General features: G+C 72.0%; 50 protein-coding genes and 3 pseudogenes (1 of these 53 running past the window's edge). 32 read left to right on the top strand and 21 right to left on the bottom strand.

All coding sequences use genetic code 11. The features are described from left to right. Both AOQ53_RS34520 and AOQ53_RS34515 read left to right on the top strand, forming a co-directional pair. On the top strand, positions 1–238 hold the 3' end of the coding sequence (locus AOQ53_RS34520; RefSeq protein WP_059423408.1) for an IclR family transcriptional regulator. The gene continues 521 nt to the left of window position 1, outside the view; 238 of the gene's 759 nt are visible here — the last part of the coding sequence; its start codon lies off the left edge, out of view; its stop codon occupies positions 236–238. A gap of 115 nt (positions 239–353) precedes the next feature. Further along, positions 354–1,562 (top strand): PP2C family protein-serine/threonine phosphatase, encoded by a 1,209-nt coding sequence (locus AOQ53_RS34515; protein WP_236711913.1) that lies wholly within the window; start codon positions 354–356, stop codon positions 1,560–1,562. Positions 1,563–1,570: 8 nt separating this feature from the next. Here AOQ53_RS34515 and paaK read toward each other — a convergent pair whose 3' ends face one another. Together paaK and paaI are read right to left on the bottom strand one after the other, a co-directional pair. Further along, positions 1,571–2,929, bottom strand: coding sequence for a phenylacetate--CoA ligase PaaK (paaK, locus tag AOQ53_RS34510; protein WP_059423397.1), 1,359 nt, complete (start codon positions 2,927–2,929; stop codon positions 1,571–1,573). Beyond that, the gene (gene paaI / locus AOQ53_RS34505) at positions 2,926–3,336 is read right to left on the bottom strand and encodes a hydroxyphenylacetyl-CoA thioesterase PaaI (protein WP_059423405.1); all 411 of its coding nucleotides are present in this window, start codon (positions 3,334–3,336) and stop codon (positions 2,926–2,928) included. The genes paaK and paaI overlap by 4 nt, the downstream gene beginning before the upstream one ends. 198 nt (positions 3,337–3,534) lie before the next feature. On the opposite strand from paaI, the gene paaA reads away from it, so the two are divergent. From paaA to paaE, 5 genes are read left to right on the top strand one after another with little or no spacing between them, the layout of a single operon-like run. Then, positions 3,535–4,521: a 1,2-phenylacetyl-CoA epoxidase subunit PaaA gene (gene paaA / locus AOQ53_RS34500; protein WP_059423395.1), complete on the top strand. Its 987-nt coding sequence runs from the start codon at positions 3,535–3,537 to the stop codon at positions 4,519–4,521. After that, on the top strand, positions 4,518–4,811 hold the full coding sequence (gene paaB, locus AOQ53_RS34495; RefSeq protein ID WP_059423394.1) for a 1,2-phenylacetyl-CoA epoxidase subunit PaaB: 294 nt from the start codon (positions 4,518–4,520) through the stop codon (positions 4,809–4,811). The genes paaA and paaB overlap by 4 nt, the downstream gene beginning before the upstream one ends. Positions 4,812–4,838: 27 nt before the next feature. After that, positions 4,839–5,666, top strand: a complete 828-nt coding sequence (paaC, locus tag AOQ53_RS34490; protein ID WP_059423392.1) for a 1,2-phenylacetyl-CoA epoxidase subunit PaaC — start codon at positions 4,839–4,841, stop codon at positions 5,664–5,666. Beyond that, positions 5,660–6,175 (top strand): 1,2-phenylacetyl-CoA epoxidase subunit PaaD, encoded by a 516-nt coding sequence (gene paaD, locus AOQ53_RS34485; RefSeq protein ID WP_059423390.1) that lies wholly within the window; start codon positions 5,660–5,662, stop codon positions 6,173–6,175. Before paaC ends, paaD begins: the two co-directional genes overlap by 7 nt. After that, positions 6,175–7,290 (top strand): 1,2-phenylacetyl-CoA epoxidase subunit PaaE, encoded by a 1,116-nt coding sequence (gene paaE, locus AOQ53_RS34480; RefSeq protein ID WP_408055219.1) that lies wholly within the window; start codon positions 6,175–6,177, stop codon positions 7,288–7,290. Before paaD ends, paaE begins: the two co-directional genes overlap by 1 nt. A gap of 7 nt (positions 7,291–7,297) precedes the next feature. On the opposite strand, the gene AOQ53_RS34475 is transcribed toward paaE, so the two are convergent. Together AOQ53_RS34475 and AOQ53_RS34470 are read right to left on the bottom strand one after the other, a co-directional pair. Continuing rightward, the gene (locus AOQ53_RS34475; RefSeq protein ID WP_148640413.1) at positions 7,298–7,621 is read right to left on the bottom strand and encodes a hypothetical protein; all 324 of its coding nucleotides are present in this window, start codon (positions 7,619–7,621) and stop codon (positions 7,298–7,300) included. A 193-nt stretch (positions 7,622–7,814) separates the two neighbouring features. After that, positions 7,815–9,437, bottom strand: coding sequence for a PucR family transcriptional regulator (locus AOQ53_RS34470; protein WP_059423385.1), 1,623 nt, complete (start codon positions 9,435–9,437; stop codon positions 7,815–7,817). A gap of 227 nt (positions 9,438–9,664) precedes the next feature. Between AOQ53_RS34470 and AOQ53_RS34465 the strand changes: the two genes are divergently transcribed. From AOQ53_RS34465 to AOQ53_RS34455, 3 genes are read left to right on the top strand one after another with little or no spacing between them, the layout of a single operon-like run. Continuing rightward, entirely contained in the window at positions 9,665–10,933 is a 1,269-nt protein-coding gene (locus AOQ53_RS34465) for an aspartate aminotransferase family protein (protein WP_059423384.1), read from the top strand. Next, entirely contained in the window at positions 10,930–13,806 is a 2,877-nt protein-coding gene (locus AOQ53_RS34460) for an FAD-binding and (Fe-S)-binding domain-containing protein (protein WP_059423382.1), read from the top strand. The genes AOQ53_RS34465 and AOQ53_RS34460 overlap by 4 nt, the downstream gene beginning before the upstream one ends. After that, a complete protein-coding gene (locus tag AOQ53_RS34455) occupies positions 13,803–15,242 on the top strand; it encodes an NAD-dependent succinate-semialdehyde dehydrogenase (RefSeq protein WP_059423380.1) in 1,440 nt (479 codons plus the stop codon). The genes AOQ53_RS34460 and AOQ53_RS34455 overlap by 4 nt, the downstream gene beginning before the upstream one ends. A gap of 356 nt (positions 15,243–15,598) precedes the next feature. Here AOQ53_RS34455 and AOQ53_RS46930 read toward each other — a convergent pair whose 3' ends face one another. Further along, positions 15,599–15,901 (bottom strand): ArsR/SmtB family transcription factor, encoded by a 303-nt coding sequence (locus AOQ53_RS46930; protein ID WP_236711914.1) that lies wholly within the window; start codon positions 15,899–15,901, stop codon positions 15,599–15,601. 171 nt (positions 15,902–16,072) lie between these two features. Here AOQ53_RS46930 and AOQ53_RS34445 point away from each other — a divergent pair, with 171 nt between their 5' ends. After that, a complete protein-coding gene (locus AOQ53_RS34445; protein WP_059423376.1) occupies positions 16,073–18,052 on the top strand; it encodes a heavy metal translocating P-type ATPase in 1,980 nt (659 codons plus the stop codon). A 9-nt stretch (positions 18,053–18,061) separates the two neighbouring features. On the opposite strand, the gene AOQ53_RS34440 is transcribed toward AOQ53_RS34445, so the two are convergent. From AOQ53_RS34440 to AOQ53_RS34425, 4 genes are all read right to left on the bottom strand, one after another. Then, positions 18,062–19,129, bottom strand: coding sequence for a LacI family DNA-binding transcriptional regulator (locus AOQ53_RS34440; protein WP_059423401.1), 1,068 nt, complete (start codon positions 19,127–19,129; stop codon positions 18,062–18,064). A gap of 94 nt (positions 19,130–19,223) precedes the next feature. Then, complete coding sequence (locus AOQ53_RS34435; RefSeq protein ID WP_099054757.1) at positions 19,224–21,608, bottom strand: beta-galactosidase; 2,385 nt, start codon at positions 21,606–21,608, stop codon at positions 19,224–19,226. Next, positions 21,602–23,368 (bottom strand): glycoside hydrolase family 35 protein, encoded by a 1,767-nt coding sequence (locus tag AOQ53_RS34430; RefSeq protein WP_059423372.1) that lies wholly within the window; start codon positions 23,366–23,368, stop codon positions 21,602–21,604. Before AOQ53_RS34430 ends, AOQ53_RS34435 begins: the two co-directional genes overlap by 7 nt. Positions 23,369–23,422: 54 nt before the next feature. Beyond that, complete coding sequence (locus tag AOQ53_RS34425; protein ID WP_408055218.1) at positions 23,423–24,664, bottom strand: MFS transporter; 1,242 nt, start codon at positions 24,662–24,664, stop codon at positions 23,423–23,425. A 168-nt stretch (positions 24,665–24,832) separates the two neighbouring features. Here AOQ53_RS34425 and AOQ53_RS34420 point away from each other — a divergent pair, with 168 nt between their 5' ends. From AOQ53_RS34420 to AOQ53_RS34405, 4 genes are all read left to right on the top strand, one after another. Continuing rightward, positions 24,833–25,786, top strand: coding sequence for an aminoglycoside phosphotransferase family protein (locus AOQ53_RS34420; RefSeq protein ID WP_059423368.1), 954 nt, complete (start codon positions 24,833–24,835; stop codon positions 25,784–25,786). Between the two features lie 18 nt (positions 25,787–25,804). Next, entirely contained in the window at positions 25,805–26,464 is a 660-nt protein-coding gene (locus AOQ53_RS34415; RefSeq protein WP_059423365.1) for a maltokinase N-terminal cap-like domain-containing protein, read from the top strand. 45 nt (positions 26,465–26,509) lie between these two features. Beyond that, the gene (locus tag AOQ53_RS34410) at positions 26,510–27,235 is read left to right on the top strand and encodes a Type 1 glutamine amidotransferase-like domain-containing protein (RefSeq protein WP_059423363.1); all 726 of its coding nucleotides are present in this window, start codon (positions 26,510–26,512) and stop codon (positions 27,233–27,235) included. A gap of 219 nt (positions 27,236–27,454) precedes the next feature. After that, positions 27,455–27,856: an SseB family protein gene (locus AOQ53_RS34405; protein WP_059423360.1), complete on the top strand. Its 402-nt coding sequence runs from the start codon at positions 27,455–27,457 to the stop codon at positions 27,854–27,856. A 32-nt stretch (positions 27,857–27,888) separates the two neighbouring features. Here AOQ53_RS34405 and AOQ53_RS34400 read toward each other — a convergent pair whose 3' ends face one another. The 5 genes from AOQ53_RS34400 to AOQ53_RS34380 form a co-directional block, all read right to left on the bottom strand. Further along, complete coding sequence (locus AOQ53_RS34400; protein ID WP_059423358.1) at positions 27,889–28,278, bottom strand: MarR family winged helix-turn-helix transcriptional regulator; 390 nt, start codon at positions 28,276–28,278, stop codon at positions 27,889–27,891. 73 nt (positions 28,279–28,351) lie between these two features. Next, positions 28,352–29,383 carry a LacI family DNA-binding transcriptional regulator gene (locus AOQ53_RS34395; RefSeq protein WP_059423355.1) on the bottom strand — a complete coding sequence of 344 codons (1,032 nt, stop codon included), beginning with the start codon at positions 29,381–29,383 and terminating at the stop codon, positions 28,352–28,354. Then, the gene (locus AOQ53_RS34390; protein ID WP_059423352.1) at positions 29,380–30,288 is read right to left on the bottom strand and encodes a carbohydrate ABC transporter permease; all 909 of its coding nucleotides are present in this window, start codon (positions 30,286–30,288) and stop codon (positions 29,380–29,382) included. The genes AOQ53_RS34395 and AOQ53_RS34390 overlap by 4 nt, the downstream gene beginning before the upstream one ends. Further along, positions 30,285–31,211: a carbohydrate ABC transporter permease gene (locus tag AOQ53_RS34385; protein WP_059423350.1), complete on the bottom strand. Its 927-nt coding sequence runs from the start codon at positions 31,209–31,211 to the stop codon at positions 30,285–30,287. The genes AOQ53_RS34390 and AOQ53_RS34385 overlap by 4 nt, the downstream gene beginning before the upstream one ends. Then, positions 31,208–32,527 carry an ABC transporter substrate-binding protein gene (locus AOQ53_RS34380; RefSeq protein ID WP_059423348.1) on the bottom strand — a complete coding sequence of 440 codons (1,320 nt, stop codon included), beginning with the start codon at positions 32,525–32,527 and terminating at the stop codon, positions 31,208–31,210. The genes AOQ53_RS34385 and AOQ53_RS34380 overlap by 4 nt, the downstream gene beginning before the upstream one ends. Before the next feature lie 183 nt (positions 32,528–32,710). Between AOQ53_RS34380 and AOQ53_RS34375 the strand changes: the two genes are divergently transcribed. From AOQ53_RS34375 to AOQ53_RS47845, 15 genes are all read left to right on the top strand, one after another. After that, positions 32,711–34,732, top strand: a complete 2,022-nt coding sequence (locus AOQ53_RS34375; RefSeq protein ID WP_059423346.1) for a beta-galactosidase — start codon at positions 32,711–32,713, stop codon at positions 34,730–34,732. 107 nt (positions 34,733–34,839) lie between these two features. Further along, complete coding sequence (locus AOQ53_RS34370) at positions 34,840–36,399, top strand: glycosyl hydrolase 53 family protein (RefSeq protein WP_059423344.1); 1,560 nt, start codon at positions 34,840–34,842, stop codon at positions 36,397–36,399. Positions 36,400–36,584: 185 nt separating this feature from the next. Then, positions 36,585–36,842, top strand: a complete 258-nt coding sequence (locus AOQ53_RS34365) for an ArsR/SmtB family transcription factor (protein ID WP_059423342.1) — start codon at positions 36,585–36,587, stop codon at positions 36,840–36,842. Positions 36,843–36,927: 85 nt separating this feature from the next. Further along, positions 36,928–37,887 (top strand): SMP-30/gluconolactonase/LRE family protein, encoded by a 960-nt coding sequence (locus AOQ53_RS34360; RefSeq protein WP_059423340.1) that lies wholly within the window; start codon positions 36,928–36,930, stop codon positions 37,885–37,887. Between the two features lie 168 nt (positions 37,888–38,055). Next, positions 38,056–38,517: a fluoride efflux transporter CrcB gene (gene crcB, locus AOQ53_RS34355; RefSeq protein ID WP_059423338.1), complete on the top strand. Its 462-nt coding sequence runs from the start codon at positions 38,056–38,058 to the stop codon at positions 38,515–38,517. Further along, positions 38,514–38,930, top strand: coding sequence for a DUF190 domain-containing protein (locus tag AOQ53_RS34350; RefSeq protein ID WP_059423336.1), 417 nt, complete (start codon positions 38,514–38,516; stop codon positions 38,928–38,930). Before crcB (AOQ53_RS34355) ends, AOQ53_RS34350 begins: the two co-directional genes overlap by 4 nt. Then, positions 38,927–39,292 carry a fluoride efflux transporter CrcB gene (gene crcB / locus AOQ53_RS34345; protein WP_059423331.1) on the top strand — a complete coding sequence of 122 codons (366 nt, stop codon included), beginning with the start codon at positions 38,927–38,929 and terminating at the stop codon, positions 39,290–39,292. Before AOQ53_RS34350 ends, crcB (AOQ53_RS34345) begins: the two co-directional genes overlap by 4 nt. 71 nt (positions 39,293–39,363) lie before the next feature. After that, complete coding sequence (locus tag AOQ53_RS34340) at positions 39,364–40,200, top strand: undecaprenyl-diphosphate phosphatase (RefSeq protein ID WP_059423329.1); 837 nt, start codon at positions 39,364–39,366, stop codon at positions 40,198–40,200. 164 nt (positions 40,201–40,364) lie between these two features. After that, positions 40,365–41,042 (top strand): FadR/GntR family transcriptional regulator, encoded by a 678-nt coding sequence (locus AOQ53_RS34335; RefSeq protein WP_059423327.1) that lies wholly within the window; start codon positions 40,365–40,367, stop codon positions 41,040–41,042. Beyond that, entirely contained in the window at positions 41,039–42,481 is a 1,443-nt protein-coding gene (locus AOQ53_RS34330; protein WP_059423325.1) for an amino acid permease, read from the top strand. Before AOQ53_RS34335 ends, AOQ53_RS34330 begins: the two co-directional genes overlap by 4 nt. A 32-nt stretch (positions 42,482–42,513) precedes the next feature. Beyond that, positions 42,514–43,530, top strand: coding sequence for an asparaginase (locus tag AOQ53_RS34325; protein WP_059423399.1), 1,017 nt, complete (start codon positions 42,514–42,516; stop codon positions 43,528–43,530). A 120-nt stretch (positions 43,531–43,650) separates the two neighbouring features. Further along, the gene (gene aspA / locus AOQ53_RS34320) at positions 43,651–45,063 is read left to right on the top strand and encodes an aspartate ammonia-lyase (protein ID WP_059423323.1); all 1,413 of its coding nucleotides are present in this window, start codon (positions 43,651–43,653) and stop codon (positions 45,061–45,063) included. Positions 45,064–45,108: 45 nt separating this feature from the next. Continuing rightward, on the top strand, positions 45,109–46,032 hold the full coding sequence (locus AOQ53_RS34315; RefSeq protein WP_099054756.1) for a glutaminase: 924 nt from the start codon (positions 45,109–45,111) through the stop codon (positions 46,030–46,032). Between the two features lie 114 nt (positions 46,033–46,146). Continuing rightward, positions 46,147–47,541 carry a polyprenol phosphomannose-dependent alpha 1,6 mannosyltransferase MptB gene (mptB, locus tag AOQ53_RS34310; RefSeq protein ID WP_059423320.1) on the top strand — a complete coding sequence of 465 codons (1,395 nt, stop codon included), beginning with the start codon at positions 46,147–46,149 and terminating at the stop codon, positions 47,539–47,541. Continuing rightward, the gene (locus tag AOQ53_RS47845) at positions 47,538–48,923 is read left to right on the top strand and encodes a glycosyltransferase 87 family protein (RefSeq protein ID WP_059423319.1); all 1,386 of its coding nucleotides are present in this window, start codon (positions 47,538–47,540) and stop codon (positions 48,921–48,923) included. The genes mptB and AOQ53_RS47845 overlap by 4 nt, the downstream gene beginning before the upstream one ends. A 59-nt stretch (positions 48,924–48,982) precedes the next feature. On the opposite strand, the pseudogene AOQ53_RS42120 reads toward AOQ53_RS47845, so the two are convergent. The 4 genes and pseudogenes from AOQ53_RS42120 to AOQ53_RS34290 all read right to left on the bottom strand — a co-directional run. After that, a pseudogene (locus tag AOQ53_RS42120) lies at positions 48,983–49,747 on the bottom strand (D-alanyl-D-alanine carboxypeptidase family protein); the annotation flags it as partial. Between the two features lie 251 nt (positions 49,748–49,998). Then, the gene (gene rho, locus AOQ53_RS34300; protein ID WP_059423317.1) at positions 49,999–51,141 is read right to left on the bottom strand and encodes a transcription termination factor Rho; all 1,143 of its coding nucleotides are present in this window, start codon (positions 51,139–51,141) and stop codon (positions 49,999–50,001) included. A gap of 244 nt (positions 51,142–51,385) precedes the next feature. Beyond that, positions 51,386–52,213 (bottom strand): class I SAM-dependent methyltransferase, encoded by an 828-nt coding sequence (locus AOQ53_RS34295; RefSeq protein WP_059423315.1) that lies wholly within the window; start codon positions 52,211–52,213, stop codon positions 51,386–51,388. 69 nt (positions 52,214–52,282) lie between these two features. After that, a complete protein-coding gene (locus tag AOQ53_RS34290; RefSeq protein ID WP_059423313.1) occupies positions 52,283–52,681 on the bottom strand; it encodes a nuclear transport factor 2 family protein in 399 nt (132 codons plus the stop codon). A gap of 70 nt (positions 52,682–52,751) precedes the next feature. Here AOQ53_RS34290 and AOQ53_RS34285 point away from each other — a divergent pair, with 70 nt between their 5' ends. Further along, positions 52,752–53,315: a PadR family transcriptional regulator gene (locus tag AOQ53_RS34285; protein ID WP_059423311.1), complete on the top strand. Its 564-nt coding sequence runs from the start codon at positions 52,752–52,754 to the stop codon at positions 53,313–53,315. 4 nt (positions 53,316–53,319) lie between these two features. Next, the gene (locus tag AOQ53_RS34280; protein ID WP_059423310.1) at positions 53,320–54,045 is read left to right on the top strand and encodes a class I SAM-dependent methyltransferase; all 726 of its coding nucleotides are present in this window, start codon (positions 53,320–53,322) and stop codon (positions 54,043–54,045) included. A gap of 193 nt (positions 54,046–54,238) precedes the next feature. Here the strand turns inward: AOQ53_RS34280 and AOQ53_RS34275 are convergent, their stop codons facing one another. The 3 genes and pseudogenes from AOQ53_RS34275 to AOQ53_RS43245 form a co-directional block, all read right to left on the bottom strand. After that, positions 54,239–55,060 (bottom strand): alpha/beta fold hydrolase, encoded by an 822-nt coding sequence (locus AOQ53_RS34275; protein ID WP_059423308.1) that lies wholly within the window; start codon positions 55,058–55,060, stop codon positions 54,239–54,241. Between the two features lie 239 nt (positions 55,061–55,299). After that, positions 55,300–56,094, bottom strand: a pseudogene (locus AOQ53_RS34270) (GntR family transcriptional regulator). Positions 56,095–56,224: 130 nt separating this feature from the next. Beyond that, positions 56,225–56,348, bottom strand: a pseudogene (locus tag AOQ53_RS43245) (EstA family serine hydrolase); the annotation flags it as partial.

Genomic DNA, 56,348 nt, shown 5'->3' with positions numbered 1-56,348 from the left:
CAGCCTGCCGGAACTGCTCCGGCGGCTGGAGACCTCGCCCCTGGCCCCGGCCGTCACGGACCTGGAGGAGTACGCCCTCGGCACGGTCTGCGTCGCCGTCCCGGTCTACAGCGGGGACACACTCGGCTCCCTCGGCGTGTCACTGCCGGCGAACCGGCTCTCCCGGCTGCCGGAGATCAGCGCGCGGCTGCTCCCGACCGCGAGTCGAGTGACGAGGAGTCTCTCGCTCACTATCTGAAAATCCGCTCCTTGCCGGTGTCCCTCCTCACCCCGTTTTCTGGATGAAACAGACATTTCAGGGGTGTATGGCCAGTCCGGCGCCCCGCTCACAGGTGAGGACCACGGAAACAGACATGAGCCAGCCCCGAGACCTTGGTGACGACCACTGGGCCGTACGGCCGTTCAGAAACCGAGTGGCCGGTACCCGGGCCTCGGCCAGCAGACGCGCATTCGCGCAGCTGGCCGCCGGTACGCCCGTCCTGCCCGTACTGATCGTCACCGTCATCGCGCTCGTCGACCTCGTCGGCGGAGCCGGGATGATCTGGCTGCCCCTGCTCGCGGCCGGTCCTGCCCTCGCGGCCACGACCAACGGGCCGCGCGGAGTCCTCTCTGTCGGCTTCCTCGCCGTCGCACTCGGCGCGACGCTCGGCATCCGGGACGGCATCCCGGGCCGCGAACTGGCCGCCGTACTGTCCGCCTTGGTGGCCGTCACCCTGGCGAGCGGCCTGGCCGGCGTCCTGCGGGGGCGGCGGGAACGGGTGCTCGCGGCCGTCCGCTCGGTCGCGGAGACCGCCCAGCACGCGCTGCTCAAGCCCGTGCCCTCGACCGTCGGACCGTTCCAGGTGGCCGTCCGCTACAGCGCCGCGGCGGCCGAGGCCCGTATCGGCGGGGACCTCTACGCCCTGATACCCACCCCGCACGGGGTGCGGCTGATCGTCGGCGACGTGCGCGGCAAGGGGCTGCCCGCCGTGGGGACCGCCGCGCTGGTGCTCGGTGTCTTCCGCGAGGCCGCCCACGACGAGCCCGACCTTCTCGCCGTGATCGACAGGATCGAGCGGAGTCTGGCGCGCAACCTCGGTCACGACGACTTCGTCACCGCCGTGGTCGCCGGATACTCGCAGGCCGCCGGGCATCTGGAGGTGGTGAACTGCGGGCACACGCCTCCGTTGCTGGTGCGCGCCTGCGGGAGCGTCACGCCGGTGGAGCCCGCCCACCCGTCCCCGCCTCTCGGGCTGCGCGGCCTCGCCGGTCACGCGCCCAGCCTCCATGCGCTGCCCTTCGCCGACGGTGACCAGCTGTTGCTCTACACCGACGGGGTCACCGAAGCCCGCGACCACCGGCGGGCCTTCTATCCGCTCGCCGAAGGACTGGAGCGCCACGTGTCCCACGAGCCGGCCCGCACCCTCGACGGGCTCCACGACGAGCTGCTGTCCCATGTGGGCGGCCGGCTGCACGACGACGCGGCACTGCTCCTGATCCGCAAACCGGCCGCGTCCGAAGCAGGGGGGCCAGCCGAGGTGACCGCTCCCGGCGCGGCTCCCGAGGCGCGGTGCTGCCTGTGAGGGCGGTGTTACCGCTCGTCGCGCAGGTCCTTGACCCGGCGGAGCTTGCCGACGGAGCGCTCCAGGGTCTCCGGTTCGACGATCGCCACGTCGACGGTGACGCCGACTCCGTCCTTGACGTCCTTCGCGATCGTGCGGGCGGCGGCCTTGCGCCGCTCGGCGGGCGTGCCGGGGCGGGTTTCGACGCGGACGGTCATGTGGTCCATGCGACCGCGCCGGGTGAGCTGGATCTGGAAGTGCGGGGCGACGCCGGGCGTGCGCAGCACGATCTCCTCGATCTGGCTGGGGAAGACGTTCACCCCACGCAGGATGATCATGTCGTCGCAGCGGCCGGTGATCTTCTGGATGCGGCGGAAGGCGGGCCGGGCCGTGCCGGGCAGCAGCCGGGTCAGGTCGCGGGTGCGGTAGCGGACGACCGGCAGGGCTTCCTTGGTGAGGGACGTGAAGACAAGCTCGCCCTCCTCGCCCTCGGGCAGCACCTCACCCGTGACCGGGTCGACGACCTCGGGGTAGAAGTGGTCCTCCCACACGTGCAGCCCGTCCTTGGTCTCCACGCACTCCTGGGCGACACCCGGGCCGATGACCTCGGAGAGGCCGTATATGTCGACGGCGTGGATGTCCATGCGCTCCTCGATCTCGCGGCGCATCTCCTCCGTCCACGGCTCGGCGCCGAAGACGCCCACGCGCAGGCTGCTGTCGCGCGGGTCGATGCCCTGGCGTTCGAACTCGTCGAGGAGCGTGAGCATGTAGGAGGGGGTGACCATGATGATCTCGGGCTGGAAGTCCTGGATGATCTGCACCTGGCGTGCGGTCATGCCTCCCGAGGCGGGGATGACGGTGCACCCGGCCCGCTCGGCCCCGTAGTGCGCGCCGAGGCCCCCGGTGAACAGCCCGTAGCCGTAGGAGATGTGCACCTTGTGCCCGGGGCGGCCGCCCGCGGCACGGATCGAGCGCGCGACCAGGTCCGCCCACATCGACAGGTCGTTCTCCGTGTAGCCCACCACGGTGGGGCGGCCGGTGGTGCCGCTGGAGGCGTGGACGCGCCGGACCTGGTCCATGGGGACGGCGAACATGCCGAACGGGTAGGTGTCGCGCAGATCCGCCTTGGTCGTGAAGGGGAAGCGGGACAAGTCCTCCAGTGAGCGGCAGTCGTCAGGTCCGACACCGGCGTCATCGAACTTCTTCCGGTACGTCTCCACGTTGTCGTAGGCGTGGCGCAGGCTCCGGCGCAGCCGGTCGAGCTGGAGCTCGCGGAGCTCCTCGGGCGTCAGGCGCTCACCGTCGTCCAGCAGGTCGTGGGGGAGGGGCTCGCCCCGCCGCCGCCCAGCCGCCGCCGGGGTCGTCGTGGCCGTCTTCTCGCTGGTCATCCCGACTCCTTCGACGTCGTGCCCCGGATGCTGCGGCTGCGGCCCCGGAACTCCGCGATCACCTTTTCACCCCGCAGGACGGTCACGTCGTAAAGGCCGCTGCGGCCGTATCGCGTGCGCTCCCCGGCCCGCGCCACGAGGACGTCGCCCTCGTGCGCCGAGCCACGAAGGTGATGTCGGGCCCCGGCCGCGACGGTCGCCGGGCCGTGGCTGTTGCAGGCGCAGGCGAAGGCGCTGTCGGCGAGCAGGAAGACGCAGCCGCCGTGGACGATGCCGTGGCCGTTCACCATCGCCGGGGTCACGGTCATCCGGAGGGTGGCGGTCCCCTCACCGTGCTCCAGCGGCTCGACGCCCAGGCCGCGGGAGGCCTCGTCCGCGGCGGACATCGCCCCCGCGGCCGGCGTCATGTCGGCGGTATGGGTCACTTCTCGCACCACCTCGTGGATCGATCGCATCATCTTGTGACCCGACCGAACATTCGGTTAGCTTCGGTGTCGCCAAGTAATCCAGTCGCCCCGAGGCCTGTCAAGGGTCGGGGTCTTACCAAGGCGCCCGGCATCGTTCTATGATGGACCGAACGAATGGTCGGTTGGGAAGTGGGACGGATGGACACGACACACTCCAGCCCCCCGGGGGCGGACGGCGCCGAGCCGGTTCTCCAGCGGCATTTCGAGGCGACGATCGCGCGGGACCAGCGGATCGAGCCGCGTGACTGGATGCCGGAGGGCTACCGCAAGACACTCGTCCGGCAGATCGCGCAGCACGCGCACTCGGAGATCATCGGCATGCAGCCCGAGGGCGAGTGGATCACGCGTGCGCCGTCGCTGCGCCGCAAGGCCATTCTGTTCGCGAAGGTCCAGGACGAGGCCGGGCACGGGCTGTACCTGTACTCGGCGGCGGAGACACTGGGCGCCGACCGCGCGGATCTGACCGAGCGGCTCATCGAGGGCCGTCAGAAGTACTCGTCGATCTTCAACTACCCCACACTGAGTTTCGCGGACGTGGGGGTGATCGGCTGGTTCGTGGACGGGGCGGCGATCTGCAACCAGGTGCCGCTGTGCCGGTCGTCGTACGGGCCGTACGCGCGCGCGATGGTGCGGATCTGCAAGGAGGAGTCGTTCCATCAGCGGCAGGGCTACGAGCTGCTGATGACGATGATGCGCGGCACCGAGGAGCAGCGGGAGATGGTGCAGGACGCGGTGGACCGCTGGTGGTGGCCGTCGCTGATGATGTTCGGCCCGCCCGACGACGCCTCGCCCAACTCCGCGCAGTCGATGGCCTGGAAGATCAAGCGGCACAGCAACGACGAGCTGCGTCAGCGTTTCGTGGACATGACGGTTCCGCAGGCCGAGAGGCTCGGTGTGACGCTGCCCGACCCGGAGCTGCGCTGGAACGAGGAGCGCGGGCACCACGACTTCGGCACCCCGGACTGGGACGAGCTGATGCGGGTCATCAAGGGCGACGGCCCGTGCAACGCCCAGCGGATGGAGCGGCGTCGGACGGCCCATGAGGAGGGCGCCTGGGTGCGTGAGGCGGCCACCGCACACGCGGCCAAGCAGGCCGCCCGCGCGGAAAAGGGAGCGGTGGCATGACCGACGGGAAGCAGAACTGGCCGCTGTACGAGGTGTTCGTGCGCGGCAAGCGCGGACTGAACCACGTCCACGTGGGCTCGCTGCACGCCGCCGACGACCGCATGGCGCTCACGCATGCCCGGGACCTGTACACGCGGCGCAACGAGGGCGTGAGCATCTGGGTGGTGCGCTCCGAGCACATCGCCGCCTCGACCCGCGACGAGAAGGACCCGTTCTTCGAGCCGAGCGCCGACAAGGTCTACCGGCACCCGACCTTCTACGACATCCCCCAAGACGTCCCGCACATCTAGTCCCACCGAGGCCATCGAGGAACAGGCATGAGCGACGACCACGTCTACATGACCCTCGCGGAGGGACACGAGGACGACACCCGCTGGGCCTACGGCACCGGCTTCGAGGACCCCCTGCACGGCGTGGACACCACCGTCCCCGACGGCGTGGACGCCGGGGAACTGGCCGCCCTCTGCGTCACCCTGGCCGACGACGCCCTGGTCTCGGCCCAGCGGCTGGCCGAGTGGACCACCCGCGCCCCGGAGCTGGAGGAGGAGGTGGCGCTGGCCAACATCGGCCTCGATCTGCTCGGCCAGGCCCGCCTGCTGTACTCCCGCGCGGGCCAGGTCGACGGGACCGGCCGCGGCGAGGACGCCTACGCCTACTTCCGCGACACCGGCGAGTTCCGCAACGTACGCCTGGCCGAACTCCCGGGCGGCGACTTCGCGTTCTCGGTCGTACGGCTGTTGGTGCTCTCCAGCTGGCGCCTCGCGCACTTCGAGCGGCTCGTCGCCCACCGCGACCCGGTGCTCGCGGCGATCGCCGCCAAGGGCGTGAAGGAGCTGACCTACCACCGGCAGTACGCGGCCGAGTGGGCGGTGCGGCTGGGCGACGGCACCGAGGAGTCGCACCGCCGGACGCGCAGGGCACTGGAGCAGGTGGCGCCCTACCTCGGAGAGTTGTTCACGGCGTATGACGTACGGGACGAGGTCGTCGCCGTCCTGCGCCAGGTCACCGAGGCGGCCGGGCTGCCCATGCCCGTCTACCGGCCGCTGCCCGGCTCGGGCCGCGCCGGGGAGCACACCGGGCATCTCGCCCCGCTGCTGGCCGAGTTGCAGGGCGTGGCCCGCGCCCACCCGGAGGCGACATGGTGATCACGCTGCCGGCCGCGCGACGGGCCCGGCGCATCGCCGGGCAGGTGCCCGACCCCGAGCTGCCCATGCTCACGCTGGCCGACCTCGGAGTGCTGCGCGAGGTGTCCATGGATCCGGACGGGACGGTGGTCGCGAGCCTGACCCCGACCTACTCGGGTTGCCCCGCCATGGCCGAGATGCGTGCGGGCGTGGCCGCCCGGCTCAAGGACGCCGGCTACGCGCGCGTGGAGATCCGCACCGTCCTCGACCCACCGTGGACCAGCGACTGGATCACCCCCGAAGGCCGCCGCAAGCTCGCCGAACACGGCATCGCCCCGCCCGGGGCCGCGCCCGCGCGCGCCTCCAGGCCGGTGCCGCTCGTGCTGTCGCCGACCCGCAGCTCCGTGCCCTGCCCCCGCTGCGGCAGCGCGGACACCGAGGAGACCTCCCGCTTCGCCGCCACGTCCTGCAAGGCGCTGTGGCGCTGCCTCGCCTGCCGCGAGCCGTTCGAGTACCTCAAGGAGATCTGATGGAGGACCTGATGGAGCCGGCCCCCGCCCCGGCGCCGCGCGCGCGTGCCCGCCGACGTCCGGTCTTCCACCCCCTGCGGGTCGCCGCCGTGCAGCCGTTGTGCGAGGACGCGGTGGCCGTCAGCTTCGACATCCCGGCCGAGCTGGCCGAGGAGTTCGCCTTCGCGCCCGGCCAGTCGCTCACCCTGCGGCGCGAGATCGACGGCCGGGACGAGCGCCGCTCGTACTCGATCTGCTCACCCGCGGGAACGGCACCGCGCATCGGCGTCCGGGTCGTACCCGGCGGCCTGTTCTCCTTCTGGCTGGTGAACGAGGTACGCCCCGGCGACACCGTCGAGGTGATGGCCCCCACCGGCGCCTTCACACCCGACCTCACCGCCCCCGGCCACCACGTCCTGATAGCGGCCGGCTCCGGCATCACGCCCATGGTCTCCATCGCCGAGTCCGTCCTGGCCGCCGACTCCCGCTCGACGGTCACGCTCCTCTACGGCAACCGCCGCACCGGCACCGTGATGTTCGCCGACGAGCTGGCCGACCTGAAGGACCTCTACCCGACGCGGTTCCAGGTCGCCCACGTCCTCTCCCGTGAGCCCCGCGAGGCCGAGGTGCTCTCCGGCCGCCTCGACGCCGAGCGGCTGTCGGCGCTCATCGACGCGCTGGTCGACGTGCCGTCCGCCGACCACTGGTGGCTGTGCGGCCCTCACGGCATGGTCCGCGCCGCCCAAGAGGTCCTGGCCGGTCTCGGCGTGCCGGACGACCGCGTCCACCAGGAGCTGTTCTACGCCGACGACGAACCCGTACGCGAGGTCCACCACGCCGAGGCCGGCCCCTCCGGCCCGGTCAGCCAGGTCACCGTCACCCTCGACGGCCGCTCCACCACCTCCGCCTTGCCCCGCGAGCGGACCATCCTGGAAGGCGCCCAGCAGACCCGTCCGGACCTGCCGTTCGCCTGCAAGGGAGGAGTCTGCGGCACCTGCCGCGCCCTGGTCACCGACGGCAAGGCCGACATGCGCCGCAACTTCGCCCTCGAACCGGCCGAGGTCGACGCGGGCTACGTCCTCACCTGCCAGTCGTTCCCGGTCTCCGACGCGCTGACGGTGGACTTCGACACCTGAGTCCGCGTCAGGGCGTTCCCGCGCCGAGGTCCTCGAGTTCCTCCGCGCACTCCTCCGGTACGGCCACGTCCCCGACGATGAGCGACTGGAACACCGTGGTCGGCGACGGCCCGGGCGCTTCCCGGTGCTCGCGCCGGGCCTCGGCCCGGGCCTGTTCGATGTAGTCGGCGATCTCCTGGCAGTCGACGGCGTACGTGCCGGTCGGCGCCGGTTCCCCGGCGGGGGAGCCCGAACCGCCTGTGGACGACTCGGTGTGGAGCGCGTAGGTGCCGAGGAGACCGGCCAGGCACACTCCTGCCCAGGCGGCGACGATCCGCCGGCGGGCACTCAAGGGCCGGCCCTTCCACGGTCGGCCCTCTCGCTGCACGCGTCCTTCTCATCGAAACCCCTCCCGCGACAGATGCTGCCGGAGTCTCGACTGCGGCGCGCACCGCCCACAGACGCTGACCCTCCAGAACGAGGCCGCGGACGGCTCGCAGGAGTGGCGGCCGGTCCGGCAGGCAGGGCCTCGGCCCCACCGATGCTCAGCCGTCGCGCAGTACGCGCAACGCCGTGAGCGCCACGTGGAGTTCGGTGCGCCGTTCACCGGATTCGAGGTCGGTGTCGAGGAGGCGTTCGATGGTGCGCAGACGCTGGTACATGGTCTCTCGGGACAGGCCGCCGCGGCGGGCCGCGGTGGTCTTGTTGCCGGCGGCGTCCAGGTAGTGGCCGAGCGTCGTCATCAGGTCGGTGCCGTGCCGGGTGTCGTGGTCGATGAGCCGGCCGAGCCGCCGTTCGGTGTAGTCCTGGATCCGGGTGTCCTCGCGCAGGGCGTACAGCAGACGGCGCAGGTCGATGTCCGGCAGCTCGTGGAAGGAGCGGCCCGGGGGAAGGGGCTGGCCGGGCGGGGTGGCCTCTATGACACGGGCCGCCTCCCGGAAGGAGCGGGTGATGTCGGCGAGGTCCGCCACCTCCGAGCCGACACTCACGAGCGCCTCCGGGGACAGACCCAGCGCGGTGCGGCTCAGACGCTCGGCCACCGGGCGCCAGGGCTGGGCGGCGCGCAGGGCCGGCAGGACACCGAGGCGGCCGGGGGAGATCTCCCCGACGAGCGCCGGGATCCCCGCCGACCTGAGCTCCCGGTGCAGTCGGGACTCCGGCTCGGTCCCCGACGCACCAGGGCCCAGGTCGACCAGGAGCGCCACGTATCGGCTGTCCTCGGTGGGCAGGCCCAGCGCGGCGCAGCGGGCGCGGGCGTCCGCGGGGGAGTGGTGGCGCTGTTCCGCCAGTTCCCGCAGGGCGTTGCGATGGGCCGTGTGTTCCCACGGAGTGGCGTGGATGAGGCGGGCGACGGTCAGCGCCATCGCCGTCCTCTCCAGGACCGTGACGTGCTCCGGCCCGAAGGCCGGCCCGTCGTCGGGAGCCCGGAGCATGGCCAGACGGCCCCAGCGTTCACCCTGATAGGAGACCGGCGCGGTCAGCCAGCCCTCCGGACCGCCCACCTCCGTGTGGTCGCCCGGCTCGGTGGCCCGGGAGCGCTGCTCCCAGCCGGTGAGCGCCTCCTGCACCGTGCTCCCCGACGGCTCGCAGATCAGTGCCTGGTGCGCCAGGTTCTCCAGGACGACCGTGCGGCCGCTCATCTCCGCCGCCGCCCGCACCACGTCCTCCGGCCCCGCGCCGCGCAGCGTCAGCGCGGTGAACGCCTCGTGGATCCGCTGGGTCCGGCGCATCGCCTCGGCCTGATTGCCGAGGATGAGCGCGTGGACGACCTGGGTGACCTCCAGGAAGTTGACGTCCCGGGCGAGAGTGACCAGCGGGAGCCCCCGGGCGCGGCAGGCCTGGACGAGGGCGTCGGGCGGGCGGTGGTAGCGCCGTACCAGCTCGATGACCAGGGCGGCCGCTCCCACCTCGGTGAGTTCGTCGACGTACCGGCGGACCCCCGCGGCGTCCTCGGGCAGGGGCATGCCCGTCGTCAGGACCAGCTCCCCGCCCTTGAGGAAGGACGCCGGATCCGTCAGCTCGGTGATGTGCACCCAGCGCACCTGCCGGTCCAGATACGGCAGCCCGGTGACGACCTGGGGCTGTCCCGCGGCCAGGACGGGCAGGGCCAGCACGTCGGCGACGGTCGGCGCGCGACCGGCCGGGGCCTTCGGGTCGTTCTCGTTCACGGTGACTCCCTGCTCGCCCGGTCACTCTGACAAGCGGCACTGACCTGCGCAAGAGCTGTCCACGGCAGGGGCAGGCGGGACCCGGGGGGTTCGGAGGTTGACACAACGTCCGGACAACGCGTTCCGGCTGGACAGATCACGCGTTGTCGCCCCTCGCGGAGGCTTGGATGCTCGGTTACCGGAGCTGAGCCAAGCAACCACACCTCGACGTACGGCCGGGAGACACCATGACCGCACTGTCACCGCACCTTCGCCAGGCCACACCCGTCGTGGCGGCCCGGGGCGAGGGCGTCCACCTCTACGGTGAGGACGGCCGCCGCTACCTCGACTTCACCGCCGGCATCGGCGTCACCAGTACCGGGCACTGCCACCCCAAGGTCGTGGCGGCGGCGCAGGAGCAGGTGGGCACGCTGATCCACGGCCAGTACACCACCGTCATGCACCAGCCGCTCCGCCGCCTCGTCGACAAGCTGGGCGAGGTGCTGCCGGCCGGCCTCGACAGCCTGTTCTTCACCAACTCCGGCAGCGAGGCCGTCGAGGCCGCACTGCGGCTCGCCCGCCAGGCCACCGGCCGGCCCAACGTCATCGTCTGTCACGGCGGTTTCCACGGCCGTACCGTCGCCGCCGCATCCATGACCACCTCAGGCATCCGCTTCCGGTCCGGGTTCTCCCCGCTGATGAGCGGCGTGGTCGTCACCCCGTTCCCGACGCCCTTCCGGTACGGCTGGGACGAGGAGACCGCCACCCGCTTCGCCCTGCGGGAGCTCGACTACACCCTCCAGACGATCTCGTCGCCCGCCGACACGGCCGCGATCATCGTCGAGCCGGTGCTCGGCGAGGGTGGGTACGTGCCCGCGAACCGCGCCTTCATCGAGGGGCTGCGCGAGCGGGCGGACCGGCACGGCTTCCTGCTGATCTTCGATGAGGTGCAGACCGGCGTCGGCCGCACGGGACGCTTCTGGGGACACGACCACTTCGGCGTCACCCCGGACATCCTCGTCACCGCCAAGGGCCTGGCCAGCGGCTTCCCCCTCTCCGGCATCGCCGCCTCCGAGGAGCTGATGGCCAAGGCGTGGCCCGGCTCGCAGGGCGGCACGTACGGCGCCAACGCCGTCGCCTGCGCCGCGGCCTGCGCGACCCTCGACGTCGTGCGTGACGAGAAGCTCGTCGAGAACGCCGAGGCGATGGGCAAGCGGCTGCGCCACGGCCTGGAGGCGGTGGCCGACCGAACCCCGGGCATCGGCGACGTCCGCGGCCTCGGACTCATGCTCGCCACCGAGTTCGTCACCGAGGACGGCAGCCCCGACCCCGAGACCGCCGCCCGCGTGCAGCGCGCCGCCATCGACGAGGGCCTGCTCCTGCTGCTGTGCGGCGCCTGGAACCAGGTGGTCCGCATGATCCCGGCGCTCGTCATCGACGAGGCGGGCGTGGACGAGGGCCTCCAGGCCTGGGCGAACGCCGTGGAGGCCGGTACGTCGGGAGCGGCGGAGCGATGACGACAGCCACCCGCGACCTGGCGGGTCTGACGGACCGCATCGCCGAGATCGCGCCCGGCCTGCGGGTGGAGACCGGTCCGGGAGCGACGGGCCCTTACGCCTACGACGCCTCGAACTACCGTGTGCCGCCGCGGGCGGTGGCTTTCCCGCGCACCGCCGACGACGTGGTCGCGGTGCTGCGGGCCTGCCGGGAGGCGGGCGTCCCGGTCACGGCTCGGGGCGGTGGCACGAGCATGGCGGGCAACGCGGTCGGGGTCGGTGTGGTGCTGGATTTCTCCCGGTACATGAACCGGATCCTGGACATCGACGTCGAGGCGCGTACCGCGCGCGTCGAGGCCGGTGCCGTCCTCGACGCGCTGCGCGGCGCGACCGCCCCGCACGGGCTCGACTTCGGACCCGACCCGTCCTCGCACAGCCGCTGCACCCTCGGCGGCATGATCGGCAACGACGCGTGCGGCAACCGGTCGGTGCGCGACGGGCGGACCAGCGGACACGTCGAGGCCCTGGAGATCGTGACGGCGGACGGCGTGCGGGCCGTCGCCGACCACTCCGGGCTGCGTGCCGCAGAGCCGGGCGACGCGGAGGCTGTGCGGCGCGTCGCCCGGCTCGAATCCGGCCTCAGGCGGCTGGTCGAGGACAACCTGGCGCTGATCCGCACCGAGCTGGGCCGGATCCCGCGTCAGGTCTCCGGCTTCCAGCTGCATCACCTGCTGCCGGAGAACGGGTTCGATCTGGTCCGTGCTCTGGTGGGCACCGAGGGCACCTGTGCGGTCGTCACCGCCGCGACGGTCCACCTGGTGGCGACCGCACAGGCCTCCACGCTGCTGACGCTCGGCTACGAGGATGTGGTCGAGGCGGCCGAGGACGTGCCGGAGATCCTGCGCTGGTCGCCCAGCGCGGTGGAGGGCATGGACGAGGCGATCGTCGCCACCATGCGCGCCCGCCGCGGCCCGGACTCCGTCACCGGCCTGCCGGAGGGACGGGCCTGGCTGTACGTCGAGCTCGAAGGCGATGACCAGGCTGTGGTGAACGCCCGCGCCGCTGAACTGCTTGAGGCTCTCAAGGCACGGGGGCGGATGACCGGCGGCCGGGTCGTGGAGAGCCGGGCCGAGCGGCGTTCGCTGTGGCGGGTACGCGAGGACGGGGCCGGGCTGGCCGCCCGGCTCGTGGACGGCGGGGAGTCCTGGCCCGGCTGGGAGGACGCGGCCGTCGCCCCCGAGAACCTCGCCGCCTACCTGCGGGACTTCCGCAAACTGCTGGCCTCGCACGAACTGACCGGCGTGCTGTACGGGCACTTCGGCGCGGGATGCGTCCACGTGCGCATCGACTTCGATCCGGCCACCGAGGCCGGCCGGACGGTCATGCGCCGCTTCCTGACGGAGGCGGCCGCGCTGGTGGTCGAGCACGGCGGCACGCTGTCGGGAGAGCACGGCGACGGACGCGCCCGTAGTGAGCTGCTGGAGGTCATGTACAGCCACCGCATGATCGCCGCGTTCGCCGCGTTCAAGAAGACCTTCGACCCCGACGGGCTGCTCAACCCCGGGGTGATCGTCGATCCGGCCCCGCTGGATGCCGACCTCGCGCTGCGTCAACTCCCACTGGTGGAGACGACGTTCGGCTTCCCGCATGACGAGGACGGTTTCGCGGGCGCGGTACGCCGCTGCGTCGGTGTGGGACGCTGCCGCAGCGACTCCGGCGGCGTGATGTGCCCGAGCTACCGGGCCACGGGGGAGGAGAACGCCTCCACCCGCGGCCGGGCCCGCATGCTCCAGGAGATGGTGCGCGGCGAGGCCGTCTCCGACGGCTGGCGCTCCACCGAGGTCAAGGACGCCCTGGATCTGTGTCTGTCGTGCAAGGCCTGCTCCAGTGACTGTCCGGTCGGCGTAGACATGGCCACCTACAAGGCGGAGTTCCTCCACCAGCACTACAAGGGCCGCCTGCGCCCCCGTTCCCACTACTCACTCGGCTGGCTGCCCAGGACCTCCGCCCTGGCCGGATACGCCGCCCGGCCGGTCAACGCACTGCTGCGCGGGCCGGTCGGACGGCTGCTCGCCCGTCTCGGCGGCGTCACGACGAAGCGCACCATCCCCGCCTTCGCCTCGCGCCGCACCCTGCGCAGGACCCTGCGCGCCGCCAGAACCGCCGAGCCGGCGAAGGCCGTGCTCTTCGTCGACAGCTTCACCCGCGCCTTCCGTCCCGAGGTCGCCGGAGCCGCCAGCCGTGTGCTGGCCGACGCCGGTATCCCCTGCGCGCCGCAGGACGGACTGTGCTGCGGGCTGACCTGGGTCAGCACCGGACAGCTGAACGTCGCCCGCAAGATCATGGCCCGCACGGTCGCCGCGCTCGACGACGGTGACGACCGGCCGATCATCGTGGCCGAGCCGAGCTGCGCCGCCGCGTTGAAGCGTGACGTTCCCGAACTGATCGGCACCGAGGCCGCCCAGCGCGTAGCCAGCCGCGTCCACACCTTCACCGGGGCCCTCACCGACCTCGCCGACCAGGACTGGAGTCCGCCGCCGCTGCCCGAGAACGTCGTGCTCCAGACCCACTGCCACGAGTACGCCACCTTCAAGGGCCGCCGCCCGGCCGACCTGCTGCGCCGGCTCGGCGTGCGCGGCGTCGACGAGGCCGAGGGCTGCTGCGGACTCGCCGGCAACTTCGGATTCGAGGCAGAGCACTACGACACCTCCATGGCCGTCGCCGAGCTCGCCCTGAAACCCCGCATCGACCACCTCGACGGACGCGCCGTCGTGGCCGACGGCTTCAGCTGCGCCACCCAGATCGACCACCTCGCCGACGGCCGGGACATCCGCGCTCTGCACCTCGCGGAACTCCTCGACCCCGCCGCCGATCAAACAGGAGAGACATCATGACCGAGGTACTGAACCAGTTGTTCATCGGCGGTGCCTGGGTGGACGCCGCGGACGGCGCCACCATGCCCGTCGACGACCCCGCGACCGGCGAGATCCTCTGCCATGTCGCCGACGCGGGCCCCAAGGACGCCCGGCTCGCCGAGGAGGCCGCCGTCCAGGCCCAGGCCGAGTGGGCACGTACCGCGCCCCGGGCCCGCAGCGAGATCCTGCGCCGCGCCTACGAACTCATCATCGAGCGCACCGACGAACTCGCCCACCTGATGACGGCCGAGATGGGCAAGCCGCTCGCCGAGGCCAGGGGAGAGGTGGCCTACGCCGCCGAGTTCTTCCGCTGGTTCTCCGAGGAAGCCGTCCGCATCGACGGCGGCTGCGGCACCCTGCCCGACGGCCGCAACCGCATGCTGCTCTCCCGCCGCCCGGTCGGCCCCTGCCTGCTGATCACGCCGTGGAACTTCCCGCTGGCCATGAGCACCCGCAAGATCGGCCCGGCGATCGCGGCGGGCTGCACGATGATCCTCAAGCCGGCCCCGCAGACCCCGCTGTCCAGCCTCGCCCTGGCCGGGATCCTCAAGGAGGCCGGGCTGCCGGACGGTGTGCTGAACGTCGTCACCACCTCACGCGCCGGAGAGGTCTGCGAACCCCTCCTGCGCGGCGGCCGGATCCGCAAGCTGTCCTTCACCGGCTCCACGGGCGTCGGCCGGCTGCTGCTCGCCCAGTGCGCCGACACGGTCGTACGCACCTCGATGGAGCTGGGCGGCAACGCGCCGTTCATCGTCTTCGACGACGCGGACCTGGACGTGGCCGTGGACGGCGCGATGGTCGCCAAGATGCGCAACATGGGCGAGGCCTGCACCGCAGCGAACCGCTTCTTCGTGCACCGGTCGGTGGCCGAGGAGTTCGGCCGGCGGCTCGCCGAGCGGATGGGCGCGCTCGTGGTGGGCCCCGGCACCCGGGACGGTGTCGACGTCGGCCCGCTGATCGATGCCACCGGACGCGCCAAGGTCGCGGAGCTCGTCGCCGACGCCGTGGAGCGCGGCGCGCGCGTGCTCGTCGGCGGCCGTACGCCGGAAGGGCCGGGCTGCTTCTACCCGCCGACCGTGCTCGCCGACGTCGACCCCGGCAGCCGCCTGATGGACACGGAGATCTTCGGCCCTGTCGCGGCGATCCTCACCTTCGACGACGAGGACGAGGTACTGCGCCGCGCCAACGACACGCCGTGGGGTCTGGTCGGTTACGTCTTCACCCAGGGGCTGGACCGCGGGCTGCGCGTCAGCGAGGGTCTGGAGGTGGGCATGGTGGGCCTGAACACCGGCCTCGTCTCCAACCCGGCCGCGCCGTTCGGCGGGGTCAAGCAGTCCGGCCTGGGCCGCGAGGGCGGCCGGGTCGGGATCGACGAGTTCCTGGAGTACCAGTACGTCGCGGTGCCCGTGCGATGACGGTGTTCCTGCCCTGACACACGCCCCATCGCGCACCGCGCGCACAGCCCCCGCGTACTCGGCCGCCCCCCCGGGCCGCACGCGGGTCGCCCCGTGCCGCACGCGGGTCGCCCCGTGCCCGGCCTCCCCCCGGCCCGGGCACGGGGCACACAGCTGACACGCCCGGGCGCCGCTGGACCACCCGAGCGTGCGCCGCCTGGTTCCAGCGGCAGGACGACGAGTTCGTCGAGGCGTACGCGGCGGCCCTGACACCGCGCACCCGTGTCCTTCAGATCACCCACATGTCCCACGGGACGGGCCGGGACGGGGCGTGCCGGTGAAGCGGCTGTGCCGGCTGGCGAAGGACAACGGGACGCTCACCATGGTCGACGCCGCCCGGACCTTCGCGCAGGCACCGGCGAGCTTCCGTGACCTGGTCTGCGACTTGGATCATGGGCTCCCTCGCCGCCGCGAACAGGCTCGATCCCTAAAGCGCCGCCGGACGTACGGCGAGCACCCGGGCGCCGATCTCCCAGCGGGGTGGTGTCCTGGCGGTTCGCCCGCGGCCGTCCCGCCTCGTTCAGGCTGACCAGCGTGCGCTGCACCGTCGACTCGGGCAGACCGAAGACCTTCGTCAACTCGCCCACCGTCACGGGCTGGTGGTGGGCGACCGCCTTCATGACGCGCAGCGACCTGGTCACGCTCTTCATTTCCATCGGGGCCCCGTCAGTCTTCGTTCGTCGGTCTCAACCTCCTGACTCCCAGCCCGACAGCTGAATGAAGACATGAATCAGTCTTCATGTGTGCCTGTATGGTGAGGGAGTCATGCGTCCCCGCCTGAAGGACCCCCGATGACCTCCACGCTCACGCCGCAGCCGGTCGAACGGGCGAAACCCGCCCGCACCGGGGCCGCGCCCCGGCGGCGTACCCGTGTCCTCGCGCTCCCCGAGGCGCGCTGGGCCGCTGCCGCCACCGTCTTCTTCCTGCTCGCCCTGCCCCTGCAGCTGACCGGCGCCCCCGCCTGGACGTGGGGCCCGCTCTACGCCCTGTCGTACGTCACGGGCGGCTGGGAGCCGGGCTGGGAAGGCCTCAAGGCGCTGAAGGAGCGCACCCTCGACGTCGACCTGCTGATGGTCGTCGCCGCACTGGGCGCGGCGGCGATCGGGCAGGTCATGGACGGCGCCCTGCTCATCGTCATCTTCGCCACCTCCGGCGCCCTGGAGGCGCTGGCCACCGCCCGCACCGCCGACTCCGTCCGCGGCCTGCTCGATCTCGCCCCCGCCACGGCCACCCGGCTGACCCCTGACGGCGGCGAACAGACCGTACCCGTGGAGGAGCTGGCGGTCGGCGACACCGTCCTCGTCCGCCCCGGTGAGCGCGTCGGCGCCGACGGCCGCGTGCTGGACGGGGCGAGCGACGTGGACCAGGCCACCATCACCGGCGAGCCGCTCCCCGCGGCGAAGGAGCCGGGCGACGAGGTCTTCGCGGGCACCCTCAACGGCACCGGCGCCCTGCGGGTCCGGGTGGAGCGCGACGCCTCCGACTCGGTGATCGCCCGGATCGTCCGGATGGTGGAGGAAGCGTCCGAGACCAAGGCGCCCACACAGCTGTTCATCGAGAAGGTCGAACAGCGTTACTCGCTGGGCATGGTGGCCGCGACCCTGGCCGTCTTCCTGGTGCCGCTCGCCTTCGGCGAGCAGCTCACCGACGCGCTGCTGCGCGCCATGACCTTCATGATCGTGGCCTCTCCGTGCGCGGTCGTGCTGGCCACCATGCCGCCCCTGCTGTCGGCCATCGCCAACGCCGGACGGCACGGCGTGCTGGTGAAGTCGGCCGTGGTGATGGAGCGGCTCGGCCAGGTGGACGCGGTCGCGCTGGACAAGACCGGCACGCTGACCGAGGGCAGCCCGCGCGTCACCGATGTCCGGCCGCTACCCGGATCCGGCCTGGACGAAGCCGAGTTGCTGACGCTGGCGGCGGCGGCCGAGCGGCCCAGCGAGCATCCGCTGGCCCGGGCGGTCGTGGACGCGGCCCGCGAGCGCGGTCTCGGCCTGCCCGGCGCTGAGGACTTCACCTCCGCGCCCGGCGTGGGAGTGACCGCCGTCGTGAACGGCCGAGGGGTCGCCGTCGGCGCCCCGGCCCGCCTGCTGGACGGCACCGGCAGCGCGGTCGCCGCCGTCGCCGAGGAACTGGAGGAGTCCGGCCGTACCGCCGTCCTGGTCCTCGTCGACGGCGCCCCCGCCGGGCTGCTCGGCATCGCCGACCGGCTGCGCCCGGACGCCGCCGCCACCGTCGCCGCGCTCACCACGCTCACCGGCACCGCCCCGACGCTCCTCACCGGCGACAACCCCCGGGCCGCCGCGCACCTCGCCGCCGAGGCAGGTATCGACGACGTGCGCGCCGGGCTGCTGCCGCAGGACAAGCTGACGGCCGTCCAGGAGATGGAGCGCGCGGGCCGCAAGGTGCTGGTCGTCGGGGACGGCGTCAACGACGCACCCGCCCTGGCCGCCGCCCACACCGGGATCGCCATGGGCCGGGCCGGCTCCGACCTCGCCCTGGAGACCGCCGACGCCGTGATCGTGCGCGACGAACTCGCGGCGGTCCCCACCACCGTCGCCCTCTCGCGCCGCGCGCGCAGGCTGGTCGTCCAGAACCTCGTCATCGCCGGGGTGTTCATCACCGGCCTCGTCGTCTGGGACCTGGCCGGGAACCTGCCGCTGCCGCTGGGCGTCGCGGGCCACGAGGGCTCCACGGTCCTGGTCGGCCTGAACGGCCTGCGGCTGCTGCGGGAGACGGCCTGGCAGCGGGCCTCCGCCGAGGGAAGCGACTGACGAACGCCGTCAGTTCACCGGTGGCGGGCCGCTGCTGGCGCGCACCACGAGGTCCACGGGGACGAGCGTCTCGACGAGGGGCACCTCCCCGGGACCGTCGATGCGGTCCAGGAGGAGCCGCAGGGAACGGGTGCCGATCTCGGCGAAGTCGGTACGGACGGTAGTCAGCGGCGGCAGGAGATGCGCGGCCTCGGGGATGTCGTCGTAGCCGACGACGCTGACGTCCCCGGGGACGGACCGCCCTGACTCGTGCAGCGCGTGCAGCAGGCCCAGGGCCATCTGGTCGTTCGAGGCGAACACCGCCGTCACCTCCGGGCGCCGGGCCAGCCGACGTCCCAGGTCGTAGCCGGAGTCGGCGCTCCAGTCCCCGGCCAGCGGGGCCGGGACATCGGCACCGGCCGCCTGGAGCGTCGACCGCCAGCTCTCCAGCCGGTGGTCGGCGGAGGTCCAGCCGGTGGGGCCCGCGATGTGCCAGACCGTGGTGTGCCCGAGGCCGAGGAGGTGCTCGGTGGCCTTGCGGGCGCCGGTCCGGGAGTCGCCGGTGACCAGGGGCATGCTGTCGTCGAGGGCGTTCTCCAGCACCACCAGGGGAGTCCCGAGGTCGGCCTGCGCCAGGGCCCGGCCCACCCACTGCTGCGGGGCGATCGCGATGACGCCGTCCGCGCCCTCGGCCGACAGCCGGTTCACGGCCTCGACGACGGTGTCGTGGTCGGCCGTGTCGAGCGCGATGGAGCTCACCAGGTAACCGGCCTCCTGGGCAGCGGTGTTGATGGCGGTGAGAATGGAGGCGGGCCCGTACCGGGCGGCGTCGAAGGAGATGACGCCGAGCATCCGGGTCCGGCCGCTGGCCAGCGACCGCGCGCTGCGGCTCGGCCGGTAGCCGAGCGTGCGCATGGCGTCCAGGACCGCCTCGCGCGTCTCGGGCCGGACGGAGGGATGGTCGTTGAGCACCCGGGAGACGGTCTGCTTGGAGACGCCGGCCAGCCGGGCCACGTCGGCCATCACCGGCCGTGCCCCCGCGAAGTTGCGCCTGCTGCGGCCCCTGGGGACAGGGCTGTCGGTGGCGCTCGGTGTCATGACGGGTGATTCCTCGACGTCGGTCACGGCGGTCCTGACCCCGCCCGGCAGGAGCACAGCATAGGCCGGGCGGGGCCCGCGGGACCCGGGGGCCTCAGGCCGGCCGGAGCGCCCACGAGCGTGTGACCACCCACTCGGCGTGCCGCACCCCGGCCGCCCGCCAGCCGTCACCCCCCTGTCCCGCCACATGCACCGCAGCGTCCGCGGCCAGCGGCAGCACCCTCAGCCGCAGGCCCCGCGCCCGCACCTCCTCGACAGGCAGCCGGTCCAGGCCGATGTCCCAGACCCGGCCCGAGTAGAACTGGTCGGCGACCAGGACGTCCCCCACGTAGGCCCGGGCCAGGTCACCCGCCCAGCGCAGCCGCAGCAGGACACCGGCGGGTGCCTGCAGCAGGTCCTCCGGCACGTCGACGCGGTACTCGGCGGCCACCGTCTCCACGTGCTTGTCCGCCGGCGCGCTCGCCCGCCCCTGCACGCCGGTCACCGGATCGGGGGCCCGGCCGGCGGGCCTGACCAGGGTGACGGCCACCGCGGTGTCCGCGAGGGGCGCGGCCTCGATCGAGTATCGGGTGAACACACCGTCCGCCGCCTCCCGCACTCGTGTCCCCGCCACCACCGGGACGGAATCCGGCGCCGGCAGCACCGCGAACGACGGCTCGGCGGCTGCGCTGTGCAGCCGCACCTCGTCACCGTCGAAGACGACACCGTCCCCGCACAGCACCAGCCGCTCGGCTCCCCACGCGTCACCCCGGTAGACGGTACGGGCCGTCGCCGCGTCCAGGACCAGCAGCCCGACACGTGAACCGTCGGCGGCGTCCACCTCGACCAGGGCGTCGGTGCCGGGTCGCACTCCGCTGACCAGGACCCGGCCGGCGACCGGCGTGGCCTCCCCGGTCGGTGTCGCGACGGACGCCACCGTGTCCGCGTCCAGGGCGAGTTCGGGCGCGATGCCGTCGGTCGCGGCCAGCACCAGGACCGTACGCCCGCCCGCCTCGACGGTGCACACCGGCTGAGCGGTCGCCCACTCCAGCCGCAGCCCGGCCACGTCCAGCCGCAGGGGCCAGCAGAAGTAGGCGCCGGAGGGCACCGTGACGGGAGCGCTCGGCAGCGTCAGCGGCGGGGCGTCCGGGAAGCCGACCGTGAAGGCCGCGTCCGGGTGGTCGGGCAGCGGCTCGTGCGGCTGGTGGTTGGTCACGAACAGGAAGCCCGAGGTGCCGTCGGTGCGGACGGCCCAGCGCAGCGTCTCGCGGTCGTGCTGCCCGGTCGGCAGCCGCTCGGGCAGCACGGACTCCATGGGCGCGATCCGGTGCCCGAAGCCGGCCAGCAGCAGGTGCTGGAGCCGCAGTTCGTGGTAGGAGGGCCGCACCTGGCCGTACTCGCCGAGCGGGGCCTGGAAGTCGTAGGTCAGGACGGGCAGGTCGTTGGGGTAGCCGGTGGCGTGCGACTCCTGAAGGGGCGTCAGCTCACCGGGCGGGTTCGTGCCGCCGTGGAACATGTAGTAGCCCTGCCAGACCGAACCGCAGCCGATCTTGGTGAGCCCGAGTGCGCCCACGTCGGCGGCCTCGACCCGGGGCCGCCGGTGGTAGGCCACCGCCATGCCGCCGCCCAACTCGCAGGTGGCCCAGGGGAAGCGGTCCACCGGTACGGGGTCGGCGCCGCGCACGGCCGTGGGTCGCAGGTCGGCACCGATGCCCTCGTCGTCGCGCTCGTGGGTGAAGAAGAAGTGCTTGCGGCAGGTGTCGGGCCAGCCGCCGTCCGCCTCCGTCCAGAACGCCTCCGGATAGCCGCCGTACAGGGGAAGCAGTTCCTCGCCCGGGAGCTGGACTCCGCCCCAGGCGGTCGACGTCCACAGCGGCGCGCTCAGTCCGGCCTCCTCGGCCAGGCGCTTCAGGGTGCGCAGATGGCCGGGCTGGTCGTAGAGCTCGTTCTCGATCTGGATCGCGACGATCGGGCCGCCGTGCGCCCGGTCCAGGGCGCGCAGTTGCTCTGCGACGGCCGCGAACCAGACGCGTACGGGCTCCAGATAGGCCGGATCGTCGGTGCGCGGCGTGTGGGCGCGGGCGAGCAGCCAGTCGGGCAGGCCGCCGTTGCGCACCTCGGCGTGGCACCACGGGCCGATGCGAGGGACGAAGTCCAGGCCGTGGCGGGCGCACAGCTCGGCGAAGCCACGCAGGTCTCGGTCGCCGTCGAAGCGGATCCGCCCCTCGATCTCCTCGTGGTGGATCCAGATGACGTAGGAGGCGACGGCGGTCACCCCGCCCGCCTTCATCTTCAGCAGCTCCTCCTCCCACTCCCGGGCCGGGTAGCGGGAGTAGTGGAACTCGCCGGAGACCGGGAACCAGGGGCGGCCGCCACGGGTGAGCCAGCGGCTGGTGACCCCGATCGGGTCGGGTACGCCCGGCGCGTCCGCGAAGGGCAGGTGGCCGGTCAGCGGGGGAGCGGAGGGCGTGGGAACGTGCAGCCGATGCGGGGTCACCAGGTGTTCTCCGGGCCGAGGTCGGGCGTGTCGGTGAGCTGGGCTCGGGTGGCGGTGGTGCCGTGCAGTTCCAGCAGGACCAGCTCGTTGCCGCCCGGCCGCAGCACCGGCGCGGGGACGTACAGCGTGTGCTGCGGGCCGCGGTTCCAGTAGCGGCCCACATGGAAGCCGTTGACCCAGGCCTGCCCCTTCGTCCAGCCGGGCAGGGAGAGGAAGGCGTCGGCGGGCGTGTCCACCTCGAAGGTGCCGCGGTGGAAGGCGGGCACGGTGACCGCCGCCCCGTCGCCCGGGGTGAACGGCACCGCGTCCAGGTCTTCCAGTGGCAGCGCGTGGCAGTCCCAGCGGCGCAGGACGGTGCCGTTGAAGGAGACGGGCCCGAGCAGGCCCTTCGGGGCGCCGATGCGGGGCCCGTAATTGACGCCGCCCATGTTCTCGACGAGCACTTCGAGCGTCACGCCCGGGCGCGGGACACACACGGGCAGCGTCTCGTCGTGGCGTTCGCGCTCCAGGACACCGACGGGTGCACCGTCGACGAAGACCTGTGCACGGTCGCCGACACCGCCGGCGGAGTGCAGCAGGCCGTCACCGGAGGCGGGAAGGACGGTGCGGTAGAGCGCGTAGCCGGTGTGCTGCCCGAGCTCGCCCATGGTCACCGGGTCGTCGGTGCGGACGGGAGTGGCGAGCGCGCCGGCGAGGGGAAGCAGGGGTGCCCGGCCGTCCAACTCGACGTCGACCGGCGGCAGTTTGGGACCGGACGCCGGGGCGGGCTCGTCGGGTACGCCGACATGGCGGGCGATGACCTCGCGGAAGGCGTGGTACTTCGGGCCCGGGTCACCGCACTCGGTGAGCGCGGCGTCGTAGTCGTACGACGTGACGGTGGGTTCGTAGGCGTGCTTGTGGTTGGCGCCGTTGGTGAAGCCGAAGTTGGTGCCGCCGTGGAACATGTAGATGTTGACGGAGGCCCCGGCGGACAGCAGCCGGTCCAGATCGGCGGCGGCGTCGGCCGCGTCCCGTACGTGGTGCGGCCCGCCCCAGTGGTCGAACCAGCCGATCCAGAACTCCGCGCAGAACAGCGGGCCTTCGCTCCGGTGCTCGCGCAGCCGCCCGAGGTTCTGCTCGACGCGGCTGCCGAAGGTGCCGGCGGTCAGCACGCCCGGCAGGCTCCCGGCGGCCAGGTGCTCGGGGTCGCCCTGGTCGCAGGTGAACAGCAGCTCCTCGACGCCCCGGGAGCGGAACGCGTCGGCCAGGTGCTTCAGATACGCGCTGTCGTCGCCGTAGGCCCCGTACTCGTTCTCCACCTGCACGGCGATGACCGGACCGCCCGCCGCGGCCAGGTGCGGCCGGAGCGCGGGCAGCAGCAGGTCGAGGTAGCGGTCGACGGCCCCGGTGAAACGCGGATCGCTGGACCGCAGCCGGATGTCCGGGTCCGACGTCAGCCAGTCGGGCAGGCCGCCGCCGTCCCACTCGGCACAGATGAACGGACCGGGACGCAGCAGCACGTGCAGCCCCTCGTCCTGGGCGAGCCCGAGGAACCGGGGCAGGTCGAGGAAGCCGTCGAGCACGAGAGGCCCGTCGGGATCGGGTTGATGGTGGTTCCACGGGATGTACGTCTCCACCGTGTTGAGACCCATCAGCCGCGCCTTGCGCAGCCGGTCGGACCACAGGCCGGGGTGGACACGGAAGTAGTGCAGCGCACCGGAGATGATCCGGAACGGCTCGCCGTGCAGCAGGAATCCGTCGGACGTCGTCGTCAGGGCGGGCATGAGGTGGCTTCCCTTCGGGATGCGGACGGAAGTCGATGGAAGTCGATGGGAGTTTCAGTGAGAGCGGGTGACGCGGATCAGCCAGAGTGTGGCGACCAGGCACAGCGCCGAGACACCACACAGCAGCAGCGGCACCGCGCGGACCCCCGACCACTCGATGGCTTTGCCCAGCGCCGGACCCGCCGCGACACCGCCGACCATGGACGCCGCGATGACCAGGGCACCGGCTCTCCGGGCCCGCGGGGCGGCCCGGTTCAGCCAGGGCAGCCCGGTGGGGAAGACCGGCGCGATGAACAGACCGACACCGGCGTACGCGTACGGCGCCAGCGCCGGAACGGATGCGGCCAGCAGACACACCGTCATGCCCGCGCAGGAGACAGCGATGATCGCCTGGGCTGAGAAACGCAGCGCGAGCGGCGCGACCAGGAAGCGGCCGACGGTCATCATCAGCCAGTACACGGAGGTGGCGGTGGCGGCGACGCCCGCGCCGTAGCCGACGGTCTCCAGATGCGTGGGTTCCCAGCCTCCGACACCGGCCTCGATAGCGACGTGCAGGACGTAGAGCGCGACGAAGACGGCGAGCACCGAGGCGAGGCTCCGCCGGAGGACCGCACCACCGCTCGCCTCGTCACCGGCCGGGACGGGCGCGTCGTTCCGTACGCCCTTCAGGCACAGCAGCAACGGCAGGTTGGCGAGGGCGAAACCGAGAAAGACGGCCGGGTAGTGCTCGGAGCCGACCACGCCGATCAGGGCGGGGCCGAGGATGGCGCCGATGCCGAAGTGGGCGTTGAGGATGTTCAGCATCGCGGTCGAACGGTGGCCGAAGCCCACGGCGAACAGCTGGTTGAGCCCGTAGTCGATGCCGCCGAAACCGAGCCCGGCGAGCAGGGCCGCCGCCAGGGCGGTGGGCCAGCCGGGCGCCAGTGCGAAGCCCGCCGCGCCGACCGCCATCAGCACGTAGGAGCTGCCGAGGATGTGCCGGTTGCCGACCTGCCCGTAGAGCCGGTCGAACAGCAGCACACCGGCCACGCCACCGACGAAGTGGGCACTGAGCCCCAGCCCGGCGGCGGACGGCGAGAGCCCGAACTCCGCACGGAAGCCGGGGATCGCGGGCCCGTACAGGGCCTGCAACGCACCGATGAGCACGAAGCCCACACAGGAGGCGACCACGGCGGACCGGCTGAAGACAGGGGCGGACGGAGCGGGGGAGAGGGTGGCTGCGCGCTGTGCGGTGGGCTGGTCGGTCACGCGGACTCCGGGGTACGGCCGGCCGTGGGGGGCGGGCGGAGGACACATCGCGTACGGCTTGGAGTAAGGACGAGTGATGGTGATGTTACCGGTAACATGAGGTCTGCCAAAACCCCCTGACGACACGAATGAGAAGGTCCACGCAAGCTCCGCGATGCTGCGGCCACTCCCGTAATCGCATGGTCAAGCCGGTGCGGCGGCTGATCTAATGCGCGCGTGGAGACCCCCAGGAGCGACGAAGCGCGTCCCGCCGCCGACCCCTGGCCCGGATACTTCGCCGACCGCGGGCACCCGGAGGCCCGCCATATCGGCGCAGGCGTCGAGGGAGTCGTCTACGGGCTGGGAGCCGGCCGGGTGGCCAAGGTGTGGACCGGCAGGCCGCCGACCGAGCTCACCCGGCAGGTCTACGCGGACATCGCGGCACACCGCCTGCCCTTCGCCACCCCCGAGATCCTCGACGTCCACGAGCACCACGGCATCGTGGTGACGTACGAGCGTGAGCTGCCCGGTGTCCCGATGCGGGGCGACTCCGCACATGAGGAGTACGAGCGCGAACTGCCCGTCCGGCACAAGGACACGCTGCTCGCCGTCCTGCGTGGTCTGGCCTCGGTGCCGGGCACGGACGCGATGCGCCGGCTGACCGTCCAGGGCGACGACCGGCCCCTCTGGCAGGGCCACGACCGCTTTCAGGACGCGCTCGCGGCCCTGGTCGCCCGGGCCGCGGCGCGACACGGCGCTGCCCTCGCCGCGCGGGTGCCCGACTTCGCCGCCGGGGTCGAGCGCACGCTGAACGAGCTGCGGTCGCTGCCCGACGCCCCGGTCACCGCGATCCACGGCGATCTCGTGCCGCCCAACATCCACGTCGACACGGTCGGCCGACCTGTCGCCGTACTCGACTTCGGCTTCTACACGACCGCGGGCGACCCGGCCTTCGAGGCGGCCGTCACCGCCGCCGTCTGCGACATGTACGGCCCGCACGCCCAGGAGCACACCGCGGAACTCACCCGGCTCTTCGCACAGGAGCTCGGCCACTCACCCGCCGCTCTCACCACCTATCAAGCCGCGTACGCACTCACCACCTACGACCTGTTCGGCCTGGACGACAGCGACGGACACTTCCGGTGGTGTGCCGGGCAGTTGCGTCGCAACCGTGTGTTCGGGCCGACGTAACGGAAAGGAACCTTCGGCATGGCCGTCATCCACCCCACCTCGCTCCGACCGACCAAGCTGGAGCTGCTCACCTCCTGGCTGCCCTCCCGCCCTTGGTACCGCGGTGGTACCGCCGAACCGAAGCCGGCCAAGGCCGGCGGGTTCCGGCTGGACGACCCGCGAGGCGAGGTCGGGATCGAGTTCATCGTCGTCACCGACGCCTCCGGCCCTCACCCGGCCACCTACCTCGTGCCGCTCACCTATCGCGGCGCCCCGCTCGACGGGGCGGAGCATGCCCTCGTGGGCACCATGGAGCACGGCGTGCTCGGGCGGCGCTGGGCCTACGACGGCTGTCACGACCCCGTGCTGCTCGCCCAGTTGGCGGCCTTGATCGAGAGGCGGGCGCAGGCCCAGGACCAGAACGTCAGCGATGCCCCCGACCGGGAGGTCGTCGCCTCCCACACCGGCGCAGGCCCCATCCCCACGGACTTCGTCACCACCGACGACCAGGACGGCACCCGGCTGACCACTCCGCACGGCACGACCCTCCGCTTGCACCGGGTCCTGCGGCCTGCTCCGGACAGCCCGTTTGCGCCCTCCGAGGGGACGACCGGCCAGGTCACCGGCTCCTGGCAGCTGCCGGACGGCACCCGCGCCCGCGGAGTGTTCGCCGACCTGCACACCGGACCTGGGGCTTAGGGGGTGTTCGCACGCGTATCCGCACCCGTCCAGGAAGGCACGGCCATGGCCGTCGAACCCCCGCAACGCCTCGCCCTCCTCGGCGGCGGCTTCTCCACCGACGACGACGGCCTCCTCGACGACTGGGTACTGGCCCGGTCACGCACCTCCCGCCCCAAGGTGTGCTTCGCGCCCACGGCCAGCGGAGACGCGCCGGCCTACATCGAACAGTTCCGTACGGCGTTCCGGAGCCGACCCGCCTGCGAACCGTCCGTCCTGCACCTGTTCCGCCGAGAGCTGGACGGCGACGCGCTGCGCTCCTTCCTGCTCGCCCAGGACGTCGTCTACGTGGGCGGTGGCAACACGGCCAACCTCCTCGCTGTATGGCGAACCCACGGCGTGGACCGGCTGCTGCGGGAGGCCTGCGACCACGGCACGCTGCTGTGCGGCATCAGCGCCGGCGCCAACTGCTGGGCCGAGGGTTCGCACACCGACTCCTTCGGGCCGTTGACGTGTCTACCCGACGGCCTTGGGCTGCTGCCCGGCTCCGTCTGCCCGCACTACGACAGTGAACCGGGACGTCGGCCCTCCTACCGCGCGGCCGTGGCAGCGGGACAGCTGCCGTCGGGATGGGCGGTGGAGGACGGGGCCGCGGTCCTGTTCACGGACGGTGTGCCGACGGAGGCCGTCACCCGGGCGCGCGGAGCCGGGGTGTACCGGGTGGAACCGGGCGGGGGCGGTGGCGTGAGTGAGCGTGCGCTGCCGTGCCGGTTGCTCGGGGCATCCTCGTAGGCGCTCCTGAAGGCCGGCCGCATGGCCCGGGACGTCCTCGCCGGCCCGTCGGGTCGGCTGTGACCGGCTCGGACCGGCCTCCGGCCACATCCCATCGCCCCCGAACTTCGGAGACAGACAGGATTGGCCCGGGCACGATCGGGTACGCGAGCAGGACCGCGCCCGGGGCGGATCTTGTCCCGGGTGGGCCGCACGACCGCCGCTACCAGGGAATCTGCCATGGAGACACCCGCAAACGACCCCACGCCCACGCCCGCCCAGCGGGCACTGGACGTCCTCACCGAGAACACCGAGGACGCGGCGGCTCTGGACGCGCTCGCCAACAGCGACGTGCTCATCCCCGTGCCCGACGACGCGAACGACACCGACGCCGCCAACCCCTCGGCGGTGGCGCTGCCGGTGCTGGAGCAGCCGGGCGGCGAGCCGGTGGTGCCCGTGTTCACCTCCGAGGTGGAGATGGCCGGGCTGCTGCCGTTCGTCTCCCGCTACCGCCTGGTGCCGCTCGGCGCCCTGGCCGCCCAGTGGCCGGCCGACGACCTGTCGCTCACCATAGACGGCAGCTCGGAGCACCGCCTGACGCTCACCTCGGAGGGAGTACGCACCCTGCTCGCACGTCCGTAGGACCGAGTGGCCGGGGCCCGGGCCCGGGTGGCTTACGCGCCCAGCGTCCGGGCCAGCGCGGCCCGCTGTAGCGGCAGTACCTCCGCGTGCAGGTCACGGCCCTTCGAGGTCAGGGCCACCCACACTCCGCGCCGGTCCTCCAGGCACATCGAACGCGTCACCAGCCCGTCCTTCTCGAGCCGGGCGATGAGCCGGGACAGCGCGCTCTGGCTGAGATGGACCCGCCCGACCAGGTTCTGCACCCGGCACTGCTCGCCCTCCTCGGGCGCCTCCGTGGCGAGGATGTCCAGGACCTCGAAGTCGGACGCGCCGAGGCCGTGCGGATGCAGCGCCCGGTCGATCTCGCACATCGTGCGCGCGTGCGCCGACAGGATGTCCCGCCACCGTTCCTCGAGCCGCGCACCAGCCGTTTTCGACGCCATATGTGAACGGTAACACCGGTGCAGCGTTCCATGACTGTGCATGCAGTGCACGTCGCTCGCGGGCGGCGGGACCCTACGTCGACTCCCGTTTGACCAGTTCCGTCGGCAGGATCACCGCCGCCGGATCCTCGCCCCCGATCTGCGCGAGCAGCACCCGTACCATCTCGGCGCTGATGCGGTCCCACGGCTGCCGGATGGTCGTGAGCTCGGGGGTGGAGGCCAGGGCGGCCGGGGAGTCGTCGAAGCCGCCGACCGCGACGTCCTGCGGCACGCGCCGCCCCGCCCGCTGGAGGGCCGCCAGCACGCCCTGCGCCATGAGGTCCGAGGCGACGAACACCGCGTCCATCTCCGGGGCCTGGGCAAGCAGCCGTTCGGCGCCCGCCTCGCCGCTTGCCCGGCCCCAGTCGCCGGAGACGATGAGCCGCTCATCGATCCCGAGGCCCGCTTCCGTGAGCACCTCCTTGTAGCCGGCGAGGCGATCGACACCGCCCGGGGTGTCCATCGGGCCGTTCACCACGCCGATACGGCGGCGGCCCAGTGACAGCAGGTGGCGCACCATGTCGCGGGCGCCGTCCCGGTCGTCCGCCGCCACGTAGCTCACCTTGGAGCCGCGCCCCATGGGCTTGCCGCACTGCACGAGGGGCACCCCTGCCTCGTGCAGTTGCTCGGCGACCGGGTCGGCGGAGTGGCTGGAGACGAGCAGCACGCCGTCGACGTGGCCCGCGGTGATGTACCGCGTGATCCGGCGCCGCTCGTCCTGCGTGCCGGCCAGCATCAGCAGCAGGGGGATGTCGTGCGCGGCCAGCGCCTGGGTGCAGCAGCGCAGCAGGACGTTGAAGTTGGGGTCCTCGAACAGCTTCTCCTGCGGTTCGGTCAACAGGAAGCCGATCGAGTCGGAGCGGCCCGTGATCAGCGAGCGGGCGTGCCGGTTCACGACGTAACCCGTCCTGCGGATGGCCGCGTTGACCGCCTCCTGGGCGGCGGGGCTGACGTAGTGGCCGCCGTTGAGCACACGTGAGACGGTGCCGCGCGAGACCCCCGCCTCGCGCGCCACGTCGTGGATCGTGGGCGGCTTGCGCCTGCCCCCCGCAGCGTTCATGGTCATGACTTTACGGCTCCGGAGAGCAGATCCAGACTCCAGAACCGCTGGATGACCAGGAACAGCGCGACCAGCGGGAGCACCGCGAGGAACGCGCCCGTGATCACCAGCGTGTACAGCGCCGGAGTGTTGGCGCCCTGCTCCAGCAACGTGAACAGGCCGAGGGTGATCGGGAACTTCTCGTCGTCGCTGAGCATGATGTACGGCAGCAGGAAGTTGTTCCAGATCGCCACGAACTGGAACAGGAACACCGTCACCATGCCGGGGATCATCATCGGCAGCGCGACCCGGGTGAAGATCCGCCACTCGCTCGCCCCGTCCATTCGGCCGGCCTCGACCACGTCGGCGGGCACCGCGGCGGCGGCGTAGATCCGCGCCAGGTAGACGCCGTACGGCGACAGGATCTGCGGCAGCAGAACGGACAGGTAGGAGTCCGTGAGGTCGGCCTTCGCCAGCAGCAGGTACTGCGGGATCGCCAGGATCACCGGCGGCATCAGCACACCCGCGAGCAGCACGTTGAAGATCGTCTCGCGGCCCCGGAAGCGGTAGATCGCCAGCGCGTACCCGCTGAACGCCGACACGCACGCCGACAGCAGGGCGCCGAGCCCTGCGTACAGGGCGGAGTTGCCCATCCACGACCAGTAGACGCCGTCCCGGTAGGCGCTCAGGTCCTGGAAGTTGTCGGCGAAGCCCGTGCCGGGCAGGAACGTGAACGTGGAGAACAGCTCACGGCCCGACTTGGTGGCGGCGATGACCACCCAGGCCACCGGCAGCAGGCAGTAGACCGCGCCCAGGAGCAGCGTGACCGTCGGGATCAGAGCGATCCGGCGGCGCAGCGGCGGGCGGCCCTGGGCGGTACCGGGCGTGCTGCCCGCCACCGGCTCGGCCTGGGATACGGCGAGGGAAGTCATCGAGCTGCCTCCTGCTTCTGACGACGGTTCGCGGCTCGCAGGAAGCCGAAGGACAGCAGGAGGGTGGCGAACGCGATGATCACGGCCTGCGCCGCGGCGCCGTAGATGTCACCGTCGCCGAACGCGTCCCGGTACACCTTCATCAGCGGACTCCAGGTCGTGGACACGGAGTTGGTGAGCGGCTTGAGGGTGGTCGGCTCGTTGTACACCTGGAGCGTCGCGATGATCGAGAAGAAGAAGGTCAGCACCAGCGAGGGCGCCACCATCGGGATCTTGATCCGCAGCGCGATCTGCAACGGGGTGGCGCCGTCCAGCTTCGCCGCCTCGTGCACCTCCACCGGGATCGCCTGGAGCGAGGTGTAGATGACGATCATGTTGAAGCCGGTGCCGCCCCAGACCGCGATGTTCGACAGCGCCAGGTACAGCGGCCCGCCGTCCAGCAGGTCCGGCTGCGGCATCCCCAGCTTGTCGAGCACGAAGTAGAAGGGGCTGACGTCCGGCAGGTACAGGAAGCCCCACAGCAGCGCCGCCACCACACCGGGGATGGCGTACGGCAGGAAGATCGCGAGCCGGGTGAAGGGGGCCAGCCGCACCTTCTCGGCGTCCAGCATCAGCGCGAACAGCAGGGCGAGGCCCAGCATGACCGGGACGACGATGCAGCCGTAGCCCAGCACCCGCAGCGCCCCGTTCACCAGCTCGCTGTCGGTGAGGGCGTCGGTGTAGTTCTCCAGGCCGGCCCAGACCTCCCTGCGGGCGCCGGAGCCGAGGCCGAGGCCGGAGACCTTCACCTTGTGGAAGCTGAGCCAGAGCGCGTAGCCGATCGGCAGTGCGAAGAACAGGGTGAACAGGATCGTCGCGGGGAGGAGGAAGCCGTACGGGGCCCCCTTGACCCCGTACGACTGCCGGCGTGCCGTGCCTTTCACTCCGCGACCTCGAAGCCCTGCTTCTTCATGTCCGTGACGGTGTCGTCCTGCATCTTGTCGAGCGCGGCGCCGAAGTCCGACTTGTTCTTCGCGGCGGCCCCGAAGGCGTCCTTGAAGGTGGTGTAGGCGATGTTCACGTTGGGGCCCCAGGCGGACGGCGCGGTGGTCTCCGCGATGTCGGCGGCCTTGGAGTAGAAGTCGGCCTGGTTGGAGAAGTAGGCCGGCGGCTTGAGGAAGGCGCCGCTGGTCTGGGCGTTCTTGGCGGCCGGGTAGATGCCGCTCTCCTTGGCCAGCGCGTTCAGGGCGTCGCTGTCGGTGTTCAGCCAGGAGGCGAACTTGGCGGCGGCCTCCTGGTGCTTGGAGTCCGTGGTGACGGCGGTGGAGGAGCCGCCCCAGCTGCCGGTGCGGTTCTCGTTAGCGGACCACTGAGGGAGCGGGGCCATGGCCCACTTGCCCTTGGTGCCGGGAGCGGCGGTGGTCAGCGTGCCCGGGGCCCACACGGCGCTGACCCAGGCGATCTGCTTGCCGGTGTTGAGCGCCTTGTTCCAGGCCGGGGTGTACATCGGCTGGTTGTCGATGGCGCCCTCCTTGACCAGGCCGCCCCAGAACTTGGCGACCTTCTGCGTCGCCGCGTCGTTGATGGAGACCTTCCACTGGTCGCCGGAGGTCGTCCACCACTTGGCGCCCGCCTGCTGGGCGAGGCCCGCGAAGAGGCCGGAGTCGTTGGCGGAGAAGGTGGTGAGGTCCTTGTCGGGGGCGGCCTTCTTCAGCTTGCGGGCGGTCTGCGCGAACTCGTCCCAGGTCGTCGGCACCGTCAGGCCGTACTCCTTGAACAGGTCCTCGCGGTAGTAGAACATCATCGGCCCGATGTCCTGCGGGACCGCGTAGACCGCGTCCGTACCCAGCGTCGTCTGCTGCCAGACGCCGTCGGCGAACCGGTCCTTCGCGTCGCCGACGTTCTTCGATATGTCCGCCAGGGCGTCGTTGCTGACCAGCGTGGGCAGCGCCTGGTACTCCGCCTGCACCAGGTCGGGCGCCTTGCCCGCCTTGTGCGCGGTGAGGATCTTGGTGACGAGGGCGTCGCCGGACGCCTGCTTCTTCACCGTGACGGTGATCTGGTCCTTCTTGCCCGGCCCCTTGTTCCACAGGTCCACGACCTTGTCCATGCCGGGCGCCCAGGTCCAGTACGTCAGCGAGACCGGCCCCGACTCGGTCTCGCTGTCCCCGGAACCCGAGCCGCAGGCGGCGAGGGCGGTGGCGCCGAGCGCGATGGCGACGGCGGATGTCACGAGGCGGCGGCGCTTCGTGTACGGCATGGATCTCTCCCCTGACCTGGGGTCCTCGCCTGCTGCGAGAACCTGCCATGCTTCTGTGAGCGTTCACAGTAGAGAAACATCCCGGACCCTTGTCAATGGTTGTTGCTGTGCGGTTATGTTGGGCTCTGCACTGCGCTGCCGTGTGTGCACGTTCCCATTGATCGACCAACCGGGAGACCATCCATGCCGGAGACCACCCCCAGGGGCCTCACCAGGCTCGCCTTCGGCGGGGACTACAACCCCGAGCAGTGGCCGGAGAGCGTCTGGCAGGAGGACGTCCGGCTGATGCGGGAGGCCGGCGTCACCATGGTGAGCGTCGGGATCTTCTCCTGGGCGCTGCTGGAGCCCTCACCCGGCCGTCACGACTTCGGCTGGCTCGACCGGCTCCTGGACCTCCTGCACGAGCACGGCGTCCGCGTCGACCTCGGCACCCCGACCGCCGTACCGCCCGCCTGGTTCTACCGGGCCCACCCCGACGCCCTGCCGGTCACCCGCGAGGGCGTGCGTTACGAGTTCGGCTCCCGCGCGGCCATCTGCCACAGCAACGCGGACTACCGTGCGGCCGCCGCTGCCATCACCACGAAGCTCGCCGAGCGTTACGGCGACCACCCGGCCCTGGCGATGTGGCACGTGCACAACGAGTACGGCGTCCCCGTCTCGGCGTGCTACTGCGACTCGTGCGCCGCGCACTTCCGCCGCTGGCTGGCGGCGACGTACGGCACGGTTGACGCGGTCAACGAGGCCTGGGGCACGGCCTTCTGGGGCCAGCGCTACGAGGACCTCGACCAGATCAACCCGCCCCGGCTCACACCCGCGGCCGTCAACCCGGGCCAGGCGCTGGACTACAAGCGGTTCGCCGACGCCACCATGCGCGAGAACTTCGTGACGGAGCGGGACATCCTGCACCGCCTCTCACCGGGCGTCCCGGTCACCACCAACTTCATGACCGCGCTGAGCCAGTGCGACTCCGTCGACTACTGGGCCTGGGGCCGTGAGGTCGACATCGTCACCAACGACCACTACCTGATCACCGACGGCCGCCGCACCCACGTCAACCTGGCGATGGCCGCCGACCTCACCCGCTCCGTCGCGGGCGGCGCCCCCTGGCTGCTGCTGGAACACTCCACCTCAGGCGTCAACTGGCAGCCTCGCAACCCGGCCAAGGCCCCCGGCCAGATGGCCCGCAACTCCCTCACGCACGTGGCGCGCGGCTCCGAGGGCGCCATGTTCTTCCAGTGGCGCCAGTCCCGGCGCGGCGCCGAGAAGTTCCACTCGGCGATGGTCCCGCACGGCGGCACCGACACCCGCGTGTGGCGCGAGGTCGTCGAACTCGGCGCCGCCGTAGGCGCGTTGAGCGAGATCCGCGGCACCCGCACCGAGGCCGACGTGGCCGTGCTGTGGGACTGGCACTCCTGGTGGGCGCAGAACCTCGACTGGCGCCCCAGCGTCGACCATGACGCCCGCGAGCGCGCCGACGCCTTCTACGAGGCCCTCTACGACCGCCACCTCACCGTCGACTTCGCCCACCCGGAAGCCGACTTGTCGAGGTATCCCCTTGTCGTCGTACCGGCCCTGTACCTGATGACGGAGGCGGCCGGGAACAACCTCAAGGCCTACGTCGAGAACGGCGGCACGCTGGTCGTCTCCTGCTTCTCCGGCATCGTCGACGAGCACGACGCCGTCCACGAGGGCGCTTACCCGGGCCCGCTGCGGGACGTCCTCGGCCTCACGGTCGAGGAGTTCTCACCGCTTCTGCCCGGAGAACGGGTGAGCGTCACCGGCCCCGACGGATCCGAGCTGGGCGCCGACGTGTGGACGGAGTTCGTGGTGCCGCGCGGCGCCGAGACCGTCCTGACGTACGCCGACGGGCTGACCGCCGGGCGGCCCGCCGTCACCCGGCACCGCCTCGGCGAGGGCACCGCCTGGTACGTCTCCACCCGGCTCGGCGCCGACGGACTCGACGCGCTGCTCGGATGGGCGGTCGAGGACGCCCGGTTCGCCCCGCGCGCCGACCTGCCCCGGGACGTCGAAGTGGTGCGCCGCACCGGCGAGTCGGGCACCTATCTGTTCGCCGTCAACCACACCGGCTCGGAGGCCAAGGTGCCGCTGGAGGCCCAGGGCACCGAACTGCTGACCGGTGAACGCGCCGCGGGCCGCCTGGCGGTCCCGGCCGGAGCCGTCCGGGTCGTCCGGCTCGACGGCTGACCGATTCCCTCCGCCCGCGTGAGCCGCACGAGCCGCGGGCGGAGGGCCCCCTCACCTGCCTCCTGGCGAGGGGCCCCCATCCCACGTCGAAGGGACGACGGACGACGATGTTCCATCCCAGACGCACACTCACAGCCTTGCTGCTCCCGCTCACCGCGGGGCTCGCCCTCACCGCCCTGCCCGCCACCTCCGCCCACGCCGCGAGCACGCTGACCAACGGCGGCTTCGAGACCGACGGCGCGGGCGCGGCCACACCGGGCGGCTGGTCCGAGTACGGCGACACCGGCGCCTCGTTCACCGAGTCCGGCGGCCACGGTGGCAGCTACCGCCTCAGCCACTGGGCCTCCGCCGCCTACAAGGTGGAGACGTACCAGTACCTGTCCGGCCTCACCAACGGCACCTACAAGCTCACCGCCTGGGTGCGCTCCGGCGGCGGGCAGAAGTCCGCGTACATAGCGCTGAAGAACTGCGGCGGCGCCGAGCAGCGCACCGACCTGCCGGTCTCGGCCAGTGGGTGGATCCGGATCGTCGTGCCGGTCAATGTGACCAACAACCAGTGCACGATCAGCGTCAACAGTGATGCGAACGCGGGCAACTGGATCAATGTCGACGACCTGACCTTCACGTCGGGCACGTCCGGTACATCGATCAAGGGTGCCGACATCTCGTCCCTGCCCAAGAGCGAGGCCAAGGGCGGCGTCTACCGGAACAGCTCCGGCACGGCCGGTGACGCCCTGGCGATCCTCAAGTCCTCCGGCATGAACTACGCGCGCCTCAAGGTCTGGGTGAACCCGGCCGACGGCTACAACGACAAGGCGCACGTCCTGGCCCTGGCCAAGCGCGTCAAGGCGCAGGGCATGAAGCTGCTGGTCGACTTCCACTACTCGGACTTCTGGGCCGACCCGGGCCGCCAGGACAAGCCCGCCGCCTGGGCCAGGCACTCGTACAGTCAGCTCAGGACCGACGTGTACAACCACACGTACGACGTGTTGAACGCCTTGAAGGCGCAGGGCACCACCGCCGACATGGTCCAGGTCGGCAACGAGATCAACGGCGGCATGCTGTGGAACGAGGGATCGACCTCCAACTGGCCGCAGCTGGCCGGTCTGCTCAACTCCGGCTACGACGCGGTCAAGGCGGTCAACTCGAACACGACCGTCGCCCTGCACCTCGCCAAGGGCGGTGACCTGGCCGGCACCCGCTGGTGGTTCGACAGCGCGCGTTCCAACGGCGTCAAGTTCGACGCGATCGGGCTGTCGTACTACGGCTACTGGCACGGCACGCTGGCCGACTTCCAGACGACCCTCGACGACGCGGCCTCCAGTTACGGCAAGCCGGTCTTCGTCGCCGAGACCGCCTACCCGTTCCGCCTCGACAGCGAGGACTCCCACGAGAACATCATCGACACCAGTGCCGAGCTGGTCTCCGGCTATCCGGCGAGCGTGGCCGGCCAGACCCGGTGGATGAACGACGTGGCGAGCATCGTGGAGGCCGTCCCGAACGGCCGTGGCCTCGGCATTTTCTACTGGGAGGCGACCTGGACCGCGGTGAACGGCAACGGCTGGGACCCGACCGCCCCGTCCTCCGGCAACGCCTGGGAGAACCAGGCGCTGTTCGGCTACGACGACCGGGCCCTCTCGGCGATGTCCTGGTTCCGCCACCGCTGACCATGCGGGGAAGGGGGCCCGGCCGCACGCACGCGGCCGGGGCCCTCGCCCGTTCCCGAACTCACTTGTGAACTACGGCAGTTCGGTATCGGTCAACGATGCCGACTCCCGGACGCGGCGGCTTCGACTGCGCAACAGTGGGAAGACGCGGTAAGAGGACGAGAGCCGCGAGGCAGGGACACGACATGCTGAGGACTCCCACGGACCAGACGCGCCTGCGCATCCTGGCCTGGCTGAAGGAACCCGGCCCCGCCGCGGACGGCGTCACCGCGGACGCCGTCGCCGAGAGGTTCTCGATGCCCCGCCCGGTCGCCGTCACCCACCTCCGGCTGCTCCAGGCCACCGGCATGCTGCGCACCAGCCGGTCCGCGGGCCGCGAGCACTACCACCGCGACGAGATGCGGATCGCCGAGGTGGCCCGGATGTTTGAAAAGGGCTGGTAGGCGACCCTTACGACCCGGTACAGCCGGAATCTCCCCCTACGGTCACAGCCGGAATCTCCCCCTACGGTCAAGGAGCACACGCGCGATGTACCGTCCCACGGCACTCGTCCCACGCCACTACGTCGCGGTGGGCCACGGCCCCGAGGACGTGGTCACCGACCCGCGCGGCCGCGTGCTGACCGGCCTGGCGGACGGCCGCATCCTGCGCCTGGACGGCCTGGGGGACCCGGTGACGGCCCGTACCGAGGTGATCGCCGAGACCGGCGGCAGGCCGCTCGGACTCGAACTCCTCCCGGACGGCGACCTGCTGGTGTGCGACGCCGAACGCGGACTGCTGCGCGTCGGCACCGGCGACGGCACGGTCCGCGTCCTCGCCGACTCGGTGGCGGGGGAGCGGCTGCGGTTCGCCAGCAACGTCGTGTCCCTCTCCGACGGCAGCGTGTACTTCACCGTCTCCAGCCGCCGCCACCCCCTGGCCCACTGGATCGGCGACATCGTGGAACACACCGGAACGGGACGGCTGCTGCGCCTTGCCCCCGGCGCGGACACCCCCGAGGTGGTGCTGGACGGCCTCCAGTTCGCCAACGGGCTCGCCGCCGGAGCCGACGAGTCGTTCCTCGTCGTCGCCGAGACCGGCGCCCGCCGGCTCACCCGCTACCGGCTCACCGGGCCCGAGGCCGGCCGGAGCGAGCCCTTCGCCGAGAACCTCCCGGGCATGCCCGACAACCTCTGGCGCGGCACCCCGGACGGACCGGTCTGGGTCGCGCTGGCCGGACCCCGCGTCCCCGCCCTCGACCTGCTCCACCGCGGCACCCCCGCGATCCGCCGCGCCGCCGCGCGCGTGGCAGTACGCGCTCCTTTCCGCCCCACCGGCACGATCGCCGTCATGGCCTTCGACGACGAGGGCCGGGTCGTCCACCACCTCGCCCGCCGCCACTCGGGCTACCGGATGGTCACCAGCGTGTGCGAAGCAGGCGGGCACCTCGTGCTGGGCAGCCTCTGGGAGCCGGGCGTGGCGGTCTGCGAACCGCCCGGCCCGAAGTGACGCCGGTTCGCCGCCGGGGTTAACCTGAACCCCGGCCGCGACACTCTCGCGGCGCGGCGGTGGGGCCCGCCGTACCCGAACCGCGGCACGGACGCCGCCAACGGTCCCTACTTGCGACGGCACGCGCCCGCACGACCCCGGGCCCCGGCGAGTAGGAGACGTACGACCATGACGGCCCCCGAGGCGGAAAGCCTCCGCATCCACCCCTCTGCCCCACACCCGCCCGCCTGGCGCGCCCAGGCGCCGGTCGTCGTGGTGGTGGCGCTCGGCGGGGGAGCGGGGGCCGCCGCCCGGTACGCGGCGTCCCTGTGGTGGCCCTCGCCCGCGGGGGGCTTCCCCTGGACGACCTTCTGGGTCAACGTCGCCGGCTGTGCCGTGATCGGCGTGTTCATGGTGGTCGTCACCGAGTTCCGGCCCGCCCACCGTCTGGTACGCCCTTTCTTCGGCACCGGCGTCCTCGGGGGGTTCACGACCTTCTCGACGTACGCCGTCGACATCCAGAAGCTGGCCGACGGCGGCCACCTCCGCACCGGCCTGGCCTACCTCGCCGCAACCCCGCTCGCGGCGCTCACGGCGGTGTGGCTCGCGGCCTGGTCGACCCGCCGTGCCCTGAAGCGGAGGCGGTCATGACACGACTGACCGGCAGGGCCCTGCGCCTGACCGTCTTCGTCGGCGAGAGCGACACCTGGCACCACAAGCCCCTCTACTCGGAGATCGTCCACCGGGCTCACGCGGCGGGCCTTGCGGGCGCCAGCGTCTTCCGGGGCGTCGAGGGTTTCGGCGCCTCCTCGCTGATCCACACCTCGCGGCTGCTGTCCCTGAGCGAGGACCTGCCGGTCGCCGTCGTGATCGTCGACACCGAGCCACGTGTCCGGGCCTTCCTGCCCCAGCTCGACGAACTCGTCACGGAGGGCCTGGTGACCCTCGACGACTGCGAGGTCATCCTCCCCCAGTCCCGGCTTCGCTCGACCGGGGGCACCCCCACCACCGGCCGGGAGGACACACCGGGCGAAACGGACGCGAAAGGTAAGAGGTCGTTGTGAACTGGCTGCTTGTCGTCGGGGGCGCGATGGTCGGCGCGCCGCTGCGCTACCTCACCGACCGCGCGGTGCAGTCCCGGCACGACTCCGTCTTCCCCTGGGGCACCTTCGCGGTGAACCTCTCCGGCTGCCTGATCCTGGGCCTGCTCACCGGCGCCGCGGCTGCTGGTGCCGCGAGCTCCCACCTCCAGCTTCTGCTCGGCACCGGCCTGTGCGGGGCCCTGACGACGTATTCCACGTTCTCCTACGAGACGTTGCGGCTGGTGGAGACGGGGGCCCGCGGCTACGCCGTCCTCAACGTGACGGCGAGCCTGGCGGCCGGACTGGCTGCGGCGTTCGCGGGGGTCGCGCTCACCCGAGGGTGAGACGGTCTCTCGCCCGGGTGTAGTAGGACTGGCCCCTCCGGTCCCGCCTCTCCTGCACAGAACTGGATCCCATGAGCGTCATCAGCGTCGGTCAGGCCGTCGTCCTCGGAGCCGTCGAGGGGGTGACCGAGTTCCTGCCCGTCTCCTCCACCGGCCATCTGAAGATCGTCGAAGGGCTCATGGGCATCCCCGTCGACGACAACGCCGTGATCGGCTTCTCGGCCGTCATCCAGGTCGGCGCGATCGCCGCGGTGCTCGTGTACTTCTTCAAGGACATCGTGCGGATCGTCTCCGCGTGGGGGAGGGGCCTGCGCGACCGCGAGGAGCGCTACCACCACGACTACAAGTTCGCCTGGTGGGTCATCTGCGCGACCGTCCCGATCGTCGCCGTCGGACTCGCCGCCAAGCCGCTCATCGAGGGCCCGCTCGCCTCGCTGTGGGTGGTGGCCGGCTCGCTGATCGTCGGCAGCGGGGTGATGTGGGCGGCGGACCAGATGGGCCGGCACAAGCGCGGCGAGGACGACACCTCGTTCAAGGACGCCATGCTCGTCGGCAGCTCCCAGATCCTCGCCCTGCTCTTCCCCGGCTTCTCCCGCTCCGGCGCCACCATGTCCACGGCGCTGATCCTCGACCTGGACCGCGTCGCCGCGACCCGGCTCTCCTTCTTCCTCGGCATCCCCGCCCTGACCGGCGCCGGCCTCTACGAACTCAAGGACGCCCTGGGCACCGGCGTGGGCGCGGCCCCGCTCGCCGTCGGCACGATCGTGTCCTTCGTGGTGGCCTACGGCTCCATCGCCTGGCTGCTGAGGTTCGTCGCCAAGCACTCCTTCAACGCCTTCGTGATCTACCGGATCGTGGTGGGAGGGCTGCTGTTCGGCCTGCTCGGAGCCGGTGTGCTGCACAGCTGAGCGGTTGCGAGGGTCAGGGGGCCGGAAAGGTGAACGCGCGCTTCGGGCTCCCTGACCCCTTCTTTTCGGGCTCTTGACAGGTACCTACCGGGCCCCGCAGGATCACCTCCGTGAACCTGTCAGACAGCCGGACAGCCGGACAGCCCGTACGTCGCATCAGCGCCATGGAAGCGGTGCTGGCGCATCTGCGTGACGCCATCGAGCGCGGCGACTACGCGATCGGCGACAAGCTCCCCTCCGAGGCGGAGCTGTGCCGCACCCTGGAGGTTTCCCGGCCCGTGCTGCGCGAGGCGCTGCGGGCGCTGCAGACCATGGGCCTGACCGTTTCCAGGACCGGCAAGGGCACCTTCGTCGTCGCCAGCACCGTCGAGGACCCCACCTTCGGCGACTACTCGGCCAGTGACCTGCTGGAGGTGCGCCGCCACGTCGAGATCCCGGTCGCCGGGTACGCGGCCCGGCGCCGCACCCCGGAGAACCTCGACCACCTGGCCCACCTCCTGGACCGGATGGAACGGGAGACGGACACCACGGCCTGGGTCGCGATGGACACGCTGTTCCACCTCGCCGTGGCCGAGGCCGCCCAGAACCCGGTCTTCCGCCGGGTCATCGAGGAGATCCGGGACGCGCTGGCCCGCCAGTCGGCCTTCCTCAACGAGCTGGGCGGCCGCCGCGAGCAGTCCAACCGCGAGCACCGGGCGATCGTCGAGGCGCTGATCGACGGTTCCGAGAACGACGCGGTGGAGGCCATGGCCCACCACCTCGACCGGGTCGAGACCACCCTCACCGACATCGTGCGTCCCCCGCGCACGGACACCCCCACGGAAGGCGGACCCGAGGCGTGAGCGAGCAGTCCCTGCACGAAGGCGTGCAGAAACGTTCCGGCCATGTCGATGCAGGAGACGCGGGCTACAGCAAGTCCTTGAAGTCCCGGCACGTCAACATGATCGCCATCGGCGGCGCCATCGGCACCGGCCTCTTCCTCGGCGCCGGCGGCCGCCTCGCCGAAGCCGGCCCCTCCCTCTTCATCGCCTACGCGGTCTGCGGCCTCTTCGCCTTCCTCGTCGTGCGCGCCCTCGGCGAACTCGTGCTGTACCGGCCCTCCTCCGGCGCGTTCGTGTCGTACGCCCGCGAGTTCATGGGGGAGAAGGGCGCCTATACCGCGGGCTGGATGTACTTCCTCAACTGGGCGACCACCGGTATCGCCGACATCACCGCCGTGGCCACCTACACCCACTACTGGGGCATGTTCTCCGACATCCCGCAGTGGGTGATCGCGCTCATCGCGCTGGCGGTCGTGCTCACCGTGAACCTGATCTCGGTGAAGATCTTCGGCGAGCTGGAGTTCTGGTTCGCGATCATCAAGGTCGGCGCGCTCGTCGTCTTCATGTGCATAGGCATCTTCCTGCTGGTCACCCAGCACCCTGTCGACGGCCACCACCCGGGCCCGTCCCTGATCAGCGACAGCGGCGGCGTCTTCCCGCACGGCCTGCTGCCCATGCTGCTGATCATCCAGGGCGTCGTCTTCGCCTACGCCTCCGTCGAGCTGGTCGGCGTCGCGGCCGGTGAGACCGAGAACCCCGAGAAGATCATGCCGAAGGCGATCAACTCGATCATGTGGCGCGTGGCCCTGTTCTACGTCGGCTCGGTCGTCCTGCTGTCGATGCTGCTGCCGTGGAACAAGTACACGGCGGGGGAGAGCCCCTTCGTCACGGTGCTGTCCAACATCGGCGTCCCGGTGGCCGGCGGCGTGATGAACCTCGTCGTCCTCACCGCCGCGATGTCCTCCCTCAACTCCGGCCTGTACTCCACCGGGCGCATCCTGCGCTCCATGGCCATGGCCGGGTCCGCGCCCAGGTTCACCTCCGTGATGAGCCGCAGCCAGGTCCCCTACGGCGGCATCCTGCTCACCAGCGGCATCTGCGTCCTGGGCGTCGGCCTCAACTTCGTCGTGCCCGCCGAGGCGTTCGAGATCGTGCTGAACTTCGCCGCGATCGGTATCCTCGCCACCTGGGGCATGATCATGATCTGTCACCTCCTCTTCTGGCAGAAGACCCAGAAGGGCGAGCTGACCCGCCCGGGCTACCGGCTGCCGGGCTCCCCCTGGACCGAGATCGTGACGCTGGCGTTCCTCGCCTCCGTCCTGGTCCTCATGTACGCCGACGGCGGCGCGGGACGCACCACCGTGCTGTGCCTGCCGCTGATCGTCGGGGCACTGGTCGCCGGATGGTTCGCCGTCCGCGGCCGTGTCGCGCGCAAGTCCACGACCGGAGCCGACGCGTGACAGACGCGCCGCTCCACGAGAAGCAGGCAGTGATGTACAGCAGTTACCTCGCGGACGCACCCCTTGTCCGTGAACCCGTCCACGCCCCCGTCGCCCACCTCATACGCGGCGGCATCGTCGAAGGCATCCACTACGGCTCCGTCGTCGTCCTCGGCGCCGACGGAGAGGTCCAGCTCCAGATCGGAGACATCGAGGCCGCCTTCTACCCCCGCTCCGCGCTCAAGCCCGTCCAGGCCGTGGCCATGGCGCGGGCCGGGCTCCCGCTCGACGGCGAGCTCCTCTCCCTCGCGGCGGCCAGCCACTCCGGCGAGGAACGCCACCTCGCCGGTGCCCGGCGCATCCTCGACCTCGCCGGGCTCACCGAGGACCACCTGCGCAACGTCCCGGACCTGCCGTTCGACCCGGTCGTCCGGGACGCCTGGGTGCGCGAGGGACGGCTGCCCTCCCGGCTCGCGCAGAACTGCTCCGGCAAGCACGCGGCCATGCTCTACACCTGCATGCTCAACGGCTGGTCGCCGGAGGACTACCTCGACCCCGGCCACCCGCTCCAGCAGGCCATCGCCGAGATCGTCGAGGACCTCACCGGACAGCGCATCGCCGGGGTCACCGTCGACGGCTGCGGCGCGCCCCTTTTCTCCATCTCCCTGCACGGCCTCGCCCGGGCCACCGCCCGGATCGCCACCGCAGCACCGGGCACGCCCGAGGACCGCGTCGCCGGCGCGATGCGCGAGCACGCCGAGATGGCCTCCGGCTCCGGCCGTGACGTCGCCACGCTGATGCGGGCGGTGCCCGGGCTGCTCACCAAGGACGGCTTCGAGGGCGTCCAGGCCGCCGCGCTGCCCGACGGCCGGGCCGTCGCGGTGAAGATCGCCGACGGTGCGAATCGGGCGCGTGTGCCGGTGGCTGCCGCCGCGTTGGCCCGGGCGGGTGTCGATCCGGAGCTGCTTACCGAGTTCGCCGGTGAGCCGCTACTTGGGGGCGGGGAGCCGGTCGGGTGTGTGCGGCCCGTTCGCTCGTTGGAGCCCGTTGCCGGATCGGCTCACGCCTAACGGTGTGCCGGATCTCCCCGTCGGCGACTGCGGGCCTGGTGTGGCTGGTCGCGCAGTTCCCCGCGCCCCTTCAGGGCGCACATCCACCCTCACTCCTCAGCAAAGGGACCCCTCACCCTCATGACCGCCGCCACCCGCTCCGAACACGACCTGCTCGGCGACCGTGACGTTCCCGCGGAGGCCTACTGGGGTGTGCACACCCTGCGGGCCACGGAGAACTTCCCCATCACGGGCATGCCCATCTCCGCCTACCCGCACCTGATCGACGCCCTGGCCGCCGTCAAGGAGGCCGCCGCCCTCGCCAACGAGGAACTCGGGCTGCTGGACCCGAAGAAGGCGGCCGCGATCGTCGCCGCGTGCCGGGAGATCCGCGACGGCGAGCTGCACGACCAGTTCGTGGTCGACGTGATCCAGGGCGGGGCGGGCACCTCGACGAACATGAACGCCAACGAGGTCGTGGCGAACCGGGCACTGGAACTGCTGGGCCACGCCAAGGGCGAGTACCGGTACCTGCACCCGAACGAGGACGTCAACCTCGGCCAGTCCACCAACGACGTCTACCCGACCGCCGTCAAGATCGCGACCGTGTTCGCGGTGCGCGGGTTGCTCGACGCGATGTCCGTCCTCCAGGACGCCTTCGCCCGCAAGGCCGTCGAGTTCCGCGACGTGCTCAAGATGGGCCGTACACAGTTGCAGGACGCGGTGCCGATGACGCTCGGTCAGGAGTTCTCGGCCTACGCCGTCATGATTGACGAGGACCGGTCCCGTCTCGCCGAGGCCGTCGAGCTGATCCATGAGATCAACCTCGGCGCCACGGCGATCGGCACCGGCCTCAACGCCCCCGCCGGATACGCCGAGTCGGCCCGCCGCCACCTCGCGGCCATCACCGGCCTGCCCCTGGTGACGGCGGCCAACCTGGTCGAGGCGACCCAGGACTGCGGCGCCTTCGTCCAGATGTCCGGCGTGCTCAAGCGCATCGCGGTCAAGCTCTCCAAGAGCTGCAACGACCTGCGGCTGCTGTCCTCCGGCCCGCGCGCCGGGCTCGGCGAGATCAACCTGCCGCCGGTGCAGGCCGGTTCGTCCATCATGCCCGGCAAGGTCAACCCGGTGATCCCCGAGGTCGTCAACCAGGTCGCCTTCGAGGTGATCGGCAACGACGTCACCATCACCATGGCCGCCGAGGCCGGACAGCTCCAGCTCAACGCCTTCGAGCCGATCATCCTGCACTCCCTGTCGGAGAGCATCACGCACCTTCGTGCGGCCTGCCTCACCCTCGCCGAACGCTGCGTGGCCGGCATCACCGCCAACACCGAGGCGCTGCGCGCGACCGTCGAGAACTCCATCGGCCTCGTCACCGCTCTCAACCCGCACATCGGCTACACGGCCGCCACCGACATCGCCAAGGAGGCCCTCGCCACCGGCCGGGGCGTGGCCGAACTCGTCCTGGAGAAGGGCCTGCTGCCCGCCGAGACGCTCGCCGGCCTGCTGCGCCCGGAGATCCTGGCCGGCAGCGGCCCGGCTCCGGCGGCCTGACCTACGCGAGCGCACCGGGACCGGCACGGAGGGACAATCGGGATCATGACGTCGTCGACCACCTTCCAGCCGGTCCTGGAGCGCATCGCCGAGGAGATCGAACGGACTCCCGGCCGCGGCCGGCCCGCCGGTTACATCCCGGCGCTCGCCGCCTGCGACCCGCGCAGCTTCGGCATGGCCGTCGCCGAGCCGGACGGCACGGTGTACGGCGTGGGGGAGTGGCGGCGGCCGTTCTCCGCCCAGTCCATCACCAAGGTCTTCACCCTCGCCCTCGTCCTGGCCCGCGAGGGCGACGCCCTGTGGGAACACGTGGGCCGCGAGCCCTCCGGCAACCCCTTCAACTCCCTGGTCCAGCTGGAGTACGAGAACGGCATCCCGCGCAACCCGTTCATCAACGCGGGCGCCCTCGTCGTCACGGACCGGCTGCACACCCGTACCGGCGACGCGTCGGGCGAACTGCTGTCGTTCCTGCGGGCGGAGAGCGGCAACCAGGACCTCACCTTCGACAAGGAGGTCGCGGCCTCCGAATCCGCGCACGGCGACCGCAACGCCGCGCTCGGGCACTTCATGGCGTCCTACGGCAACATCGACAACCCCGTGCCGGTCCTGCTCGACCAGTACTTCCGGCAATGCTCGATCGCGGCGTCCTGCGCGGACCTCGCCCTCGCCACCGCCTTCCTCGCCCGGCACGGCATCCGCGCCGACGGCACCCGTCTGCTCACCCTCAGCCAGGCCAAGCAGATCAACGCGATCATGCTGACCTGCGGCACGTACGACGCGGCGGGTGACTTCGCCTACCGCGTGGGCCTGCCCGGCAAGAGCGGCGTGGGCGGGGGCATCATCGCGGTCGTCCCGGGCCGCTGCACGCTGTGCGTGTGGAGCCCGGGCCTGGACGAACGGGGCAACTCGGTGGCGGGCGTGGCGGCCCTGGACAGATTCACGACGTTGACGGGCCTGTCGGTGTTCTGACGGAACTCCCCGGCCCGCACCTGATCACCGGCCGGTCACACTCCCGCTCCCCTCCGGAGGGCTCCACGTCGCCGCGAAGCCACCCCGCGTTGACACGCTGCCCGAGTGTTGGCCATGGCTTTCCCCGTCGATCTCCGCCGCTGCCAGATACTCGGTCTGGCCGGTACCGCCTTCCTCGCGGCAGGCGGTGAGACGGCCGGAGCCCTGCCCGTACGGGACCTCCTCCACCCGGCCTCCGCGCGCGCCGCCCTCGGCCTGGTGGGGGTGTACTTCGGGCTCGTCCTGCTGATCGCGGCCTGGGCGCTGCTGGGCCGGCTGGTCCGAGGACCGAGACCGCCCGCTCCCCGCGCCCTGCTGTTCGTCCTCGCGGTCTGGGCCGTCCCGCTGCTGCTCGCCCCGCCGCTGTTCAGCCGGGACGTGTACAGCTACCTCGCCCAGGGGGCGATGGTCGACGCGCACATGGACGTGTACGCGCACGGGCCGTCCCACCTCGGCGGCCCGATCGCCGACGAGGTCGCCCCGCTCTGGCGGCACACCGGCGCCCCGTACGGCCCGGCGTTCCTCGCCGTCGCGGCGGCCCTGTCGGCGCTGACACGCGATGAGGTGCCGGCGGGGCTGTTCGGGATGCGGCTCGTCGCCCTCGTCGGCGTGGCCCTGATGGCTGCCGCGCTGCCCCGCCTCGCCCGCCACAGCGGCGCCGACCCGGCCGCCGCGCTGTGGCTGGGCGCCCTCAACCCGCTCGTCCTGCTGCACCTGGTCGCGGGCGCCCACAACGACGCCGTCATGCTGGGCCTGCTCGGCACCGGCCTGGTGGCGGCGCTCGGCCGGTGGCCGTTCCTCGGCGCCGTCCTCGTCACGCTCGCCGCGCTGGTCAAGGCGCCCGCCGTGCTCGGTCTCGCCGCGGTCGTCGTCCTCCAGGTCCGCGCGGGCCGCGGTACGGCGAAGGCCCTCGTGACGACCACCGTCGCGGCAGCGGGGACGACCGTCGCGGCCACGGCCGCCGCAGGCACCGGATACGGCTGGATCGGCGCCCTGAACACCCCTGTCTCGCCCCAGAACTGGGCCCTGACCACCCTGCTCGGCCGCGCCACCCGGGCCCTGCTGGAACACCTCGGCAGCGATCTCGCTCCCCTGGCGATCCCCGCCTGGCACGCGCTGGGCGTCGTGGCGGCCGGGGTCGCGATCGTCCTGATATGGCTCCGGCTGCGCCCGCGACCGGTGTACGCGCTGGGCCTGAGTCTGGCGGCGGTGGCCGCGCTCGGCCCCGCGATCCGCCCCTGGTACGCCCTGTGGGGACTGTTCCTCATCGCCGCCGCCGCGCCCAGCACCTCCGTACGCCACCGCATGGCGGCCGTGACCGGCGTGCTCGCGCTCTGCGTCCTGCCCAGCGGCGGCCCGGCCGACACCGGGCAACTCGTGCTGGCCGTCTCCGGCGGCGCACTCGCGGTCGTCGTGCTGTGGCAGGCCCACCAGGCCGAGCTGGCACCGGCGCTGGGACGCGCGGCATGACCCCGGCCCCGCCGCGCACCGACCGCGGACGACTGCTGCTCGTGCTCGCCCTCGCCACGCTGGTGACGGTCTTCACCGCGACCGTGCCCCTGCTGCGTGACTGGTTCGATCTGCGCGTCTACTACGGAAGCATCGACAGCTGGGTCCACCACGGCGGCCGGATCTACGACTACCGGGTCCCCGGCACGCCGTACGGCTTCACCTACCCGCCGTTCGCCGCCGTCGTCATGCTGCCGATGGCCCTGCTGGACCTCCACACCGCGATCGCCGCCGCCCTGCTGCTCAACCTGGCGGCTCTGGTGCTGGTCCTGCGGCTGCTCGCAGGACCAGCCTGGCGGCGCCACGGCTGGTACGGCTGGGCCCTGACCGCCTGCGCCCTCGCGCTGTTCGAACCGCTCCGCGACACCCTCAGCTTCGGCCAGGTGAACCTGCTGCTGCTGGCTCTCGTGCTCACCGACGCGACGCTGCTCGCCACCGGACGCACACGCTGGGCGGGCATCGGCATCGGGCTCGCGGCCGCGATCAAGCTCACGCCGGCGTTGTTCATCGGGCTGCTGCTGGTGGCCCGGCGGTGGCGCGCGGCGGCGGTCGCCACGGTCGTCGCCCTCAGTGCCACGGCCCTCGCGGCACTGGCGGACCCCGACGCCTCACGCTTCTACTGGACCGAGGCGCTGTGGGACACCAGCCGGGTGGGTCGCCTCGGCTACGTCTCGAACCAGTCGGTGCAGGGCATCCTGGCCCGCCTGGGCGAACCGGACCGGGCGGTGTGGGCGGCCGCGGTTCTGCTGCTCCTCGGGGTGTGGGCGCTGCGGGCCCGCCGGGCGGTCGCCGCGGGGGACTGGACGGCGGCGTTCGCCCTGACCGGCCTCGCCGCCTGTCTCGTCAGCCCGATCACCTGGGTGCACCATCTCGTGTGGCTGCTGCCGTCCTTCGCCGTGCTGATCCGTACCGGGCACGCCCGGATCGCGGGCGCCCTGTACGCGGTGCTGTGCACCAGCGTGGTGTGGCTGTGGTTCGACGACGCCTCCGGCGTCGACGGGTTCCTGGGCAGCAACACCTACGCGTGGATCACCCTGGGCCTGCTGCTGTGGCTGCCGGTCGGTCAGCAGCCTCCGGACCGGCGGACCGGCAGCCGCAGCACGAGCACCACGACCGCCGCGCCCAGCCCGGCGGCACCCGCGATCAGCCCCGCTTCCGTCCAGCCGGAGCCGGCCTCCTCCGGGACGGCGGCCGCGACGGCGGGCGGAGTCGGCGCCGCCGGTCGCGCGGCGGGCCTCGACGCGTCGAGCGAACCCACCGGAGCGACCCGGCTGCCCGCCCCGAACCCCCAGTCGAGCAGCGAGCGGGCCTCCTCGTACACCGCGGAGGCGCCGCCCTCCTGAGGGTTCAGCACCGTCACGACGAGGGTGCGCCCGTCCCGCCGCGCCGCCGCGACGAGCGTGCTGCCCGCCTTGCTGGTGTAACCGTTCTTGATGCCGATCAGCCCCCGGTACGGCTTCACACCACGGGCGCCGCTCAGCAGCCGGTTGGTGTTGCGGATCGGGTACGACCAGCGTCCGCCGCCCGGGAACCTGGCCTCGACGGTGGCGCAGTACCGCGCGAAGTCGGGGTTGCGCAGCCCGACCCGGCCGAAGACCGCCAGATCGAACGCCGACGACACCTGGCCCGGCGCGTCGTAGCCGTCCGGGGAGACCACGCGCGTGTCGCGGGCGCCGAGGGACCGGGCCTTGGCCTGCATGCGCTCAGCCGTGGCCCGCCAGCCGCCGTTGAGTTCGGCCAGGACCCGTACGGCGTCGTTGCCGGAGTTGAGGAAGACACCCCGCCACAGGTCGGAGACCCGGTAGGTACGGCCCTCGGTGAGCCCGACCAGGCTGCTGCCGGCCCCGATGCCCCGGAGTTCCTCCTCGCGGACCGTGTGCCGGATGCCGGCCGGCAGCGTGGGCAGCACCGTGAGGGCGAACAGGGTCTTCAGGGTGCTGGCCGGGGGCAGCCTGCGGTGCGCGTTGTGGGCGGCGAGCACCTCGCCGGTGCGGGCGTCGGCCACCAGCCAGGACAGCGCGGAGGTCTCCGGGAGGCGGGGCGCCCCGGCGCGCGGACGGACCTGCGTGCCGGGGCGGTACAGCAGCGAGGGGTGCGGGACCGCCGCCCTCGGCCCGACCGGCGGACTGGATTCCGCCTGGCCGGAACTGGCCGCCGCGGCGGGCATCAGGGCCAGAAGCCCTGCCGCACAGAGCGCACAGGCGGACACGGCCAGCCGGGAAGAGAATCCGATGAGCATACGATCAACGTAGAAACGGATGTGCTCCGCGCCGCGACGACCGGGCCGGACGCAACGCGCGAGCACCCGTATGCCGCACGGGGCGGCCTGCGGTGGCGGTGATGATCGCGACGCCGGCGCAGGCGGGGATGAACGTCCGGGCGGGCACAGGCGGAGCCGGCTGACGCGATGGCCGCGCCTCAGCCCGAGGGCAGTGTCGGCTGGATGCGCCGTAGGAACGTCGCGTTGTCCGGGGTGTCGCGCATGCGTTCCAGGAGGGTCTCCAGGGCGCCCTGCCCGTCCCGGTTCTTGAGCACGCGCCGCAGTCCGTGTACGGCCGCCAACTCGGCCGGGGGCAGCAGGAGTTCCTCGCGACGGGTGCCGGAGGGGATGATGTCGACGGCGGGGAACACACGGCGGGAGGCCGGTTCGCGGCTCAGGCGTAGCTCCATGTTGCCCGTGCTCTTCAGCTCCTCGAAGTAGAAGTCGTCGGCCCGGGAACCGGTCTCCACCAGTGCCGTCGCGAGGATCGTGAGGGAACCGCCCTCCTCGGCCGCCCGGGCGGCGCCGAAGAACCGCTTGGGGCCGGCCAGCGCGGACGCGTCGACGCCCCCGGTGAGGATGCGGCCTCCGGAGGCGGCCGCGTTGTTGTGCGCCCGGCACAGCCGGGTGAGGGAGTCGAGGAGGATCACGACGTCCTCGCCCGCCTCGACGAGTCGCTTGGCCCGCTCGATCACGAGCTCGGCGAGCGCGATGTGCTGCTTGGCGCTGCGGTCGAAGGTCGAGGCGTACACCTCGCCCCGCACGCTGCGCCGCATGTCGGTGACCTCCTCGGGCCGCTCGTCGAGCAGCAGCACCATCAGCCGGCACGCGGGATGATTGCCGGTGACGGCGGCCGCGAGCTGCTGGAGGATGACGGTCTTGCCGGTCTTGGGCGGGGCCACGAGAAGCCCGCGCTGGCCCTTGCCGACCGGTGTGATCAGGTCGACGACCCGGCCGGCCAGTCCGGCGGCCGGGTGTTCGAGGCGGAGGCGCTCGTGCGGATGCAGGGGCGTCAGGTCCCGGAAGTGCCGGCGGCCGCGCGCTTCCGCGGGCGTTCGGCCGTCGACCCGTGCGACGTCGGTGAGGCCGCGCCGGTCGCCCAGGGTGCCCTCGACGCGGTCGCCCTTGCGCAGGCCGTGGCGCCGGATCAGAGCGGGGGAGACCACGGGGTCGGTGGGCGCGGGCAGGCAGCTCTCGCCGCGCAGGTGACCCTTCCCGCTCTCGTCGATGTCGAGGACACCGAGGGCGGTCCGGGGCTCGGTCTGCTGCTGGGCGGGAGGGATGTCGAGTGTGGTGGTCATGGTGAGGTGTCCTTTCACGGACGGCAGGCATGGGACATGCGAAGGGAAGGGGGGAGAGCCGCGAGGGGAGGGCCTGGGGCACGCCTCCGGCGGCGGGGAACAGCACCTGGGATACGGCAGAGCACGTCAGGTGCTGGAAATGATGGAGAGAAAAGGAGAACCGCACCGGCGCCCACAGAAGGGGGCGTGCACGAGTGCTGTTTGCAGGCTACCACCCGACGGGACGCCGGGGTGGAAATGCGCGTCAATGCGTGGCCAGCAGGCCGTACAGCAGCGGGATCCGCGGCGCGGTCAGCCGCCACCAGCCGGACTCCGTACGGACCATCTGCGGCCAGCGCGGCCAGGGAAGTTCGTCACTTTCCCGCAGCCGCCGGACGGTCAGTCCCGCTCCCGTCAACGCGTTGACGACCTCGCCTATTCCGTGCATCCACTCGTAACTGTCCGTGGCGCCCTCGACGGCCGGGCCGTCCGTGTAGGTGTGGGTCGCGTCCCGGTGCACGGGACCGTCGCCGCCTAGGTAGTCGTGACGCAGGAGCAGCTCGGGGCCCTCGCCGGGGGCGGGTTTCGGGCCGAGCGAGTTGAGCAGTGGATGGAACTCGACGACGTACAAGCGCCCGCCGGGACGCAGGAGCCGGCCGACGACCTCCGCCCACCGGTTCAGATCGGGCAGATAACACAGGGCGCCCTTGCCGGTGTAGACGATGTCGAACCGCCGCCCGTCCAGGGCCTCTTCGGCGTCGTACACGTTCGCTCGCACGTACGTCACGTCCGCGCCGGCCTTCGCGGCGATGCCGGTCGCGGCCGCCACGGACGCCTCGGAGAAGTCGAGGCCGACGGCCCGGGCGCCGCGCCGCGCGAAGGCGATCGTCTCCGTGCCGAGGTGACACTGGAGGTGCAGCACGTCACGGCCGGGCAGCTCGCCGAGGTCCTCCCACTCCCAGGGCGCGAACCAGCGCTCGGGGTCGGGATCCTGGTCGAGACCGTAGAACCGGCTGGCGAGATGGACGGGCGTGCGGGCGTCCCAGTTCGCCTGGTTCGCCCGCATCAGCCGGTCGTGCTCGGCGGACGTCATGGGGACATCCAACCGCGAACGGGCCGCGGGATGCGGCAGAACGGGGGAACGGACCGCCGGACGTGTCGCTCACACCGAGCGCGCCCGCGCCTCCTCGGCGATCCGCTCGAACTGCGCGCCCATGGCCGCCGCCAGCGCCTGCGCCGCCGACAACGGGCGCACCATCACGGTCAGTTCGTCGATCAGCCCGTCCTCGTCGACGTGGATGAAGTCGCAGCCGTTGACCTCCCGGTCGCCCACCCGCGCGGTGAAGACCAGGGCGTGGTCGCGGCCGCTGACGTCGTTGAGCTCGCGCACGTAGCGGAAGTCCTCGAAGACACCGGAGACGGCGCGCAGGATCGCCGCCGTGATCGGCTTTCCGGTGTACGGCTTGCACACGACCGGGCTGGTGAAGACGACGTCCTGCGCCAGCAGCGCCTCGGCGGCGTCGAGGTCGAGAGCCTCGACCGCCTCACGGAATGCACGCATCGAACCCGCCCTTAGTCAATTAATTTAGTAGGTGCGGAGTAGATTAATCAACCGTTGATACCGTGTCCATATGTCTCTCAAGTACGCCGTGCTGGCCGCTCTCCTGGAGGGCGAGGCCTCGGGCTACGAGCTGTCCAAGGTGTTCGACGTGTCGCTCGCGAACTTCTGGGCCGCGACCCCGCAGCAGCTCTACCGGGAACTGGAGCGTCTCGCGCAGGACGGGCTGATCGAGGCCAGGGTGGTACGCCAGGAACGGCGGCCCGACAAGCGGATGTTCACGCTCACCGAGGCGGGCCGTCAGGACCTGCGCGCCTTCGCCGTCACACCGCCCCGCCGGCCCACCGCCATCCGCGACGAACTCCTCGTCAAGATCCAGGCCATGGACGGTGCGGACCCCGAGGCCACCCGTGCGCTGGTCGAGGAGCGCGAGGTGTGGTCGCGCGGCAAGCTCGCCCGCTACGAGCGTGTCCGCGAACGCCTGCTGGCCGGCCGCAGCGAGGAGGAGTACCTGCGGGAGGCCGGCCGCATCGGCCCGTACCTCACACTCATGGGAGGCATCGCCTTCGAGGAGGAGAACCTCCGCTGGTGCGCGCGCGTACTGACGATCCTCAAGCAGCGAGCTCCCCTAGGCTGAGCCGATGTTCAGCCCCGAAGGCCCCAGTCTGCGTGAGCTCGCCGTCCAGGCGCTGTCGTCCGTCGAGCGCGGCTACGACCTCCTCGCGCCGAAGTTCGACCACACCCCGTTCCGGACGCCCGACGCGGTCCTCGACGCCGTCGAGTCGGCGCTGCGGCGGACGGGACCCTTCGACGCCGGGCTCGACCTGTGCTGTGGCACCGGTGCGGGTGCCGGAGTGCTGGCAGGCGTGTGCCGGGAGCGGGTCGTCGGTGTCGACTTCAGTGCGGGCATGCTCGCCGTGGCCCGGGAGCGGGTCCGGCCGGCGGGGCCGCCGGTCTCCTTCGTCCGTGCGGATGCCCGCGCCCTGCCCTTCGGGCCCGCCTTCGACCTGGTCGTGAGCTTCGGGGCCTTCGGGCACTTCCTGCCTCGCGAGCTGCCCGGGCTGTTCGCGCAGGTCCGCTCCGTCCTGCGGCCGGGCGGCTGCTTCGCGTTCCCGCTGGTGGCCCCGCCCCGCCCGGGCTCACTCGGCTACTGGATGCTGCTCGGCTTCGACGCGGTGATGCGGGTGCGCAACGCCCTGTGGCGGCCTCCGTTCGTCATGTACTACCGCGCGTTCCGATTCGGGGACGTACGGCATGAGCTCGCCCGGGCCGCCTTCCGGGTGGAACTCCACGCGCTGCCGGAGTTCGGGCGGCGACGGGACGGCAGTCCGCGGGTGCGCCTGGTCGTCGCCCGGACGCCGGACTAGTGCCCCGGCAGGCAACGTTCGCCCCGTCGCGGCGCCCGGTACCCCCTCTCGCCGCACCGGCCGAAAGCCCGAGTACATCCAGCACGAGGGCTTCCGGCCGGCACTCCCCCAAGCTCTTCGAGCAGGGGGTACCCCCAGAGCACGCACCGGACGCCGCTCCTTGACGGGCGAACGTTGCCTGCCGGGGCACTGGTCAGTCGCGCAGGAAGTTCAGCAGATCGTCGTTGAACGCCTTCTCGAAGTCGCCCACCAGGCCGTGCGGCGCGCCCGGGTACACCTTCGGCGTCGCGTCCTTGACGAGCTGGGCGGTCCGCTGGGCCGAGGCGCCGATCGGCACGATCTGGTCGTCGTCGCCGTGCGCGACGAGCGTCGGCACGTCGATCCGCCGCAGGTCCTCGGTGAAGTCGGTCTCCGAGAACTGCGCGACGCAGTCGTAGGCGCCCTTCAGCCCGGCCTGCATGCTCCACATCCAGAAGGCCCGCCGCACGCCCTCCGACACGGCGGCCCCGGGCCGGTTGAAGCCGTAGAAGCTCTCGCTCAGTTCCCAGTAGAACTGCGAGCGGTCCGCCGCCACGGCCGCGCGGATCCCGTCGAAGGCCTCCTTCGGCGTGCCCTCCGGATTGGCCGCCGTCCGCAGCATCAGCGGCGGCACCGCGCCCAGCAGCACGGCCTTGGCGACCCGCGCGGTCCCGTGCCGCCCGATGTACCGGGCCACCTCGCCGCCGCCGGTCGAATGGCCCACCAGGACCACGTCGTTGAGGTTCAGCGCCTCGATCAGCTCGGCCAGGTCGTCGGCGTACCGGTCCATGTGGTTGCCCTGCCACGGCTGACCCGAGCGGCCGTGCCCTCGGCGGTCGTGCGCGATCGCCCGGAACCCGTGCTCGGCGACCAGGCGCGCCTGCCCGTCCCAGGCGTCCGCGTTCAGGGGCCAGCCGTGGCTGAACACCACGGTCTGCCCCTCGCCCCAGTCCTTGTAGTAGATCTCGGTTCCGTCGGACGTGGTGAACGTGCTCATGAAGCATCCTCTCGGTGGGGCATCGGGGTGCGATCCTGAGCTTCCTCTCGATGATCTCCGTGATCCCGGGTTCGCGCCGTTCGGTGCCGGTAGGGGACCGGCCCCGCCCGGCGGGAATCCGCGTGAGCGGTCCGCCGAACGAGTGACCGATGCCCCTCGACGGTGTGTGGGGAGCGTCGGGCCGGGGCGGCGGAGCCGGGGTGTCCCCGGCCGCGGGTCTCTGAGCGACCCCGGCCGCTTCACACGCCGCTCGGCGTCGGTGGCCGGCCCGGCAGGGTGAACTCGTAGATCAGCGCGCCCTGTTGGGCGTCCACCACCAGGTCGGTGAACTCCAGCGGGCGCGCGTACTGGTCGTGCACGCGCCGGGTGACCCGCACCGACGGTGTGCTCATGAGGCGGGTGATGGCATCGCGGTGGTGCAGGGTCAGGCCGGCCCGGCGCATCCAGTCGCAGGCCCGACGCAGGTGCGCGGCGGCGGTGCCGTCGGCGCGGTCGCGGATGAGGGTACCTCCCACACCGCTCAGGCAGTGGGGGAGGGCCGGCTCCTCCACCTCCGCGAGCGCCACGGCCGAGAAGGACGTCACAGCGGTGCGCAGACCGCGTCCGTCGGCCGTCGCGTACCGGTAGCGGTGGATCAGGGTCGGCCGGCCCGGGGCCAGCCCCAGGGCCTCGGCGTGGTCCGGCGAGGGCGGCTCCCAGGCCACGGTGGCGCGGGCGACCGTCCCCGGGGTCGAGGCCCGGGCGCCGACCGGGAAGGTGAGCGAGACCGGGGACTCGACCGGCAGGCCGGGCAGCGTGGCGTGGCTGCCGCGCCGGTCGGTGGCGACGAGACCGTCGCGGCGCAGCAGCTCCAGCGCCTGCCGTACGGTCTCCCGACTGACCCCGAAGTGCCCGGCCAGTCACCGCTCGCCGGGGAGCCGTTCGCCGGGTGGCACGGTGCCGTCGCGCAGTTCGCCGGGCAACTCCGTGGCGATCCGCCGGTACAGGGGCTCTCCTTCGGCCGGCGGATGGTCGTGCGGGGCGGTGCGGGCCATGCCGCGCCTCCTGTTGGTGACGTTCGGTAACCGTACGGGCTCGGTGCGCCACCACATCCAGCATTGGTCTGAACCGGCAGGGAAGGGCGGCCGGGCGGTTCGGCCGAAACCGGCCCGCCCGTGCCGGCCGTCAGAGCGCGCTGTACAGGGCGTCGATCAGCGCCATCTTCCGCGGGTCGTCCGCGATATGAGGCCCCATACGGTTCATCACGTACCCCAGCGACACCTCCGCCTCCGGGTCCGCGAGCCCGCAG

This window comes from Streptomyces azureus (genome assembly GCF_001270025.1).
In the GTDB taxonomy this organism is placed as follows: Bacteria; Actinomycetota; Actinomycetes; order Streptomycetales; family Streptomycetaceae; genus Streptomyces; species Streptomyces azureus.
Note: the sequence above shows the minus strand (reverse complement) of the source record. Positions and strands in the feature narration are given on the sequence as shown.

Bases quoted from the DNA above. Each gene is read 5' to 3' on its own strand.
- AOQ53_RS34515 (WP_236711913.1), top strand. From the start codon at position 354: ATGAGCCAGCCCCGAGACCTTGGTGACGACCACTGGGCCGTACGGCCG.
- paaK (WP_059423397.1), bottom strand. From the start codon at position 2,929: ATGACCAGCGAGAAGACGGCCACGACGACCCCGGCGGCGGCTGGGCGG.
- paaI (WP_059423405.1), bottom strand. From the start codon at position 3,336: ATGACGCCGGCCGCGGGGGCGATGTCCGCCGCGGACGAGGCCTCCCGC.
- paaA (WP_059423395.1), top strand. From the start codon at position 3,535: ATGGACACGACACACTCCAGCCCCCCGGGGGCGGACGGCGCCGAGCCG.
- paaB (WP_059423394.1), top strand. From the start codon at position 4,518: ATGACCGACGGGAAGCAGAACTGGCCGCTGTACGAGGTGTTCGTGCGC.
- paaC (WP_059423392.1), top strand. From the start codon at position 4,839: ATGAGCGACGACCACGTCTACATGACCCTCGCGGAGGGACACGAGGAC.
- paaD (WP_059423390.1), top strand. From the start codon at position 5,660: ATGGTGATCACGCTGCCGGCCGCGCGACGGGCCCGGCGCATCGCCGGG.
- paaE (WP_408055219.1), top strand. From the start codon at position 6,175: ATGGAGGACCTGATGGAGCCGGCCCCCGCCCCGGCGCCGCGCGCGCGT.
- AOQ53_RS34465 (WP_059423384.1), top strand. From the start codon at position 9,665: ATGACCGCACTGTCACCGCACCTTCGCCAGGCCACACCCGTCGTGGCG.
- AOQ53_RS34460 (WP_059423382.1), top strand. From the start codon at position 10,930: ATGACGACAGCCACCCGCGACCTGGCGGGTCTGACGGACCGCATCGCC.
- AOQ53_RS34455 (WP_059423380.1), top strand. From the start codon at position 13,803: ATGACCGAGGTACTGAACCAGTTGTTCATCGGCGGTGCCTGGGTGGAC.
- AOQ53_RS46930 (WP_236711914.1), bottom strand. From the start codon at position 15,901: ATGAAGGCGGTCGCCCACCACCAGCCCGTGACGGTGGGCGAGTTGACG.
- AOQ53_RS34445 (WP_059423376.1), top strand. From the start codon at position 16,073: ATGACCTCCACGCTCACGCCGCAGCCGGTCGAACGGGCGAAACCCGCC.
- AOQ53_RS34440 (WP_059423401.1), bottom strand. From the start codon at position 19,129: ATGACACCGAGCGCCACCGACAGCCCTGTCCCCAGGGGCCGCAGCAGG.
- AOQ53_RS34430 (WP_059423372.1), bottom strand. From the start codon at position 23,368: ATGCCCGCCCTGACGACGACGTCCGACGGATTCCTGCTGCACGGCGAG.
- AOQ53_RS34425 (WP_408055218.1), bottom strand. From the start codon at position 24,664: ATGTGTCCTCCGCCCGCCCCCCACGGCCGGCCGTACCCCGGAGTCCGC.
- AOQ53_RS34415 (WP_059423365.1), top strand. From the start codon at position 25,805: ATGGCCGTCATCCACCCCACCTCGCTCCGACCGACCAAGCTGGAGCTG.
- AOQ53_RS34410 (WP_059423363.1), top strand. From the start codon at position 26,510: ATGGCCGTCGAACCCCCGCAACGCCTCGCCCTCCTCGGCGGCGGCTTC.
- AOQ53_RS34405 (WP_059423360.1), top strand. From the start codon at position 27,455: ATGGAGACACCCGCAAACGACCCCACGCCCACGCCCGCCCAGCGGGCA.
- AOQ53_RS34400 (WP_059423358.1), bottom strand. From the start codon at position 28,278: ATGGCGTCGAAAACGGCTGGTGCGCGGCTCGAGGAACGGTGGCGGGAC.
- AOQ53_RS34395 (WP_059423355.1), bottom strand. From the start codon at position 29,383: ATGACCATGAACGCTGCGGGGGGCAGGCGCAAGCCGCCCACGATCCAC.
- AOQ53_RS34390 (WP_059423352.1), bottom strand. From the start codon at position 30,288: ATGACTTCCCTCGCCGTATCCCAGGCCGAGCCGGTGGCGGGCAGCACG.
- AOQ53_RS34380 (WP_059423348.1), bottom strand. From the start codon at position 32,527: ATGCCGTACACGAAGCGCCGCCGCCTCGTGACATCCGCCGTCGCCATC.
- AOQ53_RS34375 (WP_059423346.1), top strand. From the start codon at position 32,711: ATGCCGGAGACCACCCCCAGGGGCCTCACCAGGCTCGCCTTCGGCGGG.
- AOQ53_RS34370 (WP_059423344.1), top strand. From the start codon at position 34,840: ATGTTCCATCCCAGACGCACACTCACAGCCTTGCTGCTCCCGCTCACC.
- AOQ53_RS34365 (WP_059423342.1), top strand. From the start codon at position 36,585: ATGCTGAGGACTCCCACGGACCAGACGCGCCTGCGCATCCTGGCCTGG.
- AOQ53_RS34360 (WP_059423340.1), top strand. From the start codon at position 36,928: ATGTACCGTCCCACGGCACTCGTCCCACGCCACTACGTCGCGGTGGGC.
- crcB (WP_059423338.1), top strand. From the start codon at position 38,056: ATGACGGCCCCCGAGGCGGAAAGCCTCCGCATCCACCCCTCTGCCCCA.
- AOQ53_RS34350 (WP_059423336.1), top strand. From the start codon at position 38,514: ATGACACGACTGACCGGCAGGGCCCTGCGCCTGACCGTCTTCGTCGGC.
- AOQ53_RS34340 (WP_059423329.1), top strand. From the start codon at position 39,364: ATGAGCGTCATCAGCGTCGGTCAGGCCGTCGTCCTCGGAGCCGTCGAG.
- AOQ53_RS34335 (WP_059423327.1), top strand. From the start codon at position 40,365: ATGGAAGCGGTGCTGGCGCATCTGCGTGACGCCATCGAGCGCGGCGAC.
- AOQ53_RS34325 (WP_059423399.1), top strand. From the start codon at position 42,514: ATGTACAGCAGTTACCTCGCGGACGCACCCCTTGTCCGTGAACCCGTC.
- aspA (WP_059423323.1), top strand. From the start codon at position 43,651: ATGACCGCCGCCACCCGCTCCGAACACGACCTGCTCGGCGACCGTGAC.
- AOQ53_RS34315 (WP_099054756.1), top strand. From the start codon at position 45,109: ATGACGTCGTCGACCACCTTCCAGCCGGTCCTGGAGCGCATCGCCGAG.
- mptB (WP_059423320.1), top strand. From the start codon at position 46,147: ATGGCTTTCCCCGTCGATCTCCGCCGCTGCCAGATACTCGGTCTGGCC.
- AOQ53_RS47845 (WP_059423319.1), top strand. From the start codon at position 47,538: ATGACCCCGGCCCCGCCGCGCACCGACCGCGGACGACTGCTGCTCGTG.
- rho (WP_059423317.1), bottom strand. From the start codon at position 51,141: ATGACCACCACACTCGACATCCCTCCCGCCCAGCAGCAGACCGAGCCC.
- AOQ53_RS34295 (WP_059423315.1), bottom strand. From the start codon at position 52,213: ATGACGTCCGCCGAGCACGACCGGCTGATGCGGGCGAACCAGGCGAAC.
- AOQ53_RS34290 (WP_059423313.1), bottom strand. From the start codon at position 52,681: ATGCGTGCATTCCGTGAGGCGGTCGAGGCTCTCGACCTCGACGCCGCC.
- AOQ53_RS34285 (WP_059423311.1), top strand. From the start codon at position 52,752: ATGTCTCTCAAGTACGCCGTGCTGGCCGCTCTCCTGGAGGGCGAGGCC.
- AOQ53_RS34280 (WP_059423310.1), top strand. From the start codon at position 53,320: ATGTTCAGCCCCGAAGGCCCCAGTCTGCGTGAGCTCGCCGTCCAGGCG.
- AOQ53_RS34275 (WP_059423308.1), bottom strand. From the start codon at position 55,060: ATGAGCACGTTCACCACGTCCGACGGAACCGAGATCTACTACAAGGAC.